The 57,671-nt window shown below is 32.0% G+C and carries 58 protein-coding genes (2 of these 58 only partly in view); 25 read left to right on the forward strand and 33 right to left on the reverse strand.

The annotated features are described in order from the left end of the window. The 5 genes from LG45_RS13145 to LG45_RS13165 form a co-directional block, all read right to left on the reverse strand. A protein-coding gene (locus LG45_RS13145) for a S8 family serine peptidase (protein WP_035127920.1) crosses the window boundary here: on the reverse strand, positions 1-307 show its beginning. 2,921 nt of this gene lie to the left of the window's left edge; the window shows 307 of its 3,228 coding nt (coding positions 1-307); its start codon is at positions 305-307; its stop codon lies off the left edge, out of view. Between the two features lie 201 nt (positions 308-508). Beyond that, positions 509-946, reverse strand: a complete 438-nt coding sequence (locus LG45_RS13150) for a hypothetical protein (protein WP_035127923.1) — start codon at positions 944-946, stop codon at positions 509-511. 161 nt (positions 947-1,107) lie between these two features. Then, positions 1,108-1,668, reverse strand: a complete 561-nt coding sequence (frr, locus tag LG45_RS13155) for a ribosome recycling factor (protein ID WP_035127925.1) — start codon at positions 1,666-1,668, stop codon at positions 1,108-1,110. Positions 1,669-1,707: 39 nt separating this feature from the next. Beyond that, complete coding sequence (pyrH, locus tag LG45_RS13160; RefSeq protein ID WP_035127928.1) at positions 1,708-2,415, reverse strand: UMP kinase; 708 nt, start codon at positions 2,413-2,415, stop codon at positions 1,708-1,710. Positions 2,416-2,488: 73 nt separating this feature from the next. Further along, a complete protein-coding gene (locus LG45_RS13165) occupies positions 2,489-3,268 on the reverse strand; it encodes a patatin-like phospholipase family protein (protein WP_035127930.1) in 780 nt (259 codons plus the stop codon). An 89-nt stretch (positions 3,269-3,357) separates the two neighbouring features. On the opposite strand from LG45_RS13165, the gene LG45_RS13170 reads away from it, so the two are divergent. Then, entirely contained in the window at positions 3,358-3,951 is a 594-nt protein-coding gene (locus tag LG45_RS13170) for a thioredoxin family protein (RefSeq protein ID WP_035127933.1), read from the forward strand. 4 nt (positions 3,952-3,955) lie between these two features. Here the strand turns inward: LG45_RS13170 and truB are convergent, their stop codons facing one another. The 4 genes from truB to LG45_RS13190 all read right to left on the reverse strand — a co-directional run bounded on the left by truB (position 3,956) and on the right by LG45_RS13190 (position 6,705). Further along, positions 3,956-4,633 carry a tRNA pseudouridine(55) synthase TruB gene (gene truB / locus LG45_RS13175; protein WP_035127936.1) on the reverse strand — a complete coding sequence of 226 codons (678 nt, stop codon included), beginning with the start codon at positions 4,631-4,633 and terminating at the stop codon, positions 3,956-3,958. Then, on the reverse strand, positions 4,633-5,430 hold the full coding sequence (locus LG45_RS13180; RefSeq protein ID WP_035127938.1) for an undecaprenyl-diphosphate phosphatase: 798 nt from the start codon (positions 5,428-5,430) through the stop codon (positions 4,633-4,635). The genes truB and LG45_RS13180 overlap by 1 nt, the downstream gene beginning before the upstream one ends. Positions 5,431-5,507: 77 nt before the next feature. Further along, complete coding sequence (locus LG45_RS13185; RefSeq protein WP_035127940.1) at positions 5,508-5,756, reverse strand: DUF3098 domain-containing protein; 249 nt, start codon at positions 5,754-5,756, stop codon at positions 5,508-5,510. A 73-nt stretch (positions 5,757-5,829) separates the two neighbouring features. Further along, positions 5,830-6,705, reverse strand: coding sequence for a cell division protein FtsX (locus LG45_RS13190; RefSeq protein WP_035127941.1), 876 nt, complete (start codon positions 6,703-6,705; stop codon positions 5,830-5,832). Between the two features lie 239 nt (positions 6,706-6,944). Here LG45_RS13190 and LG45_RS13195 point away from each other — a divergent pair, with 239 nt between their 5' ends. Next, the gene (locus LG45_RS13195; RefSeq protein ID WP_035127943.1) at positions 6,945-9,968 is read left to right on the forward strand and encodes a leucine--tRNA ligase; all 3,024 of its coding nucleotides are present in this window, start codon (positions 6,945-6,947) and stop codon (positions 9,966-9,968) included. A gap of 242 nt (positions 9,969-10,210) precedes the next feature. Beyond that, positions 10,211-10,900, forward strand: a complete 690-nt coding sequence (locus LG45_RS13200; protein WP_052087589.1) for a zinc metallopeptidase — start codon at positions 10,211-10,213, stop codon at positions 10,898-10,900. Positions 10,901-10,992: 92 nt separating this feature from the next. Here the strand turns inward: LG45_RS13200 and LG45_RS13205 are convergent, their stop codons facing one another. From LG45_RS13205 to LG45_RS13225, 5 genes are all read right to left on the reverse strand, one after another. Beyond that, complete coding sequence (locus LG45_RS13205; RefSeq protein WP_035127945.1) at positions 10,993-11,271, reverse strand: hypothetical protein; 279 nt, start codon at positions 11,269-11,271, stop codon at positions 10,993-10,995. A 27-nt stretch (positions 11,272-11,298) separates the two neighbouring features. Next, positions 11,299-11,769: an Lrp/AsnC family transcriptional regulator gene (locus LG45_RS13210; protein ID WP_035127947.1), complete on the reverse strand. Its 471-nt coding sequence runs from the start codon at positions 11,767-11,769 to the stop codon at positions 11,299-11,301. 217 nt (positions 11,770-11,986) lie between these two features. Next, positions 11,987-13,363: a saccharopine dehydrogenase family protein gene (locus LG45_RS13215; RefSeq protein ID WP_035127948.1), complete on the reverse strand. Its 1,377-nt coding sequence runs from the start codon at positions 13,361-13,363 to the stop codon at positions 11,987-11,989. Positions 13,364-13,469: 106 nt separating this feature from the next. After that, positions 13,470-13,793: a hypothetical protein gene (locus LG45_RS13220; protein ID WP_035127949.1), complete on the reverse strand. Its 324-nt coding sequence runs from the start codon at positions 13,791-13,793 to the stop codon at positions 13,470-13,472. 10 nt (positions 13,794-13,803) lie between these two features. Continuing rightward, positions 13,804-14,565, reverse strand: a complete 762-nt coding sequence (locus LG45_RS13225; RefSeq protein ID WP_035127950.1) for a DUF3108 domain-containing protein — start codon at positions 14,563-14,565, stop codon at positions 13,804-13,806. 124 nt (positions 14,566-14,689) lie between these two features. Here LG45_RS13225 and LG45_RS13230 point away from each other — a divergent pair, with 124 nt between their 5' ends. Together LG45_RS13230 and pckA are read left to right on the forward strand one after the other, a co-directional pair. Continuing rightward, entirely contained in the window at positions 14,690-15,076 is a 387-nt protein-coding gene (locus LG45_RS13230; protein ID WP_035127952.1) for a DUF423 domain-containing protein, read from the forward strand. 80 nt (positions 15,077-15,156) lie between these two features. After that, positions 15,157-16,782 (forward strand): phosphoenolpyruvate carboxykinase (ATP), encoded by a 1,626-nt coding sequence (gene pckA, locus LG45_RS13235; protein ID WP_035127954.1) that lies wholly within the window; start codon positions 15,157-15,159, stop codon positions 16,780-16,782. A 299-nt stretch (positions 16,783-17,081) separates the two neighbouring features. On the opposite strand, the gene LG45_RS13240 is transcribed toward pckA, so the two are convergent. Together LG45_RS13240 and LG45_RS13245 are read right to left on the reverse strand one after the other, a co-directional pair. Next, positions 17,082-17,831 (reverse strand): uroporphyrinogen-III synthase, encoded by a 750-nt coding sequence (locus LG45_RS13240; RefSeq protein ID WP_035128426.1) that lies wholly within the window; start codon positions 17,829-17,831, stop codon positions 17,082-17,084. An 18-nt stretch (positions 17,832-17,849) separates the two neighbouring features. Further along, positions 17,850-18,515, reverse strand: coding sequence for a DUF4271 domain-containing protein (locus tag LG45_RS13245; protein ID WP_035127955.1), 666 nt, complete (start codon positions 18,513-18,515; stop codon positions 17,850-17,852). Positions 18,516-18,619: 104 nt separating this feature from the next. Between LG45_RS13245 and LG45_RS13250 the strand changes: the two genes are divergently transcribed. The 3 genes from LG45_RS13250 to LG45_RS13260 are packed head-to-tail and all read left to right on the forward strand — an operon-like array spanning position 18,620 to position 21,086. Beyond that, complete coding sequence (locus LG45_RS13250) at positions 18,620-19,345, forward strand: polyprenol monophosphomannose synthase (protein ID WP_035127956.1); 726 nt, start codon at positions 18,620-18,622, stop codon at positions 19,343-19,345. A 9-nt stretch (positions 19,346-19,354) separates the two neighbouring features. Then, a complete protein-coding gene (locus LG45_RS13255; protein WP_035127958.1) occupies positions 19,355-20,695 on the forward strand; it encodes a dihydroorotase in 1,341 nt (446 codons plus the stop codon). Positions 20,696-20,711: 16 nt separating this feature from the next. Continuing rightward, positions 20,712-21,086, forward strand: coding sequence for a DUF4296 domain-containing protein (locus LG45_RS13260; RefSeq protein WP_052087590.1), 375 nt, complete (start codon positions 20,712-20,714; stop codon positions 21,084-21,086). Here the strand turns inward: LG45_RS13260 and LG45_RS13265 are convergent, their stop codons facing one another. After that, complete coding sequence (locus LG45_RS13265) at positions 21,087-22,088, reverse strand: NAD-dependent epimerase/dehydratase family protein (protein WP_035127959.1); 1,002 nt, start codon at positions 22,086-22,088, stop codon at positions 21,087-21,089. A 255-nt stretch (positions 22,089-22,343) separates the two neighbouring features. Between LG45_RS13265 and tyrS the strand changes: the two genes are divergently transcribed. Next, positions 22,344-23,639 (forward strand): tyrosine--tRNA ligase, encoded by a 1,296-nt coding sequence (tyrS, locus tag LG45_RS13270; RefSeq protein WP_035127961.1) that lies wholly within the window; start codon positions 22,344-22,346, stop codon positions 23,637-23,639. 46 nt (positions 23,640-23,685) lie between these two features. On the opposite strand, the gene LG45_RS13275 is transcribed toward tyrS, so the two are convergent. The 8 genes from LG45_RS13275 to LG45_RS13310 all read right to left on the reverse strand — a co-directional run bounded on the left by LG45_RS13275 (position 23,686) and on the right by LG45_RS13310 (position 32,368). After that, a complete protein-coding gene (locus LG45_RS13275) occupies positions 23,686-24,384 on the reverse strand; it encodes a hypothetical protein (RefSeq protein WP_035127963.1) in 699 nt (232 codons plus the stop codon). A 3-nt stretch (positions 24,385-24,387) separates the two neighbouring features. Further along, on the reverse strand, positions 24,388-25,098 hold the full coding sequence (locus LG45_RS13280; RefSeq protein ID WP_035127965.1) for a hypothetical protein: 711 nt from the start codon (positions 25,096-25,098) through the stop codon (positions 24,388-24,390). A gap of 3 nt (positions 25,099-25,101) precedes the next feature. Further along, on the reverse strand, positions 25,102-25,836 hold the full coding sequence (locus LG45_RS13285) for a hypothetical protein (protein WP_035127967.1): 735 nt from the start codon (positions 25,834-25,836) through the stop codon (positions 25,102-25,104). A 46-nt stretch (positions 25,837-25,882) separates the two neighbouring features. Beyond that, the gene (locus tag LG45_RS13290) at positions 25,883-26,863 is read right to left on the reverse strand and encodes a LuxE/PaaK family acyltransferase (RefSeq protein ID WP_035127969.1); all 981 of its coding nucleotides are present in this window, start codon (positions 26,861-26,863) and stop codon (positions 25,883-25,885) included. A gap of 96 nt (positions 26,864-26,959) precedes the next feature. Beyond that, positions 26,960-27,742 carry a T9SS type A sorting domain-containing protein gene (locus tag LG45_RS13295; protein ID WP_035127973.1) on the reverse strand — a complete coding sequence of 261 codons (783 nt, stop codon included), beginning with the start codon at positions 27,740-27,742 and terminating at the stop codon, positions 26,960-26,962. A gap of 94 nt (positions 27,743-27,836) precedes the next feature. Then, positions 27,837-28,172: a T9SS type A sorting domain-containing protein gene (locus LG45_RS13300; RefSeq protein ID WP_035127975.1), complete on the reverse strand. Its 336-nt coding sequence runs from the start codon at positions 28,170-28,172 to the stop codon at positions 27,837-27,839. A gap of 106 nt (positions 28,173-28,278) precedes the next feature. Next, a complete protein-coding gene (locus tag LG45_RS13305; protein WP_052087591.1) occupies positions 28,279-29,406 on the reverse strand; it encodes a hypothetical protein in 1,128 nt (375 codons plus the stop codon). A gap of 175 nt (positions 29,407-29,581) precedes the next feature. Continuing rightward, positions 29,582-32,368, reverse strand: a complete 2,787-nt coding sequence (locus LG45_RS13310; RefSeq protein ID WP_035127978.1) for a TonB-dependent receptor — start codon at positions 32,366-32,368, stop codon at positions 29,582-29,584. A gap of 195 nt (positions 32,369-32,563) precedes the next feature. On the opposite strand from LG45_RS13310, the gene LG45_RS13315 reads away from it, so the two are divergent. Both LG45_RS13315 and LG45_RS13320 read left to right on the forward strand, forming a co-directional pair. Further along, the gene (locus LG45_RS13315; RefSeq protein ID WP_035127979.1) at positions 32,564-33,247 is read left to right on the forward strand and encodes a response regulator transcription factor; all 684 of its coding nucleotides are present in this window, start codon (positions 32,564-32,566) and stop codon (positions 33,245-33,247) included. A 44-nt stretch (positions 33,248-33,291) separates the two neighbouring features. Further along, positions 33,292-34,335 (forward strand): sensor histidine kinase, encoded by a 1,044-nt coding sequence (locus tag LG45_RS13320; protein WP_035127981.1) that lies wholly within the window; start codon positions 33,292-33,294, stop codon positions 34,333-34,335. Here LG45_RS13320 and LG45_RS13325 read toward each other — a convergent pair. Beyond that, entirely contained in the window at positions 34,300-35,373 is a 1,074-nt protein-coding gene (locus tag LG45_RS13325) for a glycosyltransferase (RefSeq protein WP_035127983.1), read from the reverse strand. The two genes, LG45_RS13320 and LG45_RS13325, sit on opposite strands and share 36 nt — an antisense overlap. A gap of 210 nt (positions 35,374-35,583) precedes the next feature. On the opposite strand from LG45_RS13325, the gene trmB reads away from it, so the two are divergent. From trmB to LG45_RS13340, 3 genes are read left to right on the forward strand one after another with little or no spacing between them, the layout of a single operon-like run. Then, positions 35,584-36,258, forward strand: a complete 675-nt coding sequence (gene trmB, locus LG45_RS13330) for a tRNA (guanosine(46)-N7)-methyltransferase TrmB (protein ID WP_035127985.1) — start codon at positions 35,584-35,586, stop codon at positions 36,256-36,258. A gap of 53 nt (positions 36,259-36,311) precedes the next feature. After that, positions 36,312-36,947: a LysE family translocator gene (locus LG45_RS13335; protein WP_035127986.1), complete on the forward strand. Its 636-nt coding sequence runs from the start codon at positions 36,312-36,314 to the stop codon at positions 36,945-36,947. Next, positions 36,947-37,270 (forward strand): MGMT family protein, encoded by a 324-nt coding sequence (locus tag LG45_RS13340; RefSeq protein WP_035127987.1) that lies wholly within the window; start codon positions 36,947-36,949, stop codon positions 37,268-37,270. The genes LG45_RS13335 and LG45_RS13340 overlap by 1 nt, the downstream gene beginning before the upstream one ends. Here LG45_RS13340 and LG45_RS13345 read toward each other — a convergent pair whose 3' ends face one another. Continuing rightward, positions 37,271-38,611 (reverse strand): sensor histidine kinase, encoded by a 1,341-nt coding sequence (locus LG45_RS13345; RefSeq protein ID WP_307725775.1) that lies wholly within the window; start codon positions 38,609-38,611, stop codon positions 37,271-37,273. Further along, positions 38,604-39,950 (reverse strand): sigma-54-dependent transcriptional regulator, encoded by a 1,347-nt coding sequence (locus LG45_RS13350; RefSeq protein ID WP_035127988.1) that lies wholly within the window; start codon positions 39,948-39,950, stop codon positions 38,604-38,606. The genes LG45_RS13345 and LG45_RS13350 overlap by 8 nt, the downstream gene beginning before the upstream one ends. A 165-nt stretch (positions 39,951-40,115) precedes the next feature. On the opposite strand from LG45_RS13350, the gene LG45_RS13355 reads away from it, so the two are divergent. The 9 genes from LG45_RS13355 (at position 40,116) to LG45_RS13395 (ending at position 49,604) form a co-directional block, all read left to right on the forward strand. Continuing rightward, complete coding sequence (locus tag LG45_RS13355) at positions 40,116-41,354, forward strand: efflux RND transporter periplasmic adaptor subunit (RefSeq protein WP_165570807.1); 1,239 nt, start codon at positions 40,116-40,118, stop codon at positions 41,352-41,354. Between the two features lie 42 nt (positions 41,355-41,396). After that, positions 41,397-41,840 (forward strand): hypothetical protein, encoded by a 444-nt coding sequence (locus LG45_RS13360; RefSeq protein ID WP_035127992.1) that lies wholly within the window; start codon positions 41,397-41,399, stop codon positions 41,838-41,840. Positions 41,841-41,953: 113 nt separating this feature from the next. Continuing rightward, positions 41,954-42,655: an ABC transporter ATP-binding protein gene (locus LG45_RS13365; protein WP_035127994.1), complete on the forward strand. Its 702-nt coding sequence runs from the start codon at positions 41,954-41,956 to the stop codon at positions 42,653-42,655. 30 nt (positions 42,656-42,685) lie between these two features. Further along, a complete protein-coding gene (locus tag LG45_RS13370) occupies positions 42,686-45,121 on the forward strand; it encodes an ABC transporter permease (protein ID WP_035127995.1) in 2,436 nt (811 codons plus the stop codon). A gap of 12 nt (positions 45,122-45,133) precedes the next feature. Next, positions 45,134-46,441 (forward strand): TolC family protein, encoded by a 1,308-nt coding sequence (locus LG45_RS13375; protein ID WP_035127997.1) that lies wholly within the window; start codon positions 45,134-45,136, stop codon positions 46,439-46,441. A 119-nt stretch (positions 46,442-46,560) separates the two neighbouring features. After that, positions 46,561-47,691 carry an Mrp/NBP35 family ATP-binding protein gene (locus tag LG45_RS13380; RefSeq protein ID WP_035127999.1) on the forward strand — a complete coding sequence of 377 codons (1,131 nt, stop codon included), beginning with the start codon at positions 46,561-46,563 and terminating at the stop codon, positions 47,689-47,691. A 57-nt stretch (positions 47,692-47,748) separates the two neighbouring features. After that, the gene (locus tag LG45_RS13385) at positions 47,749-47,988 is read left to right on the forward strand and encodes a NifU family protein (protein WP_035128000.1); all 240 of its coding nucleotides are present in this window, start codon (positions 47,749-47,751) and stop codon (positions 47,986-47,988) included. A 225-nt stretch (positions 47,989-48,213) separates the two neighbouring features. Continuing rightward, positions 48,214-49,272: an NAD(P)/FAD-dependent oxidoreductase gene (locus LG45_RS13390; RefSeq protein ID WP_035128002.1), complete on the forward strand. Its 1,059-nt coding sequence runs from the start codon at positions 48,214-48,216 to the stop codon at positions 49,270-49,272. Continuing rightward, positions 49,272-49,604, forward strand: a complete 333-nt coding sequence (locus LG45_RS13395) for a 2Fe-2S iron-sulfur cluster-binding family protein (RefSeq protein WP_035128003.1) — start codon at positions 49,272-49,274, stop codon at positions 49,602-49,604. The genes LG45_RS13390 and LG45_RS13395 overlap by 1 nt, the downstream gene beginning before the upstream one ends. Positions 49,605-49,634: 30 nt before the next feature. On the opposite strand, the gene LG45_RS13400 is transcribed toward LG45_RS13395, so the two are convergent. From LG45_RS13400 to LG45_RS13415, 4 genes are all read right to left on the reverse strand, one after another. Beyond that, a complete protein-coding gene (locus LG45_RS13400) occupies positions 49,635-50,348 on the reverse strand; it encodes an SGNH/GDSL hydrolase family protein (protein ID WP_035128006.1) in 714 nt (237 codons plus the stop codon). Continuing rightward, on the reverse strand, positions 50,349-51,251 hold the full coding sequence (locus LG45_RS13405; protein ID WP_035128007.1) for a metallophosphoesterase: 903 nt from the start codon (positions 51,249-51,251) through the stop codon (positions 50,349-50,351). A gap of 227 nt (positions 51,252-51,478) precedes the next feature. Continuing rightward, a complete protein-coding gene (locus LG45_RS13410) occupies positions 51,479-52,261 on the reverse strand; it encodes a DUF3050 domain-containing protein (protein ID WP_035128009.1) in 783 nt (260 codons plus the stop codon). A 126-nt stretch (positions 52,262-52,387) separates the two neighbouring features. Continuing rightward, the gene (locus LG45_RS13415; protein WP_035128011.1) at positions 52,388-53,566 is read right to left on the reverse strand and encodes an acyl-CoA dehydrogenase family protein; all 1,179 of its coding nucleotides are present in this window, start codon (positions 53,564-53,566) and stop codon (positions 52,388-52,390) included. A gap of 370 nt (positions 53,567-53,936) precedes the next feature. Here LG45_RS13415 and LG45_RS13420 point away from each other — a divergent pair, with 370 nt between their 5' ends. Beyond that, positions 53,937-55,646: an AraC family transcriptional regulator gene (locus LG45_RS13420; RefSeq protein WP_052087592.1), complete on the forward strand. Its 1,710-nt coding sequence runs from the start codon at positions 53,937-53,939 to the stop codon at positions 55,644-55,646. Between the two features lie 9 nt (positions 55,647-55,655). Here the strand turns inward: LG45_RS13420 and LG45_RS13425 are convergent, their stop codons facing one another. Beyond that, positions 55,656-55,865 carry a hypothetical protein gene (locus LG45_RS13425; protein ID WP_035128014.1) on the reverse strand — a complete coding sequence of 70 codons (210 nt, stop codon included), beginning with the start codon at positions 55,863-55,865 and terminating at the stop codon, positions 55,656-55,658. Positions 55,866-56,110: 245 nt separating this feature from the next. Between LG45_RS13425 and LG45_RS13430 the strand changes: the two genes are divergently transcribed. Continuing rightward, a protein-coding gene (locus LG45_RS13430; RefSeq protein WP_035128015.1) for a vitamin K epoxide reductase family protein crosses the window boundary here: on the forward strand, positions 56,111-57,671 show its 5' portion. Its footprint extends 14 nt past the window's final position; only the first 1,561 of its 1,575 coding nucleotides appear in the window; its start codon is at positions 56,111-56,113; the stop codon falls past the right edge of the window.

The following is a 57,671-nucleotide window of genomic DNA, read 5'->3' on the forward strand; positions in this document are numbered from 1 at the left end:
ATTCAAAGCCATCTGATGTTATGTAGGTTGGAGTAGTTATATATGGAGTATTATAGTCAATTAAAAATTCAGTTTCTGATACGACATATGATTTATCAGATAATTTAAATCCTATATTGTTTATTTGAGATAACTCATTTGTATTAGATATTCCGTTTGGAAAATCAACCAAAAATTTACCAGATACTTTTGTCAAAGTAATTTTTTCATTATCAAATGTATAATAAAAGTCATTTGTTTGAGCATTTATTGTTGAAATTCCTATTACAAGACAAGCAAAAAGCAATATGTGAGATTTATTTTTCATATTTTTATAACTAAGGTGAAACTAAATAAATATTATTTGTCATTTTAGAAAAAAAATGTGGATGAATAGATTTTCTACTAATAATTAAAATTTTAATGTAAATCACAACAAAATTTGTAATTATAATTTTATGTACAACAAATAGATAGCTCTTCAGCGTTGCGAGTAGCTAAATATTGTCTGATAATATAACGATAAGGATTATTCGATTCTTTCAAATTTAAGATTCAATCCTTCATCTAAAAGGTCGCTTACAAATGATAATCTCATTTTGTTTCCTTCAAATGTGTAAAAAAAAGCACCAACATTAATTGCATAAGGATTTTCGGTATTGTCTATACAATCAAACTCTATTTTTATAATATTATCACCAGAAAATAATGGTTCATAATCAACCTTTTTTGAAGTTCCATCACAAGTATGAATACTGCTTTCAATTCTGCCAGAATTTTTTATATCAAAAGTATATTGATTTTCTGTTGATACATCAACCCAAGTTAAAGTTGTTGGCTCATCATTTGAAATAACTAAATTTTGAACTAACTTCCATTTACCTTTTATTGGACTTACAGAATCTTCATCATTACTGCAACTTATTAATGAGATTACAATAACAAATAAGGTGATGATTTTTTTCATTATTAAAAAGTTTTAAAAGCTAATTTAAATTAAAAAACCTTTCAAAAAACAAGAAAATGCAGTTTGTAGAAAACATTCTACAGAGCTGTAGAACAAAGTATTACAAAAAAAATCCGTTCGACATTTCAAACGGATTTTAATTTATATTTAACGTGTAAAAATTACACCTTCATTATTTCAGCTTCTTTCAATGCCAAATGTTCTTCTACTTTTTTAATGTAAATATCAGTTAATTTTTGAACATCATCTTCGGCAGTTTTACATAAATCTTCTGAAGTTCCGTCTTTTTCTAATTTTTTAATATCAGAATTGGCATCTTTTCTGTGATTTCTAATTCCAATTTTAGCATCTTCGGCTTCTTGTTTGGCTTGTTTTACTAAATCACGACGACGTTCTTCTGTTAAAGGTGGAACACTAATAATCACAATATCACCATTATTCATAGGGTTAAAACCTAAATTGGCAATCATAATTGCTTTTTCAATAGGTTGCAACATGCTTTTTTCATAAGGCTGAATCGTGATTGTCCTTGCATCTGGAACATTTACATTGGCAACTTGAGAAAGTGGCGTTTGTGAACCATAATAATCTACAAAAACGCTACCCAACATTTGCGGTGAAGCTTTTCCGGCACGAATATTTAAAAAAGATTTTTCTAAGTGCGCAACAGAACCATTCATAGCTTCTTTTGTACTGTCTAAAATAAACTCAATTTCTTCCATTTTTATCTAGATTTTATTCTAAAAATAATTTATTTTCAATTATATATTTACAACTGTTCCAACGTTTTCGCCTTCACAAATTTTAAGTAAATTTCCTTTTTTGTTCATGTCAAAAACTACGATTGGCAATTTGTTTTCTTGACTTAAGGTAAATGCTGTTGTGTCCATAACATTTAATCCTTTTTTCAATACATCTTCAAATGAAATGTAATCGAATTTTACAGCAGACTTGTCTTTTTCTGGATCGGCTGTGTAAACACCATCAACACGAGTTCCTTTTAAAATTACATCGGCATGAACTTCTACACCACGTAAAACTGCGGCTGTATCTGTTGTAAAATACGGATTTCCAGTTCCGGCACCAAAAATAACAATTCTTCCTTTTTCAAGATGACGAACGGCTCTTCTTTTAATATAAGGTTCGGCAATAGCTTCAATTTTTAAAGCCGTTTGCAAACGTGTCAACATTCCTTTATCTTCAAGTGCGCCTTGTAACGCCATTCCGTTAATAACCGTTGCTAACATTCCCATGTAATCACCTTGCACACGATCCATTCCGCTGCTTGCTCCAGCAACACCTCTAAAAATATTTCCACCGCCAATAACAATAGCAATTTCTACACCTTTATCATGAATTTGCTTAATTTCATCTGCATATTCCGATAGAATTTTTGGGTCAATTCCGTATTGTTTCTCGCCCATTAAAGCTTCTCCACTTAATTTTAGAAGGATTCTTTTGTATTTCATACTGTTGTAGAATGTTGTGTTTTGAAGTGCAAATATAGTTATTAAATATTTTTGTGAAATAGCAAAGTAAAATTTATGCTTCTAATGTTTCAAATGATTTTTTAGCGGCTTGATAACCAATTTCAAAAATTTTATCCATTTTAGATTTATTGGTTTCAAATGTGTTGAAGCTTGTAAGTTCTTCAGGTTCGATAATGATATCACAGTTATTAAATTTTTGCAGGTTCGAATTTGCCGCAAGTAGTTCAAAAGCTCTAGTTGTAACAGCTTTTATCGATTTCAAATCTTTGGCTTCAATTTTCTGAATCGGACTTACATAAACACCGATAATATTATCGCATCTTCCTTGTAAAATATCAGTCGGAAAATGATTTAGAATGCCACCATCGCTATATAAAACACCATTAATTTCATAAGGTGATATCACTCCCGGAACGGCAGACGAAGCCAAAACCGCATCTACAATTTTAGTGTCATCATTGAAGATTTTTAGTTTTCCTTTAACCATATCGGTTGCAGTAATGTGAATCGGAATTTTCAAATCAGTTATTTTGGCATCTTTAAAAATTTCTTCAAAGTATTTTTTAAATGATTCCGAGTCGATGATTCCTGCTTTTTTCAACGTAAAATGTTTCCAATGAAAGAAATAAATCGATTTAAAAAATGCCAAAATTTCATCTGGAGTTTTTCCCCAAGCATACAACGCTGCAACAATTGCACCTGCACTCGAACCAGCAATTTGCGATGGTTTAATATTTTGTTCCTCTAGAAATTTTATCGCGCCAGCGTGAGCCAATCCTTTTGTTCCGCCACCAGACAAGGCAAATCCTGTTGATTTCAAGTTCAAATCCATTACTTTTTTGTTTTGATAACGTTTATGTGTGATTATTGTTACAAATCAATTGTAAAAATAAAACTAATTTTGCAGAATAAAATTTAGTTATGAATACAATTATAGAAAAAAGTTTAACAAACAGTTTTTCGTATCAAGAATATAGAAATCACGTTACTTTATTATCTGATGAAGGAAAAACTACAGGTCATGAACAAACAGAAGCTCTTGTAAATTATACTAAACTTAATGAATCGAGATTGCATCGACTTGACAAAACGATGGTTGTTGTTGACGAAGTGAAAGCTTTTCTGGAAAATTTGGATAAAGACTATATTTGGTTAGTAATTTCTGAAAGTTGGTGTGGCGATGCTGCGCAAATTCTTCCAATTATTAATAAAATGGCTGAAGTTTCAGATAAAATAGATTTGCGAATTGTATTTCGAGACGATAATGACGAGTTGATGAATTTATTTCTAACAAACGGAACGCGTTCAATTCCGAAGCTAATTATTATCGATAAAGAAACTAATGAAGTTATCAATGATTTTGGTCCACGACCTCAAGAAGCCAAACAATTAATTTTTGATTACAAAGCCGAACATGGTGTTGTGGATGAAACTGCAAAAATCAATTTGCAAAAATGGTACTTAAACGATAAAGGAATTTCTACTCAAAAGGAAATTGTAGCGTTGATGAAGTAGATTTTTATTCAAAATCTTCTGGCGAAATGCCATTAATTACATCATAATCACCAATCTTTGTTCTTCGTAAGGCAGTTAAATGTCCTCCAGAATTTAAAGCCATTCCAAAATCATAAGCTAATGAACGAATGTAGGTTCCTTTGCTGCATTTTACTCTAAAATCAATTTCGGGTAATGCAATTCTGGTGATTTCAAATTCGTGAATGGTAGTTTTTCTGAAAGCAATTTCTACTTCTTCGCCAGCACGTGCGTGTTCGTACAAACGTTTCCCATCTTTTTTAATTGCCGAAAATACTGGTGGTTTTTGATCGATTTCACCAAGAAATTGTTTTGTAGTTTCTAGAATTAATGCTTCTGTAATATGTTCGGTTGGGAAAGTGGCATCAACTTGGGTTTCCAAATCGTAACTTGGTGTTGTTGCTCCAACTGTGATTGTTCCAGTATATTCTTTGGCTTGCGCCTGAATTTCGGTAATTTTTTTTGTGAATTTTCCTGTGCAAATAATTAATAAGCCAGTCGCCAATGGATCTAAAGTTCCAGCGTGACCAATTTTGAATTTTTTAGGAAGTTGGTATTTTCGAATTAAACTGTATTTTAATTTATTAACTGCTTGAAAAGAACTCCAAGTTAATGGTTTGTCAATTAATAAAATCTGACCCTCAAGAAAATCTTCTGCTGTCATTATATTACGTCTAATTTTTGAATGAAAAAGTGAATTACAAGTAGTGCAATTCCAACAACGATTCGGTAATATCCAAATACTTTAAATCCGTTTTTGCTTAAAAATCCTATGAAGGTTTTAATGGCTAAAAGTGCTACAATAAAGCCAACAACGTTTCCAATTATCAATAAATTTATTTGTTCGTCAGTAAGCGTTAATCCGTCTTTGTAATAATCGTAACATTTTTTTAATGTCGCACCAAGCATCGTTGGAACAGCAAGAAAAAAGGAAAATTCGGCAGCTGTAGTTCGAGATAATTTTTGCGACATTCCGCCTACAATACTTGCGCCACTTCTAGAAACTCCCGGAATCATTGCCAAACATTGAAAAACTCCAATTTTGAATGCGGTTGCATAGGATATTTCTTGACTTTCGGTAACTTCGGTTTCTTTTGAGAACCAATCGTCAACTTTCAATAATATAATTCCGCCAATTAAAAGAGAAATGGCAACTGTTACTGGATTTTCTAATAAAGCATCAATTTTTTTACTAAAAAGCAATCCAAATACAACAGCTGGAATAAACGCTACTAGCAATTTGAAATAAAAATCAAAACTTTGAAAAAAACGTTTAAAGTATAAAACTACTACAGAAAGTATTGTTCCTAGTTGGATTACAATGGTAAAAAGTTTGGTAAAATCATCTTGAGCAATGCCAAAAAATGAACTTGCAATAATCATGTGACCAGTTGAAGAAACAGGTAAAAACTCGGTTATTCCTTCAATAATTGCAAGAATAATGGCTTGAATGTAATCCATTTTATATAGTGATTAGTGATTAGTAATTAGTAATTAGTTGATAAGCCGTAAAAAGACTATTCACTAATTACTAGTTACTATTTACTTAATTTAGGATTTTTGAAAATCGAATAAATTGTAACTCCAAAACCAATTAGAACTAAAGTTGGAGCCAATCTGATTCTTCTAAAACTAAATAATTCAGCTTCTTTAAAAACGTTCGGGTCAGTGCTTCCGCCACCACTCATTAATATAAATCCAAGAGCAATTACTGCCAATCCTATTAATAGAATTTTATAATTTACGCTTTCAAATAAAAAGCCATTGTTGTTTTCGTTTTCTTTCATAAGTCTATGTTCTTTATTCTATTTTCTATACTCTTTTCAAAACTTCCAGCTTCCAGCTTCAATCTTCTCACTTTTAATACAAATCATCCGTTCTTAAATTCAAGAAACGTTGCGTTGCAAAATACGTGCTGATCCAAGTGATTAAAATTCCAAGAGCCAATACGGCAATTAAAACTCCGACTGTAAGTTCGATATCTTTAAAAATTTCCAATGCTGGAAAGTGTGTATTGATGTAAAATAAAACACCAATCAAAACTAAAACTGCCAAAACCGAACCTATAATTCCTAAAATAATACTTCTTGTAATGAATGGTTTTCTAATAAACGCTTTAGTTGCGCCAACCATCTGCATCGTTTTGATGATAAATCTATTAGCATAAATTGATAAACGTAGCGAACTATTAATTAGTAAAAACGAAATCACTGCAAATATTGCACTAACAAGTAAAACCCAAAACGTAACTTTTTTAATATTGTCGTTCACCAAAGTAATTAATTGTTTGTCATAAACTACATCGGCAACCATTGGATTAGCACGAATTTGACTTTCCACTTTAGAAAAACCTGGGTTAGTTACATAATCGGCTTTCAAATGAATATCGTACGAATTGTATAACGGATTTGTTCCTAAAAACTCCATGAAATCTTCGCCAATTACTTCTTTATGTTGTTTTGCAGCATCATCTTTAGAAACAAACTTGAAATCTTTCGCAAATTTAGCTGCTTTCATTTCGGCATCAAATGCTGTAAAAGTACTATCGACAGCTTCGTTTTTAAAGAAAACAGTCATTACAATATCTTCCTTAAAATTATCTGATAATCGTTTGGAGTTGATGATGAAAAGTCCAAGCATTCCTAGTAAAAATAAAACTAAAAATACACTTAACACTACCGAAACATAAGATGTTATTACTCTTCTCTTTTGAAATTTATCGAAATTTGATGACATACATTGTAATTTAAGCCGTAAAAATAATAAAGAATTTGTTTAATCAAATGTTTATAACGTTTAAAGTTTTGATTTTAGTACTTAAAACGTAAATTTGTCACCGATTAGCACAGACATTAACTTTCGATTAACTTTGGCAGCAAATTTTACTTTTTTAAACAAAGTAAATTCTTACAAAAAAATTAAATTTAAAGTTTTTAAAAGTAAACAATTTTCATATAAAAGAATACGTAACAACAATGAAATACCATCACGAAAAAGTAGAAGCTAAATGGCAGCAATATTGGGCAGAAAACCAAACTTTTGCTGCATCAAATAACAGCGAAAAACCAAAATATTATGTTTTGGATATGTTTCCTTATCCTTCTGGTGCTGGTTTGCACGTTGGTCATCCGCTAGGTTATATTGCTTCAGATATTGTGGCGCGTTACAAACGTCATAAAGGTTTCAATGTTTTGCATCCGCAAGGTTACGATTCTTTTGGTTTGCCAGCCGAACAATATGCTATTCAAACTGGGCAACATCCAGAAAAAACTACGCGTGAGAACATTGCACGTTATCGTGAACAATTGGATAGAATTGGTTTTTCATTCGATTGGAGTAGAGAAGTACGCACTTCAAATGCCGATTATTACAAATACACACAGTGGATTTTTATACAATTATTCAATTCGTGGTACAATAAAAGTACAGATCAAGCCGAAGATATTTCGACATTGATTTCTATTTTTGAAAAAGCAGGAAATGCAACGGTTCATGCAGTTTGCGACGATAATGTTGAAATATTTTTCCCTTCAGATTGGAGTTTTTATTCTGATGAAAAAAAGCAGCAAATTCTTTTACAATATAGATTAACCTATTTAGCCGAAACCGAAGTAAATTGGTGTCCAGCTTTAGGAACCGTTTTAGCTAACGACGAAATCGTAAACGGAGTTTCAGAACGTGGAGGTCATCCTGTTATTCGCAAGAAAATGACACAATGGTCCATGCGAATTTCTGCTTATGCCGAACGTTTATTACAAGGTTTAAACGACATCGATTGGAGCGAATCGATAAAAGAATCGCAACGAAATTGGATTGGAAAATCAGTTGGAGCATCGGTAGATTTTAGATTAAAAGATTCAGATAAATTAATTTCAGTTTTCACAACTCGACCTGACACTATTTTCGGAGTTACGTTTATGACTTTGGCGCCAGAGCACGAATTGGTTTCAGAAATTACAACGCCAGAACAAAAAGCTGCGGTTGATGCTTATGTTGAAGCCACTGCAAAACGTTCTGAAAGAGAGAGAATGGCCGATGTAAAAACCATTTCTGGAGTTTTCACTGGTGCGTTTGTCGAACATCCATTTACCAGAGAACCAATTCCAGTTTGGATTGGCGATTACGTTTTGGCTGGTTACGGAACAGGCGCTGTTATGGCGGTTCCATGTGGTGACGAACGTGATTATGCTTTCGCAAATTTCTTCAAAGGTCAAAACGGAATGCCCGAAATAAAAAATATTTTCAACCAAGATATTTCTCAGGAAGCATTTGGTTCAAAAGAAGGTTTCGAATTAGTAAATTCTAATTTCCTAAACGGAATGGGTTACAAAGAAGGAACGAAAAAAATCATCGAAGAATTAGAAAAAATAAAACAAGGAAAAGGCAAAACCAATTACCGTTTGCGTGATGCTGTTTTCTCTCGTCAAAGATATTGGGGCGAACCATTTCCGGTGTATTATGTGAATGGATTGCCACAAATGATTGACGCCAAACATTTACCAATTGTATTGCCAGAAGTAGAAAAATATTTGCCAACCGAAGACGGACAACCGCCATTAGGAAACGCAACCGATTGGGCTTGGGATACTATTAATAATAAAGTAGTATCAAATACACTTTGTCATGCTGAACTTGATTCAGCATCTCATAACGGAGTTTTCCCTTTAGAATTAAACACGATGCCAGGTTGGGCAGGAAGTTCTTGGTATTGGATGCGTTATATGGATGCGCACAATTCAACCGAATTTGCCTCAGCCGATGCACTAAAATATTGGGAAAACGTAGATTTATACATTGGCGGAAGCGAACACGCCACCGGACATTTATTGTATTCTCGTTTTTGGAACAAATTTCTAAAAGACAAAGGTTTCGCACCAACAGAAGAACCATTCAAAAAATTGATCAATCAAGGAATGATTTTGGGGATGAGTGCTTTTGTTTATAGAGTTTTATGGAAGATAGAAGATAAAGACGGAAATAATGTAGAGAACTTGAAAGGTTTGCCAAACAGTTTTCCTCCGATATTTATCGGAAAAGGTATGTATGATAAAGTTTCCAAAAACAATTCAGGATTTATGTTTTTTATGCTTGATAAAGTTTTAAATAAATACCCTAATTCAAATGATATAATAGAATTAAGTAATGGTGGAAAATTAATTTCTTATTTTCAACAACTTCACGTTGATTTAGCTGTAATAAACGACATCACAAACGAATTAGATATTGAAGCATTCAAAAAACATCCATTATATTCTGATTATAAAGATGCAGAATTCATATTAGAAGATGGAAAATACATCGTTGGTCGCGAAGTAGAAAAAATGTCCAAATCAAAATACAATGTTGTCAATCCAGATGATATTTGTAATGATTATGGTGCTGATACCTTGCGTTTGTATGAAATGTTTTTAGGTCCATTGGAACAAGCAAAACCTTGGAATACTGCTGGAATTACAGGAGTTTCTGGTTTCTTGAAAAAATTATGGCGTTTGTATTTTGATGATAATGGTTTGATTGTAACCAACGACGAACCAACTCCAGAAATGTATAAATCATTACACAAAACCATCAAAAAAGTTACTGAAGATATTGAGAATTTCTCTTTCAATACGTCGGTTTCACAGTTTATGATTTGTGTAAACGAATTGGCTCAATTAAAATGCAATCACAGAAAAATTTTAGAACCGTTGGCAATAGTAGTTTCACCTTACGCACCGCATATTGCTGAAGAATTATGGTCGCAATTAGGTCATGAAGGTTCGGTTGCAACGGTTGATTTTCCAGTTTTTGATGCGAAATATTTGGTAGAATCTGAAAAGGAGTATCCAGTTTCGTTCAACGGTAAAATGCGTTTTACTATTAAGTTACCTTTAGATTTAACAGCAGCTCAAATAGAAGAAATCGTAATGACCGACGAAAGAACGCAAGCCCAATTACAAGGAAGAACGCCTAATAAAGTGATTATCGTTCCTGGTAAAATCATCAATTTGGTAGGATAACATTATCGTCATTCTGAACTTGTTCAACTTCGTTGAATCTTCAATTTCAGAATTTCTTATTATAGCCACAGATTCACAGATTAATTATAAAATCTGTGAATCTGTGGCTATTTTTTTAATATTTTTTTTGTAACATTTTTTAATTTTTACGTATAATAGTAAAATGTCAACTTGTCATTTCTATAATTTGGCGTGCAATTTGATATTTATTGGTTAGCTAAAAATTTTAAAAATAAAAAACTATGTTTGATACAGGTTCTCTAATAATTGGTGGTTTAGTAATGTTGGTAAGTTGGCTAGTTTCTAGTCGATTACAATCAAAATTCGATTACTATTCTAAAGTACATTTAAGAAACGGAATGAGTGGCGCCGAAATTGCCGAAAAAATGCTTGCCGATCACGGAATTCGTGGTGTAAGAGTAATTTCTACACCGGGAAGATTAACCGATCATTACAATCCAGTAGATAAAACAGTAAACTTATCTGAGGCTGTTTACAATCAAAGAAATGCAGCAGCAGCAGCTGTCGCCGCTCACGAATGTGGTCACGCGGTGCAACATGCGCAAGCTTATCAATGGTTGACGATGCGTTCTAAGCTGGTTCCAGTTGTGCAAATTGCTTCTAGTTTTATGCAATGGGTTTTACTTGCAGGTATTTTGATGATAAATACTTTTCCAAGTTTGTTGCTTGTGGGTATCATTTTATTTTCGGTGACGACCTTATTTTCTGTGATTACTTTGCCGGTAGAATATGATGCGAGTAACAGAGCATTGGCTTGGTTGAAAAACAAAAATATGGTTTCACAAGAAGAATATGCTGGAGCAGAAGATGCTTTAAAATGGGCTTCAAGAACGTATTTAGTAGCAGCAATTGGTTCAATCGCAACTCTTTTATATTATGTAATGCGATATATGAGCGCTTCAAGAAATTAATTTGAAATAAGAGGTAACACAAAAGGATTTTAGAACAATTGTTTTAAAATCCTTTTTTTTATTTTACTAAACTTCCATCTTCCATCTTCCCACTATTTCTTCAAATTGGTTAAAAAAGTGATGATTGAAAACCAAGCTACTGTATGAATTAAAAGGCATTTAAAATAACTTTTATCCGAATTGAAATGTTTGATTACATGTGCTGCAGCGTAAATAAAACTTATAGGAATTAAAAGAAACATCAGTAATTTTCCGAAGTTGGGTGTTTTTGCATCACCTGGAAAAAGTAAATAGGCGCCATAACTAAGAGCTGCATAAATTACATAAAAGGCTATGGTTATGTTTTCTTTTGAGAATTTGTTGAGGTTCATTTATATTTAATATCTAAAATTTAATATCTAAAGTTGTATTTGTCTTTCTATTTGTTGTTCCAAAGATATGAAGGTTTCTGTTCTTGAAACGCCGTCTATGGGTTGGATTTTTTTGTTTAAAAGTTGCATCAAATGTTCGTTATCGCGACAAATAATTTTGATTAAAATACTCCAATTTCCTGTGGTGTAATGACATTCTAGTACTTCGGGAATTTTTCTTAATTCTTTTACGGCTTCTGAATTGGATGCTGCTTTTTCTAAATAAACACCAATGAATGCCATGGTTTTATAGCCTAGAACTTTATTGTTTACAATAAATTTGGAACCCGAAATTACGCCTGCTTCTTCTAGTTTTTTTAATCGTTGGTGAATTGCCGCACCCGAAATTCCTATTTTATTGGCGATTTGCAGAATTGGTTTTCGTGCATCTTCCATTAAGTGACGCAAAATTTCTTTGTCGATTCCGTCAATTTCTATTTGTAGCTGATTGATTTTCATAATTGATAATTTAAATCAAAAGTAGGTTTTTTGTTTTAAACTGAAATCAAATATTGCTAAAATGTGATTTTAATAACCAAAAGTTAATCTAATAACGTAAATTTTACAAAAGACAATTGCTAACTAGCCCTGATTGCAGTGGATACCGATTTTTCATCGGTAGCAACGGAAAGCAGGAAAATGGAAAACAAAAATGCGCAAGCGATTCGCTCCTTAATTAATTTGTAGTTGCCAGTTTATCAGGATTGTAACCTATGTATGGCGTTATTGTTTCTTTGAAAATCACGCCGTATTCTTCGAGTTCTTTTAGGATTGGTTCGTAGACTTCTTTGCGAATTGGTAGTTGCACGCCTGGTGTTTTTATGTTTCCGTTTAAGATTTGTAATGTTGCCATTGCTACTGGTAGACCTACTGTTTTAGCCATTGCGGTGTAGGTTTGGTCGTCGCCAATGCATACCATTTTGGAGTCGATTTGTTGTTCTTTTCCGTTAATTTCGAAACCAAATTTGTGGTACATCACAATCATGTCTTTGTCGTTGGGTTCTAAAGTCCAGGAATCGTTTAAAATGTGTTCTAAAATTTGTGCTGGAGTAGCATTTACTAATCCGATTATTTTGTTGGGATTGAATAAATCTAGCTCGAGAAGTTTGTCCCACATAATGTCGTCTTGCTCGATATTTAGTGCCATTCTCAGCTTTATTTCTACAGAATCTGTAGGGTGAAAAGGTAAAAATGAGTTCACAAAATCGCGGTAACTCATGGTTTCTGAGTTTTCCATAACATAATTATCGTCGGTCATACCCAATTGGACAAACATATTCCAAGCTCTTGAAAATCCTACTCTTCTAATGGTTCCACGGTATAAAGTTAGCACATCGTCAAGACCATAGACGCTTCGGTATTTTAAGGAATCGCGGTTGGCGTAACCTTCAAATTTACCGTAACCTTCCACTAGTAAAAATTCGGTTCTACGAAATAATTTGTGGTACGGAATGTATTTGTATTTTCCTTCTTGAATGAACTTTGCCGCGCCACCTTGACCAGCCAAAACTACATTTCGTGGCGCCCAAGTGAATTTGTAATTCCAAAGATTATTGTCGCTTTCTGGAGCAACTAATCCACCACAAAACGATTCGAAAAGTAACATTTTTCCGCCTTTTTCTCTAATTTCATCCAAAACTTTCATCGCACTCATGTGATCGATTCCTGGGTCAAGTCCGATTTCGTTCATGAAAATCAAGTTGTTTTCTTTAGCCAATGCGTCTAAACTTTGCATCGCATCGGAAACATAAGAAGCGGTAACCATGTGTTTTTTGAAAGTTATGCAATCTTTGGCAACTTCAATGTGCATGTGCGCAGGCAACATAGAAATTACGATATCGGCTTTTTGAATTTCGGTATGACGTTGCAATTCGTTGTGAATATCTAACTCAATTGCAGTAGCATTTGGGTGATTATTGGTTTTTCTTTTTGCCAATTCTAGAGACAAATCGCCAATAGTAAGGTGAAGATTTTCTTGATTGGATTTGTTTAAAAGGTATTGTATTAGTGATGATGCCGATCTACCAGCGCCAATTATAAGTATATTTCTCATGGTTTTTGTAAAATAGGATGCAAAGCTAGATAAATTCTAATAAAAAAATTTCAAATTCCTTACATTAAATTGGGATTTGGAATTTACTATTTAGATTTTTAATGAATTATTCTAAATTTTCAAGTTCTTCAAGTTCTTGTCTAGCTTCTTGTTTGGTTTCGATTTTTTGTTGTTCGAATTGTTGGTCCACTGCAACTTCATCTTTAATTAGGTACGTTTTTCCGAGTACGAAAATCCCACATAAATAGGTTATGATAAAAAGCCATTTGGGTAATAGACGTTGGTTGACTTCCGATTTTTTAAACGTTATAAATAGTAAAATTAATGAAATTCCGATAGGTAAAAGCGCCAAAGTATCTAACGGTAAAGCAGAAAAAATGATGCTTATTATTACAAAAATTATGGAAAGAATTAGAAATGTTTTTCTCATGATGTTCGAATTAAATTCCAGTCGCAGAAGTTAAAGCTAATTGACCCGTTCCAACAGGAATACTAAATTTCATTAACGCAGGAACTTTTTTAGCATCGGCAGTAAGCCAAATAAGATTTTTATCTTTTCCTTTTAATGCATCTGTTTTTGCTCCAATTGATAATTTGTAACAGTTTTTATTTCCAAGATTTCCAGCTTTTACAGTTTCGGTTCCCATGTATTTTAAAGTCACTGGAATTTCTTTTTCGTCAAATATAATTTTAAAAGATTTGATATCACCAGTTTTTAGTTTGGTAAAATCTACAGTTCGCACCTTATATAAAAGCGAAACCACATCTTGAGTCGCGGCTCCAATTATAAACTTTTTTACGGTTTCTGGTTGTCTTCTTTTTTTAGAAGTACTTGTAACGGCATTACCTTTAAAAGCATATTTTTCTTTTTTGGTATATCCGCCTTCATCGATACTTCTTTTATATAAACTTGGTTTAAGTGTTATTGGATTTACATAGGATTCATAAATATCACGAATTTTAAAAAATTTATCCCATTTACTAAAAGTAGCTAATTCACAATTTAAATGAAGGTAAGAATTTTTAGCTGTTGTTACTGTTTCTGTAGACATGGTAACTTGCGCCAGATGGGTCATTAATCCGCTCATGTTATAGGAGCCAGCGTAAACTAATTTTTCTCCAGATGGAACTGCTACGTTTTTATCTGAAGTAAACGAACAGAAAATCAATGCTGTAGCTATTAAAAATACAATCTTTTTCATCTTATTAAATTAGGGTGCAAATATAAAATTTTAATATTGTTAAAGTTAAAAAGAAAGTAGAAAAGTCTTTCTTAATTCAATGTATAACAGATAAATTTGTATAAAATTATACATCATCGCAATTATGGATAAAAAAATATTTTCGACAGCAGCTTTTTTCGGAATGACTGCAATTATTTTAGGAGCTTTTGGAGCGCATGCTTTGAAAAAAGTGTTGACTTTAGATCAATTAGCTACTTTTGAAACTGGAGTCAAATATCAAATGTATCATGCCTTATTTTTGTTATTTTTAGGATTAAATAATCATTTGACTTCGAAAACTAAAAAAACGATATTAATTTTCACAATTTTAGGAATTATTTTCTTTTCGGGTTCAATTTATTTGCTCGCCACAAATGCGCTTACCGCTTTTGATTTCAAAGTTATCGGATTCATTACACCAATTGGCGGATTACTGTTAATAGTAGCTTGGAGCATTTTGATGATACAATTTTTGAAGAAAAAAGCATAATTTTTTATTAAACTACAACGTTGTAATTATTTATTTTTACCTTTGCAGTCAATTTAATAATTGCAACACAATACAATTTTATGGAGAATACTGCCCAATCTACGAAATCGATTTCGTTAGAACAATACGGAATTAAAAATGTCCAAGAAATTATATACAATCCATCTTTTGAATTTTTATATAATGAAGAGTTAAATCCAAGTTTAGAAGGTTATGAAAAAGGCCAATTAACCGAACTTGGAGCAGTAAATGTTATGACAGGTGAATTTACTGGTCGATCGCCAAAAGACAAATACATTGTTAAAGACAGTATCACAGAAAATACCATTTGGTGGAATTCTGATAAAGCAGTAAACGACAACAAACCAATTTCTCAAACTACTTGGAATGCCCTAAAAGAAACAACTGTAAATCAGCTTTCTGGAAAAAGATTGTTTGTAGTTGATGCCTTTTGTGGTGCTAACGAAAACACAAGATTAAAAGTACGTTTTATTATGGAAGTGGCGTGGCAAGCGCATTTCGTTAAAAATATGTTCATTCGTCCAACCGAAGCTGAACTTGAAAATTTTGGAGAACCAGACTTTATAGTAATGAATGGTTCTAAAACTAGTTTCAAAGAGTATGCAGCTCACGGATTAAATTCTGAAGTTTATGTAGCTTTTAATTTAACTGAAAAAGTGCAATTAATTGGAGGAACTTGGTATGGTGGCGAAATGAAAAAAGGGTTATTCTCAATGATGAATTACTACTTGCCACTACAAGGAATTGCTTCAATGCATTGTTCTGCAAATAAAGGAAAAGATGGCGATGTTGCGGTTTTCTTCGGATTATCTGGAACAGGAAAAACTACGTTATCTACCGATCCAAAACGTGAATTAATTGGAGACGATGAACACGGTTGGGATAACGATGGCGTATTTAACTTTGAAGGCGGATGTTATGCCAAAACCATCGATTTAAGTGCAGCAAACGAACCAGATATTTTCGGTGCCATTAAAAAAGATGCATTATTAGAAAACGTAACTGTTGATGCCAATGGAAAAATCGATTTTAAAGACGGTTCTGTAACTCAAAATACTCGTGTTTCTTATCCGATAAATCATATTCATAATATTGTTAAGCCTGTTTCTAAAGCGGGTCATGCTACTAAAGTTATTTTCTTAACAGCAGACGCATTTGGAGTTATGCCTCCAGTTTCTAAATTAACACCAGAACAAACTAAATATTATTTCCTTTCGGGTTTCACGGCTAAATTAGCTGGAACAGAAAGAGGAGTAACCGAGCCACAACCAACATTTTCGGCTTGTTTTGGAAAAGCATTTTTATCACTTCATCCTACAAAATATGGTGAAGAATTGGTAAAAAAAATGGAGCAACACAACGCAACTGCTTACATGGTAAACACAGGTTGGAACGGAACAGGAAAACGTATTTCTATAAAAGATACACGTGCAATAATCGATTCAATTCTTGATGGTTCGATAGAAAAAGCCGAAACTAAAACCATTCCAACATTCAATTTTGTTGTTCCAACAGCTTTGAATGATGTGAATCCAGCGATTTTAGATCCAAGAGATACGTATGAAAATGTAGCCGATTGGAATGAAAAAGCAACTGATTTGGCTTCAAGATTTATTAAAAATTTCGTTCAATATACAGATAATTCAGAAGGCCAGAATTTAGTAAAAGCTGGTCCGCAATTATAATTTACACACAAACAATACCTAACCAAACGAAAAAATCCGATCTAGTATCGGATTTTTTTTATTTAGGAGCGAATGGCTTGGGCTTTTCTTGCAGTCCATTTTCCTGCTTTCCGTTGCAATCTTTTATTTTGTTGCCTTCGAGTAACCTCAGGCAACAAAATAAAAGGATTTCCACTGCAATCAGGGCTAGGTAGTAATTTTCTTTTGTAAAGTAATCATTTTCAATAGAAATTTATAAAGCAAAAAAATCCCAAACTCTTTTTAGAATTTGGGATTTTGAATATTTTGAAATTTGTAATTTACTTTCCTTTATTTGCTTCAGCAACATAACGCTCTAAAGCCATTGTCATTGAAGGTGTTTCTGGAGTTGGAGCAAGAATGTCAATTCGCAATCCGTGTTCCAAAGCTTCTTTTTGAGTTGTGCTTCCAAAAACTGCAATTCTAGTATCGTTTTGTTTAAAATCTGGGAAGTTTTTAAACAATGATTTTATTCCAGTTGGACTAAAAAATGCTAAAACATCATAATAAACATCGGCTAAATCAGATAAATCACTCATTACTGTTTTGTAAAAAACGGCTGGTGTCCAATTAATTTTTAGATTGTTTAATGTTATTGGTGCGTCGGCATTCAATTGGTCTGAAGCTGGTAATAAAAATTTCTCGTCTTTGTATTTTTTAAACAAAGTTGACATGTCGGCAAAATCTTTCTGTCCTACATAAATCTTGCGTTTTCTGTAAACCACATATTTCTGTAAGTAAAAAGCAATTGCTTCCGACTGGCAAAAATATCGTAAATCTTCTGGAACTTTATAACGCATTTCTTCGGCCACTCTAAAAAAGTGATCTACTGCATTTTTACTCGTTAGGATAATTGCCGTGAAATTATTTAGGTCAATTTTTTGAGCTCTAACGTCTTTCGCACTTACTCCTTCTACGTGAATAAATGAGCGAAAATCAACTTTTACCTTATGCTTTTGTTGTAATTCAAAATAAGGTGAATTCTCTACTTTTGGTTCTGGCTGTGACACCAAAATTGTTCTCACTTTCAAATTTGACATGTTTAAGCTCTAATTTTTTGTAATCAAATAATATATGAAATAATACGGTGCTATTTCAAGTGCGCAAAGATACAAAATAAAGTAAAACAAGTTAGCTATCACTAAATTTTGATAAATTTTTAAAGAAATAACATAAGTCAGTATATTTATTACCAATAATATACCAATTATGCTAAAAAAAAGATAATTTGTTGCAAAATCTTCATAAAATAAGAAAATCGAAACTGGTAATAACAGTAAACCAATGTAGGTTCTAAAGGTAACTTTCTGTAAATTGAACTGTTCGATGATTTCTTCAATTCCAAAAGTGGTGGCTATAATCTTCTCAATTAAGAATTTAGATAAAATAAAAACGGTAAGTAATGTGAAGATTCTAACAAATAAAATCCAGTCGGTTTTTACGCCATATCCAAAATGGGATAGTACTAATTGAATGAAAAAAGCAAACGAAATTAGATTTACAATGAGAAGCAATACATTAAATCCGCTCATTAAATGCGAACTTTCTCGGTAGATTTTAGTGTATTTGTCGGATACAATTAATCGAATAAAATCACTAAATCTGTTTTCAAATGCCGATTTGGCAACAACAATAAACACCAATGCAAATACAAAAATGATGGTTGCCCAATCTTTGCTTTCTATAATTCTAGGATGTAATTCGAGTGCTATCATTGGCGACAAAATTACTAAATTTTATTTGTTGATTACTATTATAATATTATTAAGATTATACAGTCAGAAAATGAGTATTTTTGCACAAACTTTTATTGATTACTATGAATTGCGGTATTGTAATTATTCCAACTTATAACGAAATAGAAAATATTGAAAGCATTGTGAGAGCGGTGTTTTCATTGCATAAACCGTTTCATATTTTAATTGTTGACGATAATTCGCCAGATAAAACCGCCGATAAGGTGAAAGAACTTCAAAAGGAGTTTGAAAAATGTCTTTTTCTAGAGCAACGTTCCAAAAAAGCCGGATTAGGAACAGCATATGTTCATGGATTTAAATGGGCTTTGGCTAGAGATTATGAATTTGTATTTGAAATGGATGCCGATTTTTCGCATAATCCACACGATTTAGAAAAATTATACGATGCGTGTCATTTTGGTGGAGCCGATTTAGCCATTGGTTCACGTTACGTTACTGGAGTAAATGTTGTAAATTGGCCATTAAGTAGAGTTTTACTCTCTTATTTTGCATCGGTTTATGTGAGAATGATTACCGGAATGAAAATTATGGATGCTACGGCAGGATTTATTTGCTACAGCCGAAATGTTTTAGAAAGTATCAATCTCGATAAAATAAAGTTCATTGGTTATGCGTTTCAAATTGAGATGAAATACCGCGCTTTTGCCAAGAATTTTAATATTCAAGAAGTGCCAGTGATTTTTACCGATAGAACCAAAGGACAATCTAAAATGAGCGGATCTATTATTAAAGAAGCTATTTTCGGGGTGTTATCACTTAGAATTAAAAAATTATTTAATCGATTATAAAAATACAAAATGAATACCGTTTTAATAAAAAATGCTAAGATTGTAAACGAAGGAAGAATTTTTGAAGGCGATGTTCTAATTGAAGGCGAATTTATTAAAGAAATTGCCGAAAGTATCAGTCATAAAAGTTCCAATTGTAAAGTTATTGATGCCGAAGGGAATTACTTAATTCCGGGTGCAATTGATGATCAGGTGCATTTTCGCGAACCAGGTTTAACGCATAAAGGCGACATTGCTTCAGAAAGTAGAGCTGCTGTTGCTGGCGGAATCACCTCGTTTATTGAACAGCCAAATACAGTTCCGAATGCGGTTACTCAAGAATTATTAGAAGATAAATACCAAATTGCCGCTCAAAGTTCGTACGCCAATTATTCTTTTATGATGGGTGGAACAAATGATAATTTAGAGGAAGTTTTAAAAACAAATCCAAAAAATGTTGCTGGTATAAAATTATTTTTAGGTTCATCTACTGGAAATATGTTGGTTGATAATCCTGAAACTTTAGAGAAAATATTTTCAAATACTAAAATGCTTATTGCGGTTCATTGTGAAGATGAAGCTACGATTAAAGCCAATTTAGAAAAATATAAAGAAGAATACGGCGAAGACATTCCGGTAACGGCGCATCATTTAATTAGAAGTGAAGAAGCTTGTTACATTTCGTCATCGAAAGCGATTGAATTAGCTAAAAAAACCGGAGCAAGACTGCATATTTTTCATCTTTCTACTGCCAAGGAAATGGAATTGTTTACGAATAAAATTCCGTTAGAAGAAAAAATGATTACTGCAGAAGTTTGCGTGCATCATCTTTGGTTTACCAATGACGATTATGCAACCAAAGGTAATTTTATCAAATGGAATCCAGCTGTAAAAACGGCTACTGATAGAGATGCGCTCTGGAAAGCACTTTTGGACGATACAATTGATGTTATTGCAACCGATCATGCGCCGCATACATTAGAAGAAAAATCTCAAAAATATTTAAACGCACCTTCAGGTGGACCATTAGTGCAACATGCTGTGGTTGCTATGTTTGAGGCGTTTCATCAAGGTAAAATTTCTGTAGAAAAAATCGTTGAAAAAATGGCTCACAATCCAGCGAAAATATTCAAAATTGAAAAACGCGGATTCATAAAAGAAGGTTTCTACGCCGATTTGGTAATTGTAGATCCAGCAAAACCATGGAGTGTAAATAAAAGCAATATTTTATATAAATGTGGTTGGTCGCCATTTGAAGGAACCAATTTTAAATCTAGAATTTCTCATACTTTTGTAAATGGTCAATTGGTTTATGAAAACGCAAAAGTGAAAGAAATTAAAGCTGGAAAACGTTTACTTTTTGACCGATAGTTTTAAATTGCGCACAATGAAAAAATTAATTTTACTTTTTATAGGTTTGGCAACTTTAGTTTCGAGTTGTAATAATACGGGTATTGAAAAGCCAAAAAACTTATTGGATGAAGATCAAATGGTGAATATTATTTATGATTTGTCTTTATTGGATGCTATTCGTTCACAAAATATTGGTGTACAAAATTTGACGCCAACAGCAAACCAACTTTTAAAGGATAAGTACAAAATTGATAGTTTGACTTTCGCCAAAAACTCACAATATTATGCTTCGGATGTTGTGAAATACAAAGAAATTTACGATCAAGTAAAACTTAAATTGGATCGTGAAAACGAAAAAATTAATGGTAAAAAAACTGAAACTCCAGTCGATGGCGGCATCGTCAAATAATTATTTATTGAAGTAAACTACAATTTTATCTAAGTAATTATCTATTTTTTCAAATTGAAAGTTCAAATAGTTTTTTACCTTTTCGTTACTAATTTGATCTTTATTTAATAGCGATTGTGCACCTTGTTTAGATATTTTTCTATTAGTTTGAATCACTTTTGACAATAACCAATCAATTTTCCAGGCTAGCGATAGCATCCAAGGTTGAGCTTCGATATTTGGTTTTTTAGCTTTTATTTTTTCAGAAATTTTGTAGATAATATCTTTGTAAGATAGATTTTCTGATATTATTATAAATCGTTCTCCATTGGATGGCGATTCCATTAAAAGTTGCATAATTTTCACCACATCAGTTACAGCAACATAACCCGAAGTTCCGTTGGTGTAAAACGGTAATCCTTTTTTTATTGAAGTAAAAAAAGCACCACTTCCTTGATTCCAGAAACCCGGACCAAAAATCACACCCGGATTTACGATAACTACTTGCAAGCCTTCTTGATGACCACGCCAAACTTCCATTTCGGCGCCATATTTGGAAATTCCGTAATCGCTGTGTAAAACTTCGGGATTCCATTCGGTTTCTTCGGTGATTATGGTTTGGTTCTGATTTAAATCGCCCAACGCGGCAATCGAGCTTACATGACATAATTTTTTTACCTTTTTATCGATGCAAAAATTTACAATATTCGCCGTTCCTTCAATATTTACTTTACGTAATTGGATTTCGTCTTTGGGATTGAATGAAATGCAAGCGGCACAATGATAGACATAATCAACGTTTTGAAATGCAATTTCTAAAGATGGAATGTCAAGAATATTGGCTTCTATCCATTCTATTTGATTAAATAAATTGGATTTTTTGTAGAGGTCAAATAGTAGTTTGGTTTTGGAAATGTGCTCTGATTTTCTGTAAATAGCACGAACTTTTGCTTCTCCATTTTCTATTAAATGTAGCAATAAATGTGCGCCTACTAAACCAGTTCCACCTGTTACTAATATCATATTGCGAATTTACGAATTAGGAATTATGAATTACGAATAATGCTTCTTAATTTTTTGAATTTTAGCAAAAGACATTGGCTAAATAGCCCTGATGCAAGGGAAAAGCTCCCGATTTTTATCGGGACTTTGGAAAGGCAGCAGGAATTACCACTACTGAAAATGCCCAAGCCATTCGCTCCTAAATATTGAAATTTAATTTTGAAATTGGCATTGCCATTGACTTTAGTTATATTTGCGCAAATTATAGTTTTTAAGATGAAGAATTTAGTAGAGGAATTGCAGTGGCGCGGATTGGTTCATGATATTATGCCTGGCACAGAAGAGCAACTTTTAAAGGAAATGACTACGACGTATATTGGGTTTGACCCAACGAGCGATTCGTTGCATATTGGGAGTTTGGTGCCGATTATTTTATTGGTTCATTTAGAAAAATTCGGACATAAACCTATTGCTTTGGTTGGTGGCGCGACTGGCATGATTGGTGATCCATCGGGTAAAAGTGATGAGAGAAACTTGCTAGATGAAGCTACTTTGGATAAAAATGTTGCTGGAATAAAAGCAGTTTTGTCTCGATTTTTAGATTTTAATTCGACTGCAGCAAATGCACCAATTTTAGTGAATAACTACGATTGGATGAAGGATTTTTCGTTTATAAATTTTGCTCGCGATGTGGGTAAACGCATCACGGTGAACTATATGATGGCGAAAGATTCGGTTAAAAAACGTTTGGCTGGCGAAGGCGAAGGAATGAGTTTTACGGAATTTACCTATCAATTGATTCAAGGATATGATTTTCATCATTTGTATAAAGAGCATAATTGCTTGTTGCAAATGGGCGGAAGCGATCAATGGGGAAATATTACAACTGGAACCGAATTGGTGCGAAGAATGAATGGAGAAGGAGCAAAAGCGTATGCGATGACTTGTCCGTTGATTACGAAAGCTGATGGTTCTAAATTTGGAAAATCGGAAGGTGGAAATGTTTGGTTGACAGCTGATAAAACTTCGGTTTATAAATTTTACCAATTTTGGTTGAATACGACCGATGTTGATGCGGAAAAATACATTAAAATCTTTACTTTTTTAGATAAAAATACAATTGATTCTTTGATTGCTGAACATAATGAAACGCCGCATTTAAGGGTTTTACAAAAGCGTTTGGCTGAAGAAGTTACTACGTTTGTTCATGGAAAAGAACAATTTGAAAAAGCGGTAGAAGCATCGAAAGTGCTTTTTGGAAATCCAACAATGGAAGATTTAAAACAATTGGACGAAGCTACTTTTCTAGAAGTTTTTGAAGGTGTTCCGCAAGCAGAAATTAAAATTGCTGATGTTGAAGTTGGAATTAATATTATTGATGTTTTAAACGAAAAATCCGGCTTTTTTAAGTCGAATGGAGAAGCAAGAAGAGCTTTGACTGCCAATTCTATTTCGGTAAATAAAACAAAAGTTACAGAGGAATTTGTATTGTCATTGAAAGATTTAATAAACAATGAATTTGTTTTATTGCAAAGTGGTAAGAAAAATTATTTTGTTTTGCGTGTGGTTTAAAAACAACTATAAATCAATATTAGGCGTACTTTTTGTGCGCCTTTTTTTATTCCCTAAAGTTCATTTCTACCTTATTAGATTTGTAGTTCCCTTTGATGAAATTTTCATTTTTCATGATTGCTTCTAGTTCTTCTTTAGTCAGTCGGCCTTGAAATTCGCTTTTCAATAATGATAATTCTAGTTCTAAAAAGTACTTGTGGTTTTCATCAAAATAATATTCTAAATCGTGACTTTTTAAGTAGCGTTTTTTGTCCCAATTTATTTTTTGAACAAACTGTTTTGTTTCATTTGGTTTTAAAACTAATATAGAATTCATAATAGCTTTGTTGTTTTTTTGCCAAGCATATTCTGGATCAGAATTTATTTTTTCGTACTCTAATTTTATAGAATCTCTTCTGTTCTTAAGATATTCATCGATACTTTGTTGATTGAAATCCTTAGATGTGAAAACAGTTCTATTAGTTGTAAATACTTGTGCAACGTCGATCGGAGTTTCATTTTGGTACAAACGATACGTTGGAACATATTGCATCGAACTTGCCACGCTTGGAATAAATTTTTTCGAATTTAAAAAGAAGGAAACTTCCTTGTTCGACAAGTTCTTAATATGATAAACAATTGTAAATTCTCGGTCACGAAATTCTTTAGAATCCTTAGAAGTAATCGAATCTATTTTTATTTCAATAGGACGATTTTGGCTGAACGACCAAAAGCTTATTAGTAGAAAAAGTAGTTTTAATTTCATGAGTTATTCTTTAAAATTGATTTCCATTCTGTTGGAAACATAGTATCCTTCTAAAAAATTAGGATTCTCTTTCATCTTTTTATAATCTTCTTCAGGGAAAAAATATTGAAAGTCTTTTTTGTAAAAAACCATCGATAGTTCTAAATAATAAGGTTCTTTTTCATCGATGTAATATTCTAAATCGTCTACTTTAAAATATCTTCTTTTGTTCCAATAAAATGTTTCGGTAAACGTTCTAACTTCCTTAGGTTGAAACGTGTGAATGGCACTTTTTACATATTCAAAATCATTTATTTTTCTTCGTCTTGCAACTTCTTCTTTCATTTTTATGGTGTCGCGAGGTCTGTTCTTAATGTAAGCTAACATTATTTTTGCTCTTGCTTCCGCACTTTCTGCATTGTCAAGACTATCTAAATGTTGCATTTGTCGAATGTTTTTATTCAATATATTTAATCGGATGTATTTATCATTCTCTACAATTACTGAATATACTTTTAACTTATTTACATCGGGATAAAAATTGGTCATCGGATAAGAACAATTAATAAACTTTACTTCTCTATCGGTTGTGTTTTGAATACGATAGTTGACTGTAAATTTTCTAATATTTCCATGTGTATCAGATGATGTTATAGAATCAATTATAATTTCGAGTGGTTTTTGTCCGAATGAAAACGATGAATAAAGCAGAAAAAGGATAATTCTTAGTTTCATGAGTTATTCTTTAAAATCAATTTTCATTCTATTTGAAACAAAATCGCCGCGAATAAAGTTCGGATTTGCATTTATTTTTGCCAAATCTTCTTCAGATAATTGGTCTTTGAAAAGATTGGTTTTTAAGTCTAAAATCAGTTCAATTTCTATGGTGTTGTTTTCGTCTAAATAAAATTCTAAATCGTCATTTTTGATAAATCTATTCTTGTTCCAAAGTGTTTTTATTGTGAATGATTTTGTTTCTTTTGGCTTTAAAACTATGATGTTGTTGAGTAATTTTTGTCGATAATAAACCCATTGAAAATCTTCACTCGTTCCGCCATTATCTTTGTATTTTTTGTAATAGTCCATTGCAACAATAGCTTGTTTTGTTTGGAAGTTTTTCGCTAATTTTTTGGCTTCATCTGATGTTTTATCTTCAATTTTGGCGTATTCCAACTCGTCTTCGGTTTCATATTCAAAAAATGGTCCGTCCATATCTTCAAACACACCGTTTTGATGCATTCTGTAAACTGGATAAAGTGTAAGCGAACTCGCAGTATTGGCTATCAAAGCATTTGGAAGTAGAAAAAACGAAAGTTCCTCAGATGTTTTATTCTCTATCTGATAATTAATATGATATTCAGTATTAGATGCAGAAATATCTTCGGTTTTGATAGACGTAATCGTAACTCCAAGCTTTGGATTTTGAGCTATAACAGAAAACGAGATAAGGAATAGAAAGTAAAATAATCGCATAGACAGTGGCTTTGAATTTATCTATAACGAAGAAAGGAAAAATTTATTACAAAACCATCAAGTTACAACCACGAATATCAGAATTATCAAATCTTCCCAAAACTTCAAAAGAATTATTTGGATATTTTTTACCCAAATCTTGTGTAGCGATGAAGGAACACGAATTGATATTTGCCAAATCAATGACATTTATTCCGCCAGTTTTTCCTGTTGAAACGTAGGTCAAAGCATCTTCTGTATCGCGAACTAAAATGTTCATCCAGTTGGGGCATTCGAATATTCCGTTGCCCAACGAATAAGCTTGCGATAACAATTCGGTCATTCCGTATTCCGAGTGAATGCTGGAAACTCCAAATCCGTTGCATAAAATTTCATGTAATTCTTCGCGGATGATTTCTTTTCGCTTGCCTTTCATACCGCCAGTTTCCATGATGATGGTATTTTTTAATTGAAATTTTTGTAGTTCAATTAAATCCAATAAAGCATAAGTGACTCCAATTAAAATTACATTTTGTCCAGATGAATCTAGTTCTATTAATTTGGAAATTAATTCATCGTAATTGTTCAAATAAAATCCACTGTGTTCGTTGTTGGAACTTTCAATTAAATCTTTAACCATGTAAATCAACGACGAACCAGAACGCTCTAAATAGGATGGAAGCAAAGCTAAAACGGCATAATCTTCTATATTTCCGTAAAATTCTGAAAAAGCATTTCGATAACTTTCTTCATATAAAGTGACGTCGGTAATGAGATGTTTACTGGTAATCATGCCAGTTGTTCCGCTACTTGTAAACGTTTCTTGAATTGCATCTGATGAAGATAAAATATCATGACTTTTAAAAAACTGAATGGGTAAAAACGGAATTTGTTGTAATGATTTCACACTTCCTTTTTCTACTTTCAATAATTCGCAAAACGAACGATAAACAGCGTTGTTTTCGTATTGAAAACGAAATACTTTAAGCGCTATTTTTTCAAATTGCTTTTGGTTGGAAATAGTGAAAATATCGTGAGGAGTAATCATAAATTGTATTAGATTCTGAAACAAGTTCAGAATGACAAAAGTACTAAAAATAAAAAAGCCCCAACAATGCTGGAGCTTTTTGTAATTTGAAAGAAATTATTTTTTTACAATTTTTCTGCTAGTTTTAGCATAATCATTTTGAATTGTTACAAGATAAACGCCAGATGCTAAAGATTGAGTATTAATAGCTTCATTACTATCTACTCTATTTGAACTAAATAATTTACCATCTATAGAATAAATGTTTACTGTAGCTCTTGTAGGCATTTGAATAGTTAATGAATTAGTTATGATAGTTGCCATTTTTACTTGATTGTCAAAATCTTTTATTTCTTCTAAAGATAAAGTAGCTTTGTCATAAAACTTAACATCGTCAAAATATATAACACCACCACCAGTTGTAGATGTTTCTGGGTAAACTCTTAATCCAGCTCTTGAAACAATTGCGGTTGCATTTGGCACACTTTCAGCAGTGAAAAATTGCCAAGAAGCAGAATCTGTTGAATAATCAGTTGCTTGTAATGCATTTGCGCCAGTATCAGCGGTAGCTGTTCTAAATTGACCCCAATGTCTAAATCTTGAGTTTGCGTCATTATCCAAATACCATCCAGAAAAAACATAAGTTACGCCTTGTGTTACAGGTATGTCTGTTGTTGGACTAATTGTTTTGTTACCAGAAGCTGGAGATGTCAAACCAATTGAACTTAATCCGCCGTGAAAAATAGTAGTGCTTTGTGCGACTGTTGATCCCGTTGTAAACCATGCGTCAGGAACACCAGCTGTCCAAGCTTCAAAATCACCATTTGGCATTAAATTGACTTGTGCGTTGGTAGTTGCTGAAATAGCAACCAATAATAATAAAGAGTAAATTTTTTTCATTTTTTTTAATTTAATTTTAGACGACAAAGGTAGGGACAATTTTTAAAATTAAAAATTATCAAAGTAAAAAAAAAGTTAAATCTTTATGATTTAACTATCTGACTATTAATTTTCTAGTAGCACTAGCGTCACCTTCTTCTATCTTGATGATGTAAACACCAGGATTTAAGGATGAGATATTTAATTCTCTAGAAGTTAAAAGAGTTTGAAGTACTTTTTTCCCTAGAACATCAAAGATGGTTACTTGCTTGTCTTCGTTGTTTTTTGTAGTAATATAAAGCTTTCCTGTAGTAGCAGGATTTGGGTAAAAATTAAGTCCTTCAATAGTGTTTTCTTGCACTCTTGAAGAGGTTTTTCCATCTTGAGCCACTACAGAAGTAGTAGAAAGAAAGATGAAAAACAGAATACTATATAGGTAATTTTTTGTCATGAGTTCAATTTGGTTATTACAAATGTATAAAATACTTTTCAAATACAATGCCAAAAGCAAAAAAAAATCCCTCGATTTGAGGGATTTTAATATTATTTTAAGAAGATTATAAATTTCTTAACCAAGTACCAGCTGTGAATGGTGCAGTATTAGCTCCAGTTGCTCCTGCATTTACAGTTACTATAGAGTTAATGTTTGTAGTATCACCAGTAATTCCATTTTTAGTTAATGCAGTAATAAAAGTAATATTCGCATTTGTAACTTTTAAAGAACCATCTTGAAATTGAGCTAATTGGTTTCTTAAATCTACTCCATAACCAACTCCAGTTGCAACTACATTTGAAATGTTTCCAGCAGTTCCTTCTTTAAAGTTGAAAGCAGCTTTAGTAGCATTTCCAGAACCTGTGATTGTTACATTAGATACAGTTGGATTTGCTCTTGGAGAACTATTAAATTCAACAGGTAAGTTTGAACATTCGAAAGCAAAATCTCCATTAGATGGTTGGATAATCCAGATGTTGCTGATTGTTCCTCTATAACCTCTATCCCAGTCAATATTGTCGTCTTCACAACCAAATGCAGCTAAGTTAGTAGCGTTTACAGTTCCACCGAAGAATTCGAAAGCATCATCAGCACCTTTATAAGCTTGTAAGTTTTCTAAAACTGTTCCAGTTCCTAATCCGAAGAAAGAGAAAGCATTGTATTCTGCAGTTCCGCCAGTAATTGCAGCTCCAGCATATTCAACTCTAACATATTTTAAAGATCCAGAGTTATCTGCATTGTCAGTTCCACCGTAGATTAAACCACCAGCTTCTGCAATTTCAGTTCCACCAGCAACATTGATTCCTGCTTTACCATTCATGATAATTCCACCCCATGCACCAACAGTTGCAGATTGAGCTGTAAAAACAATTGGAGAAGAAGATGTTCCATTAGCAATTAGTTTTGCACCTTGCTCTATTTGTAAATAGTTTGCACCTAAAGCTTGGTCAGCAGTTGATACAGTAAAAGTAGATCCTGGCTCAATAGTTAAAGTTGCTCCAGCTTTTACAGTTACTACTCCTTTAAGTGTATAATTTCCTGCAGGTATATTTAAATCTGCTGTAATGTTACCTTGTAATGTAGTTCCTTCTAAATTTGGAACGCTTGGAGTGTTGTCGTCATCACTACTAGAACATCCAATTGCAAAAAACGCTACTGATAAAGCTAATGCTTTTAAAAAATTTGTTTTCATTTTTGTTTTTTATTATGTTATATTGTTGAGGCAAATTTAGAATTTGAATGCGCAAAAGAGGTTATCTAAAAGTTATATAACAGTTATAGTGTTGTCAATTAAATGTAAAATAAGTGTTATCAAATAAAAAAGGTAGGATGTAAATCCTACCTTCTAAAATATATTTGAATTTTAATTAGAACGTATATGAAAATTCTAAACCAATATTAATTCCTTCGTTTAATCTTCTACTTGTATTATCATATAAACTTGGGTTAGCAATAGTTGTAGTAGCGTCTTGAGTAATTAATATTTCGCTGTTTAGTGCATTTTTAACCGTTAAGTTAACTTGATAGTTCTTGTTAAATGTATTTCTCCAAGTAAAGTCTAACCTGTTTATTGGTTTTTCAACAAAATCTGCTGCTCCAGAGTTACCAACTCCATATATTCTGTCACTAAAAGTGTTGAAAATTGCAGAAACTCTAGAATCGATTCTATCTGATTTTGTAATTTCAAATGTAACATCGGCATTTAAAATGAAATCAGATGCACCTTGAAGAGAGCGAGAAGTAGTAGTTAATTGTGCAAATTTTGCAGAATCTGCTTTTTCATTTGACTTCATCAATATAGTGTTAAATCCTAAAGAAGTTTTCTTTGCTATTACTCCATCACCAAATAATAAATCTAATCCAAAATTAGATTCAATTTCGATTCCAAATAATTGAGCTTCTTCAAAATTATCATATTGCTCTAGGAAACCAGTTGATGTACCTTCAACTAATCTAGTAATAGGGTCTTGAATATATTTTCCAAATGCTGCTACAGAAAACACATTTCCTGTTCTAGGAAAAAATTCGTATTTTAAATCAACATTGTAGTTTTGAGTATTTTTAATGTTTGGGTTACCAATAGTAAAGTTACCATCTCCATCTTGATATCTAAATGGTAAAATCTCTCTAACTCTTGCTTTTGTTGATGTTTTTGATGCAGTAAAACGTAAGTTTGTTTTATCATTTAAAGCATATTTTAAATTTAAAACTGGACTAATATCGAATGGAGCATATTCTTTGATTGTGAAAGGCGAATTAACTGTTGCGGTTTCTAATCTGTATTTTGTTTCTCTAAATAAATATTCTGCCCTAACTCCTAAATCTAAAGTAAGTTTTTCCCAGTTTCTTGTATAATTGATAAATCCTGCATTTGTAAATTGTGCAATTTCTACTTTGTAAGTTGGGTCTGCAGTACTTGAATAATATAAGTTTCCGTTTGCAAAATTTTCATCGAAGAATTGTTGAGGATAATTTGTGTTTATCGATGTATCAGTAAGATTTGATCCACCATTTACACGAATTGTTCTATTGAAAAAATCAAAGTTAGTCATGTCGCCATTATATCCAAATCGTACAGAATTTTTAGAAGTATTTCTCACTTCACCACCAAAATCAATTTGGTATTCTAATTTACCATTTACATTTATATTATCTAAGACTGAGTAAAATCTAAAAGGATTAACACCATTAAAAGTTACATAATTTGCATCGTCTTCTACGCCTTCTGTAATTAAAATTTTTCTGTCCGGCATATTATTTTTACCCATTGTTGCTGCAACACCATAGTCTAAGGTATGTTTCTTGTCTTTAAAGTAGAACGTTCCTAATTGCTGAAGTCCAAGTGAAGTATTTTCCATGTATTTAGTATCTCTCAAAAAGAAAGGTTTGTCAATGGTAATGAAATCTGTATTTTCTCCTTGAAATTCTCTAATACTGTTTTCAGAATTTTGTATGTAAATCAAGTTAAATAAATGGTTGTATTTATTTTGTTTTTTATAATTGATACTTGCTAATGCTGATTTCTGTGTAGAATATTCCCAACGAGCTAAATCGAAATCTTTAAATGCTGTACCTTCAGAATTCACATTTCTTCTTTTTCCTGTTTGACTTAAAAAGTTGTTGTTAAAATTAACATTGAAGATATAACCAATTTTTCGGTCTCTAGATAAAGAGAAAGAATCAGAATTTGTGATGCTTGTTCCAAAACTTAAAGGCGCTTTAGTTCTGTCAGGATTCCAAGATGAATTAAATAAGTCTTTTGATTCAAGCGGAGATGCATCATAAGAACTTGCTTGGTTTTCATCAAATTGACTAGGTAAATTTCTATAATCACCAGTGTATCCAAAGAAATCGCCACTGCCTTCATCAGAAGTTTTAAAGTTTTTAAATGTTGCAAGAGTATTTAAACCTGTTGAAATACTAATTTTTGTGAACGGTTTTGAGTTAATATCTTTTGTCCAAATATTAATTGAAGCTCCAGCGAAATCTTGATATAATCCTGTATTGAAAGTTTTAAAAACATCAATATTTCTTACAATATCTGTTGGAATAAAACTCAAGGGCATTGTTTTTAAGTTTGGATCAGATGGAATAAAGTTCAATCCATTTATTTGAAGATAATTGTATCTATCATCTAAACCTCTAATAAAAATACCTCTATCAGAAACTTTAGAAACGCCGGAAATTTTAGAAACTCCTTGTTCAACTGTAGAAACACCTTTACGTTGCATTTCTTGTGTTCCAATACTTTGCTTGATCTCTACTGCATTTTTTTGCTCTGTCAATAAAGCACTTTCTTTTTCTTTACTAACTACTCTTTGTACAACAACATCTTGCAATTGATATCCACCAGAACCTAATGTTTTGTTGATAATTACTGTTTCTCCAGCTTTTACTGTCACTGGAACTTCTACGTTTTCGTATCCAACAAAGCTAAACTGAACCACATAATTTCCTGGTTCTACGCTTAAACTATATTGTCCTTTGTCATCTGTGTTTACTCCAATTGTTGTACCTTTAACTACTGCATTGGCATAAGCTAATGGCGCGTTTTTAGCTTCTTTGTCTAAAAGCGTTCCTTTAATTGTTCCTTTTGTTTGTGCAAGTGCAGTTACACTAAAAAGTAATGTTATCAGAATTAATTTAATTTTCATCAGTTGTAATTGTTAAATTTTGGTGCAAAGAACGTATTGCATTGTAAAGTTCAAGTTACTTCCAATTTATCTTTAGGTTTCTTAATTATTACCATAATGTTACCAGATTAAATTACTGTTAACTCATTCTAATGTATTATTGATATTGTTTAAAGTGCTATATTTACAATCGCAAAACAACCAATTTTTTGCCCTATGAAAAAAAAAGACATAAAGATTCTACTAGTTGATGATGAGCAAGATATCCTAGAAATTGTGGGATACAATCTATCTCAAGAAGGTTTTAAAATTGTAACTGCATCCAACGGAAAAGAAGCTATTTCGGTAGCCAAAAAAGAACGTCCGCAATTAATTATTATGGATGTAATGATGCCCGAAATGGACGGAATGGAAGCTTGTGAAAACATCAGAAAAATTCCAGAATTAAGTAATACGATAATCACTTTTTTAACTGCAAGAAGTGAAGATTATTCTCAAGTAGCAGGTTTTGATGTTGGTGCCGATGATTACATTGCTAAACCAATTAAACCAAAACTATTAGTTAGTAAAGTAAAAGCATTACTCAGACGTTTAAAAGATGATTCTCCTTCTAGTGAAAACTTAAACGTAGGCGGAATTGAAATCAATCGTGAAGAATACAAAATTGTAATGGATGGAAGAGAAATTGTACTTCCAAGAAAAGAATTTGAATTGTTCTATTTACTAGCTTCTAAACCAGGAAAGGTATTTAAAAGAGAAGAAATTCTTGATAAAGTTTGGGGTAACGAAGTAATTGTAGGTGGAAGAACGATTGATGTTCACATCAGAAAATTACGTGAAAAAATTGGCGAAGAGTTATTTAAAACCATAAAAGGTGTAGGTTATAAATTTGAAGTTTAAATTCCCTATTTTTACAGAGTTAACCAACACTGATCTTTACAAAAATGGGATTGACTTTTAAAAAAACATATCGATTTGCGGTAATATCTACGCTGTATATTACTCTTTTTTCTACTTCTTTAATTGTTGTATTATCGTTGTTGTTTTCAGAATTTTCATGGCAAATGTGTTTATCATTCGCTGTCGGAATTGGTGTTTTCTCCTTTTTTGTGCTTCAATATAGAGTAGAACATTTTATTTATAGAAGGGTAAAAAAAATATATGATGACGTTTCCTTATTAGATTCTTCTACCTTAAGAACGCAATCAATCACTACCGATATGGCAACATTAACTAAAGAAGTTAAAAAGTTTGCCACCGATAAAAAACTTGAAATCGAAAATTTAAAAGTTCGTGAAGAATACCGCCGAGAATTTATGGGCAACGTTTCGCACGAATTAAAAACGCCTTTATTTACCGTTCAAGGGTATCTTTCTACGCTTATTGATAGCGGAATGAAAGATAAAGATTTGCGTAAAAAATATCTTGAAAGAGCTGAGAAAGGTGTAGAACGATTGATCTATATTGTCAACGATTTAGATATGATTTCTAAATTTGAAATGGGCGATTTAAATGTAGAATATTCTGAATTTAATATTGTTGAATTGGTTCAAAATGTTTTTGATTTACTCGAAATGCAAGCCGACAAAAAGAATATTATTCTAATGTTTGATCGAAAATACAGCAAGCCAATTAAAGTTTACGCCGACAAAGACAAGATCCAGCAAGTTGTGACCAACCTAATTGTAAATTCTATAAAATACGGAAAAGAAAACGGCACAACTGAAGTTACTATTGAAGACTTAGTGAAAAGTAAATTGATAGTTCGTGTGCGTGATAATGGCGAAGGAATTGCGCAAAATCATATTCCGAGATTGTTTGAACGCTTTTTTAGAGTTGATAAAAGTGGAGCTAGAAGTGAAGGCGGATCTGGACTTGGACTTTCAATTGTGAAACATATTATTGAAGCGCACGACGAGAAAATTTATGTAGAAAGCGACTTCGGGAAAGGCTCAGAATTTTCTTTCACTCTCGAAAAGGTGAAATAATTGTTTCCAGTTTACGTCTTGTTTTATGTTGGGCAATCCTTTGTACAACTGAACTAAAAGCAAACCATCGAGTTTAAATTTCTCTTGTCTTGAACTTGGTACTAATCCTTCTTTTTTGTATTTTTTAGCTAAATATTCTTGTTCAAATTGCCCTGGTGTTGGTATGAAAAAAGCTTTCTTTTCTAGCTTTGCCAAATCCATAACGGTTGTATAACCAGAGCGGCACAAAACAATTTCACTTTCGTTAAAAGTTTGTTCTAATTGCTCGGTTTGCATGAAATTATAAAACGTAATGTTCTTTATTTGCTCGGTCTTTTGCTCGGCTTCTACTTTTCCTTTTATAAAAACTACGTTGTCTTTGTAGTTTTCTAATTCTACTATTAATTTTTCTTCTAGAAAAGTGCGTTGCGGTTCTGGACCAGATAAAATTACCATTAATTGATATTTTATTGGCAACTCTTTTTTTTGTAGTCGGCTAAGAATTCCTATGTAGGTTAACTTGAGTTTGGTGTTTTTTAAATGACCCAATTTTCCAGTTAAATTTGGAATTTCGTTCACATCTGGAATCCAACATTCGGTGAATTTTGAAATGAAATGTTGGTGTAATTTGCTAGAAATCCAAGTAGTTTTTCCAGATAGAACGGTTAGCTGATGTGTGATGAAAACCGATGGAACTTTTTTACTATGAACACCAAGACGGTTGTCTGATATGATTCCGGAGAGTTGATGTTCTTTTACAATTTTTTTTATTTGTTGCTTTTCTTGTAAAATGGCGTACAACGTTTTGGGACTGTTTTTAATTAATTTCCATTTAAAATTTTCTCCTTTTTTGGCATATTCAATATTGTAAGATGGTAATTCGATTGTTGTTAAATGTGGAAATTCTTTTCTTAATAAAGCAAGAGCAACTCCATCGGAAGCTATTATTGGATTAAAACCATTTTTTTCTAATTCTTGAATTATTGGAATACAACGTGTTGCGTGACCTAAACCCCAATTTAATGGAGCAACTAGTATGTTTTTGGTTTCGTTTTTCAAAGTTTACAAAAATTCAAAATTGATAATTTATTAACCCTGATTGCAGCGGCATCCTTTTCTTTTTTTCTTTAAAAAAGAAAAGATATAGCGAAAAGCAGGAATTACGACGGCAAAAATGCCCAAGCCATTCGTTTCTAATAATTATTCAAATATAAAACTAATTTTAATCTTATATATTTCCTTAATTTTGCCAAAACATTAATTTTAGACGTGGGAAGTAAAAATAAGTTAAAAAGATTTAGGGAAAACGAATCGTTTGAGAACGTTTTTCAGCCAACAAGAGAAGAAGTGGTGAGTGACAGTTTTGCGCTCAGAGGCAAATGGAACGCCGATTTTTTCAAGAACGACAATCCGATAATTATTGAATTGGGTTGCGGAAAAGGTGAGTATTCTGTAGGTTTGGCAGAACGTTATCCTGATAAAAACTTTGTTGGAATTGATATAAAAGGCGCGCGATTTTGGCGTGGTGCAAAAACGGCCGTTGATGACGGAATGCGAAATGTGGCGTTTGTACGAACTCAAATTGAGCTAATAAACCACATTTTTGCAGATGGTGAAGTTGATGAGGTTTGGATTACTTTTCCAGATCCGCAAATAAAATACAAGAGAACGAAGCACAGAATGACGAATTCGGAGTTTTTGAAATTGTATAAAAGAATTTTGAAACCAGATGGCGTTGTAAATTTAAAAACCGATTCTGAGTTTATGCACGGTTACACGCTTGGTTTGTTGCATGGCGAAGGTCACGAGGTTTTGTATGCCAATCATAATGTTTATAAAAATGAAGGTTCTCCGAGTGAAGTAACTCAAATTCAAACGTTTTACGAGAAACAATATTTGGAAATTAACAAAGCAATTACGTATATTCGTTTTAAAATAAAATAACGTCAAGTTTATATTTTCCAATTTTGGAATTTGGAATTTGAAAATTGGAATTTATGAACATTGTCCTTCCGCTTTTATCGGGATTTGTTGCTGCCGTGATTGGTATTATTCCGCCAGGATTAATTAATTTGACAGCAGCCAAAGTGAGTTTGGTAGACGGAAGAAAACGCGCTATGGTTTTTGTATTGGGCGCGTTGGTTGTAATTTTTGTTCAAACCTACATTTCTGTAATCTTCGCTCAATACATAAACAATCACAAAGAAATTGTGGTTTTACTTCGCGAAATTGGGTTGGTGATATTCTCCTTATTATCCATTTATTTTTTATTTTTTGCTAAAAAACCCAAATTAAAATCGGAAGATTCTTTGCACTTGAAAAGTAAAAGAAGCCGTTTTTTTATGGGAATGCTGATTTCTGCCATAAATTTTTTTCCAATTCCGTATTATGTTTTTGTGAGTGTGACATTGGCGTCGTTTAACATTTTCGATTTCACACCTTCGTCTATATGTAGTTTGGTGATTGGCGCGGTTTTAGGTTCGTTTTTTGTGTTTTATTTGTATGTTTTGTTTTTTAATAAAATGAAAAGTAAAGCCGATTATTTTATGCAAAACATGAATACAATTATAGGAATTATCACTGCAATTGTTGCCTTATTAACTTTGTATAATGTGATACAATTTCATTTCTAATGGAAGAAAATTTCTTTGAACGCGTTTATGAAATTGCGCGACAAATTCCCTTCGGAAGAGTAACTTCTTACGGAGCAATTGCCAAAGCTTTGGGAACAGCTCGATCAGCAAGAATGGTCGGTTGGGCAATGAACGCCAGTCATAATCGTGAAGATGTTCCTGCACATCGGGTTGTGAATAGAAAAGGATTACTTTCGGGCAAACATCATTTTGACGGAACTAATTTAATGCAACAACTTTTAGAAAACGAAGGAGTTGAAGTTGTTGATAATCAGATTGTAGATTTTGAGAAATATTTTTGGGTGCCTGAAATGAAGTTGTAATTACTCCACCAAACAAATCACAAAACTCGTTTTATTATCTTCGTTTTGAAATGCCAAATAACCTCCATGCGCTTCAACAATGCTTTTAGATAAAGTCAGTCCAATTCCTGCGCCTTCTTTTCTTGTGGTAAAAAACGGTAAGAAAATCTTGTCTTTAATTTCGGTATCAATTCCAATTCCTGTATCGGTGATAGTGATGAAAACGCGTTTTTCTTTTACTTCAGCAGTTATTGTAATTTGTTTTTCTTTTCTTTCAGAAAGCGCATAAATACTGTTGGTTAGCAAATTAATAAGTACTTGTTCTATTTGCTTTTTGTCAATTTCGAGCCATCTTTTAAAAGAGATTTTGTTGCTAATTTGTATTTTTTCTTGTTTAAAAAGTGGTGCCATTATCTGTAAACTTTCTGCAATAAGTTGCGATAATTCTACCTTTTCTTTTTTGGGCGAAGGCAACATAGCTAGCTTTCTGTAACTTTCTACAAACTGTTGTAAATGATCACTACGATTGAGCATCGTGGCAACACTTTGTTTCATATCTTCCAAATCTTCTTGCGAAAGCGTTTCTTGTTGTACCAATTCGTGTAAATTTTGCGAAAGCGAACGAATGGGCGTAAGCGAATTCAACAACTCGTGCGAAATGACTTTCATCAAATTTATCCAAGCTTCTTTTTCTTTCTTTTCAACTACTTTTTGAATTGAATCTAATAAAACAATGTAATACTCTTGATTTAATGTTTTGCTTCTTGAAGATTGCATTACAAAGGTTTGTGTGTCTTGGTTGTTGACTCTAATTTGTAATGATGTTTTAATTTCTTCAAAATTTTGCTCTTCAATAATCCCACAAAGTGATGGCAATTGATTCCTCAAATAACTCCATTTTGACACTTTTGGAACCGTAAAATGTTTTGAAAAATAATCGTTCATCAAAAAAATAGACCAATCGTTTTCTTCTTTTTTCAGAATTAATATTCCGGTTTCAATATTATTTAAAATAGATTGATAAATGATGTCTTTAGAAATTTGATCGTTTTGTTTTTGCTTCAAATTGTTGAATAATTTAAATAAACTCTCATAATTTTTAAACGATTTATGTCTTGAAAAATCGGCAGAAAAATCATTTTGTAAAATGGCTTCAATGGTTTTATCGTAAAGCAGAAACGCGTTTTTAATATAAAAATACAATTCAATAAACAGTAAAATAATTATAAAGAAAGTAAATATAGAAGTGTAAATCAATCCTTTTTGAAGCAAATAAAAGCTTGCTCCAACACCAAGAACAATCGCAAGTAATCGGATGAAAAGTTGGTTGTAAATTTTTAAAGATTGAAACATATTACTCATTACTAATATTATATTTTTCCATTCTTCGATATAAAGAAGCTCTCGATAAACCCAGTTCTTCCGCAGATTTACTAATGTTTTGATTGTTTTTTGCTAATACTTTTTCGATAGTATTTTTTTCAATTTCCGAAAGTTGTAAATCGTCCTGAGATGCATCATAAGAAGTGATTTCGTCCAAATCTAAATCGGATGCCGAAATAGAATTGTTGTCACACAAAATGATAGCACGTTCAATTCTGTTTTCCATCTCACGAATATTTCCGTTCCAAGCGTGTTGCTCCATTTTTGTTAAAGCAATTTCGTCAAAAACAATTTCGTTTCTATCATATTTATCAATCATTTTCTCCAATAAAAATTGTGCCAACGGAATTTTATCTTCTTTTCGTTCTCGAAGTGGCGGCAAAATAATTTCCATCGTATTAATTCGATAATACAAATCTTCTCGGAATGTTTTTTGAAAAACTTCTTGTTTCAAATTCAAATTCGTCGCAGTAATAATTCTAACATTTAATGGTCTTGGCTTAGATTCGCCCAATCGTGTAACAGTTTTCGTTTGAATTACTTGCAACAATTTTGATTGTAAATGCAACGGAACATTACCTATTTCGTCAAGAAAAATAGTTCCGTTTTGCGCCATTTCAAATCTTCCAGCTGTGTCATTTTTGGCATCAGTAAAAGCACCTTTTGCATAACCAAAAAGTTCGCTTTCAAAAATGAAATCGCTCAACGCACCCAAATCGACAGCCATAAAAGTATTGTTTCTTCGTTCAGATTGTTGGTGAATATAATTTGCCATTACATATTTCCCTGTTCCATTTTCTCCCAAAATCAAAACATTCGCATCAGTTTTAGCCACTTTATCAGCAAGTGAATAGGCTTTTTTTATGGTTTCAGAATTCCCAATAAAAAACGAGTCAACAACTTTTTTATCGATTTTTTTCTGTTGTTTTCGAGATTCATCAACGGCTTGTTTTACAACTGACACTAATTTTTCGTTCTCCCAAGGTTTTAAAACATAATCAAAAGCGCCATTTTTTAAACCTTCAACTGCAGTTTCTACTTTTCCAAAAGCAGTCATTAAAATCACAATGGTTTTGGGCGAAAGCGTTTTTATTTCTTTCAAAAGATACAAACCTTCGCGTCCATCTTCAAAACCAATTCGGTAATTCATATCCAATAAAACCACATCAATCGGATTTTCTGCCAACAATTTCACCACGTTTTTAGGATTATTTAATGTGTGAATTGTTTCAAAATGTTTCTTCAAAAGCATTTTTGCTGCAAAAAGAATGTCTTCTTGATCATCAATTACTAGTATGTTGGCTTGCGTTTTTTTCATTTAATCTGAATTTGTTTCAGTTTCACTGTTCGGTTTCGTACAAAAGGTGTTCGATTATGAACATTTTGGAAAAACAATAAATTCATAAATGCTTTAATAGTCAGTAAGTTATGAATTTTAAGTTCTTGGCACAAAATTGCTTATATCATCATCAAAATAATACTAATGGACACCGTCATCACTCACAAAACTAACAAAAAAAAGTATCTAATTATGGCTTTGCCTATCTTTTTGATATTAGGATACTTTATTTTCACATCGGTTACTAAAAAAAGAAGTTTGAATATAAAAAAGGAAGAAATAACAATAAAAACGGTTGAAGAAGGTTTCTTTGAAGATTTTTTAGTTTTTCAAGCACAAGTTGAACCAATGAATTCGATGTTGGTCAATATTATTGAAGGTGGCGCAGTTCAAGAAATATTTGTTGGCAACGGTGATATGGTTGTGAAAGGCCAACCATTAGCGAGATTGTACAATCCAAATTCGGAGTTGAACTACATGCAACAAGAAACTTCGATTATCGAACAAATAAATAATTTGAACAAAGCCAAACTCGATTTGAGAAATCAAGAACTCAGTCTTGCCAAAGATTTAATTTCGATTGAACACGATTATTTGGATGCCAAAAATTTGTATGATTTGAACAAAAAACTATTTGATCAAGAAATCTTGGCTAAAAATGAATGGCAAATTACACAAGAGAATTTCAGATTTCAAAAAGAGCGAATGAACATCATCAAGCAAAGTGTGACCAAAGAAAAACAAGCGAATCAGATTCAAATTGGGCAACTTAATCAATCTATTGCTATAATGGATAAAAGTTTGTCGATTTTAAGAAGCAACAAAAAGAATTTTCTAATCACAGCACCACAATCGGGAAGACTTTCATCTTTTGAGCCTATTCTAGGAAAAACCTACACACAAGGCGTAAGTATTGGAACAATTGATGTTATGAAAGGTTATAAATTGGTTGCCGACGTTGATGAATTCTATTTGGATAAAATTAAAATGAATCAAAAAGGAACGGTAGAATTCAACGGAAAACCATTAGACATTGAAATTGTAAAAATTATTAAAGAAATAAAAAGTGGTCAGTTTCAGGTGGAATTGAATTTTGCTTCAGCAGAAAACATCGACTTACAACAAGGATTAAGTTTTAGCGTTCGATTAAATTTATCCGAAAAAACGAAATCAACATTACTTTCCAAAGGAAGTTTTAATCAAGAAACCGCAGGAAAATGGATATTTGTAGTAAAAGGAAACAAAGCCGAACGAAGAACAATAAAATTAGGAAGAGAAAATCCGCTGTATTATGAAGTTTTAGACGGATTAAAAGTTGGTGAAAAAGTGATTACATCATCATATAAAGATTATAAGGAAGTAGCAGTTTTAAATTTAGAGTAGTAAGTTGTAAGATTGGAGTATTAAGAATAAAGACAAAAAATTATGAGAAAATTATCAATTTTAGTAGTATTGTTTTCAGCTATTTTAAACGCTCAAAACATTAAATCAAATGGGACACATTTTGTTGACGGAGTAAAAGACAAGAAATGGAGCAATTCCAATGGTGACGATTTTACAAAAGCATCATTCTCCAATTTTGATGGTTCTAGTTATGTGTTTTTAGAAGTTGATGAAACCACTTTGGTCAGTTTTGAGAGTTTTGCAAAAGTTAAAGCGGGTAACTTAGAAGTAAAATTAATTGATGAAGAAGATCAAACTTATTTTTATTGTAAAACTAGTAAGCAGTGTGAAGTTCTCAAAGATATCACGCTCGAAAAAGGAAAAAAGTACCGTTTGTACTTTACAGGTAAAAATGCAAAAGGAAGTTATAAAGTCAATTTCAAAAATCAACTTCAAAAATCAACTTCAAAAGTCAATTTTAAATAACAACTTTAAAGTTTTAAAAAAAACAATTTTAAGAATTTCTCAAATTTCTAAAATCTGTGTAGTAAAAAACTACAAATAAATTTCAAAAATCATAAATCAAAAAATGAACAATCATGATAAAAATCAACAATCTTTCTAAAGTTTTTAGAACCGAAGAAGTAGAAACTAAAGCACTTAACGAAGTTTCAATCACAATCAATCAAGGCGAATTTGTTACCATTATGGGCGCATCAGGAAGCGGAAAATCAACACTTTTAAATATTGTTGGTCTTTTAGATGGTGCGTCTAGCGGAAATTATGAACTTTTAAATCAGGAAATGATTGGTTTAAAAGAACAAGAAAAATCGAAAGTTAGAAAACAAAATATTGGGTTCATCTTCCAAAATTTTAATCTAATTGACGAACTTTCTGTTTATGATAACATCGAATTGCCACTTATTTACAATAACGTTTCCTCTTCTGAAAGAAAGAAAAAAGTAGAAGTTATTGCAGAACGATTGGGGATTTCACATCGATTGAAACATTATCCACAACAACTTTCTGGTGGACAACAACAACGTGTAGCCGTTGCAAGAGCGTTAATTAATGATCCAAAAATCATTCTTGCAGATGAACCAACAGGAAATCTTGACAGTAAAAACGGAAACGAAGTAATGGAATTGTTAACCGATTTGCATGCACAAGGAAGTACGATTTTAATGGTAACACACTCCGATTATGATGCATCATTTTCGCAAAGAACCATTTTCATGAAAGACGGAATCATACTTTCGGAGAAAAAAAATAATAGAAATGTAGACGTTTTTGTCTCTTAAAATCATCATCATCAAAAAACGAATAAAATCATGCTTAGAAATTGGATAAACATATTTTTATACCACATCAAAAACAACAAGCTTTTCACGGCTTTGAATGTTTTGGGATTGAGTATTGGAATTGCAGGATTGATTTTTGCCATTCTTTATTGGAACGACGAACACAGCTACAACGATTGGAATCCTAACAAAGAAAGGGTTTTTCAAGTTATAAATAGAGTAAGCGCAACCGATTATTGGGCGAGTAATGTGGCGCCATTGGAAGCACATTTGAAAACAGATTTCAACGAAATTGAGTCGTATTGCTATATGGATAATTGGTATTACGAAGAGATTGTTCAATACAAAAACAAGAAGGAAATTCTTAAAATCACTGATGCTCAAAGAAACTTTTTCGAAATGTTTCCTTTTGATTTTATACATGGAAATGCGAAAACGGCTTTGAAAGATAATACGAGTATTGCAATTTCAAAAGCTGTTGCAGAAAGGTTGTTTGGAACCGAAAATCCAATGGGAAAAATTGTTACCTATTCCGGTAAAAAATTGGTAGTTCGAGGCGTTTATGTAGTTCCAGGAAAATCGTCAATGCAACCTAATGCTGTTACTAATTTAATAGATAACAGACTTTTGGCAGAAAAAGAAAATTGGGGAAATTTCAGTTTTGGATTGATGTTAAAATTAAAAAATCCAGGCGATAAGGAGAAAGTGATTGCCAAGATTCAAAAATTAATGTTTGAAAACCGAATTGTAAAATGGGCAAAATCGGAAGGAATTACAATTGAAGAATGGCTGAAAAAAAATGGAGGCGATGATTTAAAAGTAATTCTCGAACCAATAAAAGATGCAAGATTACATTCAATTACTGATGGATATGCCGAAGGAAAAGGAAATTATCAGTTTCTGTTAATTATGGTTGGCTTATCTGTTTTAATTTTGATTTTGTCAATTGTAAACTACATCAATCTCGCTACTGCAAATGCTATTAAACGTGCTAAAGAAGTTGGTGTTCGAAAGATTATTGGCGCATCAAAATCTAATATAATCAAACAATTTATATTTGAAACTATTCTAATAACTACGTTTTCAATTTTGTTAGCTTTAGTAATTGTTGAGTTATCATTGCCTTATTACAATGAATTTCTCGGAAAAAAACTAGTTATTTTCGGAAGTCAATTTTACTTACAATTGGTATTAATTTTTATCATTACAATAGTCGTTGCCGGAATTTTTCCAGCTGTTTATGTATCTAATTTTGAAACTTTAAAAGTGCTAAAAGGTAATTTCGGAAGAAGCAAAAGTGGTGTTTGGTTGCGCAACGGAATGTTGATTCTTCAATTTGCAATTGCTACTTTTTTTATCATCGGTTCATACATTGTTTATGAGCAAATAAAATACATTTCAACCAAAGATTTAGGATTTAAAGGCGACCAAGTGCTATCGATTTCTTACCGAAATAAATACAATTGGAAGGAAGACAATTACAAGAAAAAAGTCTACAATCGATACAATATGATTAAAACTGAAATCTCTAAAATTAATGGAGTTGAGCAAGTGGCAACTGGAGCTTTTAGTTTTGGTTCGTCAAATGGATCAACGACTGGATTTACTTATAAAAACAGCCACAACATTCAAGGTAGAAATATGGCAGTCGATTTTGGAATGTTAGAAATGATGCAGATCCAAATCAAAGAAGGACGAAGTTTATCCGAAAAATTTGCATCTGATACAATTAATTCAATGTTGGTAAACGAAACGGCTTTGAAAGAAATGGGTGAAAAAAATCCGATAGGAAAAGAAGTAAATTGGAATGAAAATAAGTTAAAAATTATTGGTGTTGTTAAAGATTTTAATTTATTCGGACCACAAGACAAAGTACCACCAATGGTGTTTTTTCACTTCAAAACTGTGGATTGGATGTTGCAAAATGCTAGCAAAATCCACGTGAAAGTAAAGGGCGAAAACATGGAACAAACTATTGCCGATATTGAAAAATTCTGGGTTAAAAATGTCGATACCGATTATCCTTTTCAGTATGATTTTGTCGATAAAGAATATGCTCGAACTTATGAAACCTACGTAAAACAAAAGAATTTATTTTCATTACTAAACGTAATTGTAATTTTAATTGCGCTTTTCGGATTATTCTCATTAGCATCTTTTTCTATCCAAAGACGAATGAAAGAAATTGCTATTAGAAAGACTCTTGGAGCAGAAACCAATGTTTTACTTAAAGAATTATCAAAACAATACATCGTTTTTTGCGTAATCGGGTTTTTAATTGCATTGTTTCCAGTGTACTATTTACTCAATTTATGGTTAGAAAATTTTGCTTTCAGAATTGATATTTCTATAATTCCATTCATTATTGGATTTGTTGTTTTATTGATATTAACGTTGGTAGTTGTTTTATCAAGAGCTTATCAAGCGACACAAGTTGAAGTATTAAAATATTTAAAATACGAATAAATAAATTCCAAAATGAATTGTTTAGTAAAAATAATTTTGACTTTGTTTTTAATAATCTTAAGCAATTTTGCTAACGGTCAGGAAACTTCTTGGCCGTTGCAAAAATGCATCGATAAAGCATTAGAAAACAATATCGAAATAAAAATTCGCCAACTCGAAGTAAAACGAGTTGAAAAAAGTAGAAATTCTGTTTGGAATCAATTGTTGCCAAACGTTAGTTTCAACGGAAATCAATCGTATAACTTTGGTTCCACTATTGATCCATCAACAAACGGTCGGGTAAGTTCAAATATTCAATACGATAATTTTTTTATCAATGCCAATATGAATTTAATCGATTTTAATGCGATTGCCAATGCTCAGAAAAATAAAATCGATATCGAAAAAGCCAAAGCTGATAAAGAAGTAATTGAAAACGAATATAAATTACAACTTTTAGATAGTTATTATCAAGCACTTTTTACTCAAGAATTATTAAAAATTCAACGCGAACAATTCAAAAATGCGGTTTTTAATTTGGACAGAATTTCAAAAGAAGTCGAAATTGGCAGCAAACCCAAAAGCGATTTATACGACGTACAATTAAGTTTTGCTCAAGAAGAAAAACGAATTTTAGAAACAGAGCAATTGTACACTATTCAAAAAATGCAACTATTTCAATTGATGAATATTGCTGATGTTTCAATTTCCGAAGTGGTTTTAGTTTCCAATTCATCTGACGAAATCACAACAGTATCGACTGAAATTTCCAATCCAAAAATTAAATCAGCCGAACTAAATTACAAAATTAGTTTGAAGGAATTAAGCAGTCAAAGAGCAAATAATTTGCCTATTTTATCAACCTTTTACTCAATTTCGAGTTTTTATTACAAGCCATTAAATCAATCTAACGCTAATGTTGCCAGTTTTAGTAATCAAATTGGAGACAATAAAAACCAGCAAGTGGGAATTCAATTAAGTGTGCCAATTTTCAACGGATTTCGAAACAATAAAAAGAATGTTGCAGCCAAAATCGAAACCGAAAAAAACAAACTCATCATCAGTCAAGAACAACAAAAAATTGAAAATCAAATTGCATTAGAAAAACAAAATCAACAGAATTATTTGCAACTTCAAAATAAATTTGAAGAAACGCTAACCTATGCAAAAGCTTCATTTTCAACAACTCAATCCAAATTTCTATCAGGAAAAATCGAGTCAATATCACTTTCATCGGTGAAAAATCAATTGCTTTCGTCAGAATATGATGTTTTAAAAAATACCTTACAAATAGAATACACCAATTTCAAAATCAACTTGATTCAAAATAATAGGTTATAACTATTTGACTATAACAAAACTTTAAACCTTTAAACTTTTAAACTCCTAAACTTCTTTATATCTTTGTAATCTAAAATCAGTCTGAATAAAAAGATTGAAATTTATATAAAACATTGATAATGAAGTTAGATAGAAAAGAAATCCTAAAAGCATTAGAAACAATTACTATTGCTGGCGAAGGAAAAAATATGGTAGAAAGTGGCGCGGTAAAAAACGTACTTATTTTTGGCGATGAGGTTACTGTAGATTTGATGATTGCAACTCCGGCAATGCATATTAAAAAACGTGCCGAAGATGATATTAAAAAACTAATTCACGAACAATTTTCTCCAGATGCTATAGTAAAAGTTAACATCAAAGTCGAAGCTAAAGAAAATCCAAACGAAATTAAAGGAAAATCTATACCTGGAATTAGCAATATTATTGCCGTTGCTTCAGGAAAAGGCGGTGTTGGAAAATCTACAACTACAGCAAATTTAGCAGTTACTTTAGCCAAAATGGGATTCAAAGTAGGTGTTCTTGATGCGGATATTTACGGTCCAAGTATGCCAATAATGTTTGATGTTGAAAACGAAAAACCAATTTCTATAGAAGTGAACGGAAAATCAAAAATGAAACCGATTGAAAGTTATGAAATAAAATTACTTTCTATCGGATTTTTCACTTCTCCAAGTCAGGCCGTTATTTGGCGTGGACCGATGGCTTCAAAAGCGTTAAACCAAATGATTTTCGATGCCGATTGGGGAGAATTAGACTTCATGTTAATCGATTTGCCTCCAGGAACAGGCGATATTCATTTATCAATTATGCAGTCGTTGCCAATTACTGGTGCGGTTGTCGTAAGTACACCTCAAGCCGTTGCATTAGCCGATGCTAAAAAAGGAGTTTCCATGTTTTTATCAGAAGCAATCAACGTTCCAGTTTTAGGAATTATAGAAAACATGGCGTATTTTACACCAGAAGAATTACCAAATAACAAATATTACATCTTCGGAAAAGAAGGAGCTAAAAATCTTGCTGAAGATTTACAAGTGCCATTTTTAGGAGAAGTTCCATTGGTGCAAAGCATTCGTGAAGCTGGCGATTATGGTCGTCCAGCAGCATTGCAAACCGCTTCACCATTAGAAAAAATTTACGAAGAAATAGCTAGAAATGTGGTACAAGAAGTAGTGAACAGAAACGAAAATCTTGCTCCAACCGAAGCCATCAAAATAACAACAATGGCAGGATGTTCTGCTGTAAAAAAATAGTATTCGGTTTACATCAATAACTGAACACTGTAAACTGAACACTGAATACTAAAAATTATGACACACGAAGAATTAACATTAAATGTTGAGAAAGCACTCGAAGAAATCAGACCATTCTTGAATTCTGACGGTGGCGATATCAGCTTGGTTTCTATTGATGATGAAAAGCACGTAAAAGTTCGTCTTCAAGGCGCGTGCACGTCATGTAGTTTAAGCATCAGCACAATGAAAGCTGGCGTTGAAACTACCATAAAAAAATATGCACCACAAATTGAAACCGTAGAAAATATTATTTAAAGCCAAATTATCCCGAATTTTTCACATGTCGAATGTTTGGGCGTTACCTTTCAGGTCGGGCTTTCGCCTTTATCTTTTGTTCCACTAACGTTCCACAAAAGGATATCGGCTCTATCCCTAACGCAACCTCAAACTGACAAATATCATATAATTAAAGATACAATTTTTACAACTTTGCATCATTAGTAAAATCGTTGCATAACAACGATTCAACAATTTATAAAAATGATTGAAACAGATATACTTATAATTGGTGCTGGACCAACCGGTTTATTCACCGTTTTTGAAGCAGGATTATTACAATTAAAATGTCATATTATTGACGCTCTTCCGCAGCCTGGAGGACAATTAGCCGAACTTTATCCAAAGAAACCAATCTTTGATATTCCAGGTTATCCCGAAGTTTTAGCAGGAGATTTAGTAACGAATTTAATGGAACAAATAAAGCAATTTCAACCAGGATTTACGCTTGGTCAAACTGCCGAAACCATTGATAAACTTGAAGATGGAACTTTTATAGTTACTACAAATGAAGGTGTAAAACACCATGCAAAAGCAGTTGCAATTGCTGGTGGTTTAGGAACATTCGAACCTAGAAAACCTATTTTAAAAGACATTGAATTTTACGAAAAAGAAGATCGCGGTGTAGATTATTTTGTGAAAGATCCAGAAAAATACAGAGGAAAAAATATCGTAATTTCTGGCGGAGGTGATTCTGCTTTAGATTGGTCTGTTTTTCTATCAAATGTTGCTGCTTCAGTAACTTTGGTGCACAGAAGAAACGAATTTCGCGGTGCTTTAGATTCGGTAGAAAAAGTTCAGGAATTAAAAAAATCGGGTAAAATAAAATTAATTACTCCAGCAGAAGTTATTGGTTTTAAAGGGGCAGAAAGAATTGAATCGGTAGATATTGAAATCAATGGCGCACGAATGAATGTTGTAGCTGATTATTTCATTCCGCTTTTCGGATTGACACCAAAATTAGGAGCTATTGCAAATTGGGGTTTAGAAATAGAAAAAAACGCAATCAAAGTAAACAACGCACTAGATTATCAAACGAACATAGACGGAATTTATGCTATTGGTGACGTAAATACCTATCCAGGAAAATTGAAATTAATTTTGTGTGGTTTCCATGAAGCTACATTGATGTGTCAAAGTGTTTACAACAGAATCAATCCGGGAAAAAGATATGTGCTAAAATACACAACAGTTTCTGGAGTTGACGGATTTGACGGAACTAGAAAAGAATCAGAGAAAGCAGTTGTAAAATCAATAGAATAATGCCTCAAGATATTACCTTAAAAATAACAGACCGAAACGGACAAACTCACGAAATTCAAGCGCCAACAGACATGAATTTAAATGTCATGGAAGTTATTAGAATGTATGAATTAGCCGAAGAAGGAACCGTTGGAGTTTGTGGCGGAATGGCAATGTGCGCGTCGTGTCAGTGTTATGTTTTAAACGATGTAATATCGTTAGAACGAAATCCAGATGAAGAAGCCATGCTTTGGGAAGCTTACCACGTAAAAGAAAATTCTAGACTTGGTTGTCAAATTCGAATCACTGAAGATATTGATGGATTAGAACTTGAAATTGCACCAGAACAATAATAGACAAGCGAAAAGAAATTTTCGCTTTTTTTATAACCCTAAAATCACTTTTGCTCTCGGTGAAATTCGATCAACAAATTTAGTGTAAGCGATTTCTGAAGGATGTAAACCATCGTTGGCGACCAAATTGGGTTGCGATAATCCTTGTCTTGTGATGTCTGTAATGTTTATAAAAGTGATATTGTTTTCAATACAATAATTTTCTGCAAAAGCATTGTAAGTGTCAATTTGAGTTGAAATGGTGGCGTTTCCGTTTCCAAAAGGTGTATAAGCATAGTCTGGAATTGAAACTACAATTACATTTGCTTTTATTCCTTTAGCTTTTGTGATTGCGATGTTTACCAATTCTGGAAATTCTTGTTCGTATAGACTAAAAGGTTTGTTTTGATATTGATTGTTTACACCAATTAATAAGGTAACCAAATCATAATTATTTGCTGGATTTTGTGATGCAATGGCGTTTTTTAAATTTGTTGTTGTCCAACCTGTTGTGGCAATAATTTTTGTTGAAACTGTTTTATTTGATGGCAAGTATTTTTTTAAACTGTCTTGCAACTGAATTGGAAATCGGCAGGTTTCACAAACACTTTGACCAATTGTATAACTGTCACCAAGTGCCAAATAGTTTATTGGACTTGGAATTTCTATCGGATTTCCGTCAGAATTCACCAATTGATTTTCACTTGAACAACCAAATAATGTGAAGAATAAACCCAGAAATACTATTTTAAAATGAAGTTTCATTTATAACGATTTGTATTTATCTAACTCAATTGGACCTTCGAGATATTCTTTTACAATTTGTAAAACGCCATCTTCCTTGGTGTCAATAAACCACTTTATTAAAGCCATTTTTCCGTTGGCAATTTCAATTCCGGTGATGCTTCTTGGATGCACACAACTTCCATCATTGAAATAGTTTAATAAATTTTCTTGCGGTTTTGGAAATCGTGGTCGATGTGTGTGACCGGTTATAGTTATTTTATTTCCGTTATCGGCAATCCATTTTTTTATTCTACGTTCTACTTTTATTAATTCGATGTAATTTTTCGCCGGACTTGTTGGATCTTTTATTCCCCAAACTTGCAATGGTTTCCAGAGAATTCGAACTAAAAACCGATTGATTTTCCAGCCAATAGAATTCATAAAATCGGCTTGATGACCGTGGGTTAAAAATAATTCTTGTTTGGTTTCTATATTTTCTAATACAATTCCTTCATGAAATTTAACATTGGGTAAAAAAGGAACATTCTTGTTTTCTTTGGTTTCAAAATATTCGTGCAAATTCTTTTTAATCATATTTTCATTTCGATAAACCATATCGTGATTTCCATATATTAAATGCAAACGATTGTGATTGAAGAATTTTTGCATTAAAAGATATACGTTTTTATTGGCTTCAAAGATGTCTCTAAAAAATAAATTTTCCCAAAGTTCGTCGCCGTCACCAAGTTCTATGTAATGATAATTTTCTTTAAAATAGTTATTTAATGCATGAAAATAAATATTTCTATTGTTGGCAAAATCATCTGCAAAACTGGAGTCACCGCGATGACAATCACTGAACAAAATAAACTTGTCGGTGTTGTTAAACGGAATTCGTTTGGCTTCTTTGTAAGCGCGTGATAATCGTGTTTGTGATGACATTCTTTATAATTATGTTGTTCAAAAATACGATTGTTTTGCTACGATTGCTTTTTTAATAGAGAAATTTGTTACCACTTTATAGCCTAGCCCAGATAGGAGTGAAAAGCAAAACGGTGTAAAGGAACTACTTTTTCACAGAAAAAAAAGCGACCTAAGAAGCTCTTTTTTTATGTAGAAAAATGTTGCTTTACACGGTTTTCTTGAAACGGATAGCTGGAAATTGCTTCTTAAACTAATTCTAGTTTTTCAACAATTTGTTCTTCGATAGCGTTCCAAAGTGCGATGCGTTTTTCTAATGCTTCTATAGAAACTTCTTGCATTTCTTTCCATTTCGTTTCGTTAGTTCCGCAGAGTTCTGTAATCATTTTCATGGCCATCGGTCCGTGTTCATCGGCATCTAGCTCGATGTGTCTTTCAAAATAATAAACCAGTTTGTCTAGGTTAGTTTCTGGAAAATTAGTTTGAAAATTACGCAGAATTTCGGTGAACATACTCGGAATTAAATCTTCTCTACCGAAGGTGAAAGCGGCTGAAATTTTATTGGGTTTTCCCTCGTCGATAATTCTAAATGTGAAGTTCAAAAATTCTTTTACATTGGGATGCAAATCACTTTTCTTAATAGAAACAAATATATTTTTAGTCAGATTTACATTTTCTAGAAACGCTAAAATTGGAGCGGTGTTTGCGCCACAATCTTCCATAGCATCAACGTACATTTCAAAATGCGAAAGGCGTTTTCCGTCAAGCGTTAAATCGGTTTCTTCTGCAAGAACAATTTCGTTTATTAAATATCTTGTTTCTGGATTTCCGGTTGGTAACCAAGGTGTTGTTGTGCAAGTTAGTTTTTCTTGAAGTGCTTTTAAAAGCGACATAAAATCCCAAACGGCAAAGACGTGATTTTCTAAAAAAGTGTGTAAATCTTCAACAGTTTTTACTTTTTCATAAAGCGAATGCTGTAATAATTGGTCTTTTTGAGGTTGAATACTAGTATTTATTTTTTCAATATTCATGGCAGTTTTTTTAAGTATATACGAATTTATTGAGGTTGTTGGATTGGTATTGATTCTATACAAATGTAAAAAAGCTCCTCGAATGTGAGAAGCTTTTTATATCAATTTTATTTATTGTTTAATCTATTATTTAAACGCTGGAATTCCAGTAATATCGGCACCAGTAATTAACAAGTGAATGTCATGTGTACCTTCGTAAGTAATAACAGATTCTAAGTTCATACTGTGTCGCATGATAGAATATTCACCTGTAATTCCCATTCCGCCAAGAATTTGTCTTGCTTCACGAGCAATATGAATTGCCATATCAACATTGTTTCTTTTTGCCATCGAAATTTGAGCAGTTGTTGCTTTTCCTTCGTTACGTAAAACTCCCAATCTCCAAGTAAGTAATTGTGCTTTAGTGATTTCTGTTATCATTTCTGCCAATTTCTTTTGTTGTAATTGTGTTCCAGCGATTGGTTTGTCAAATTGGATTCTTTCTTTTGCATAACGCAAAGCCGTGTCATAACAATCCATTGCAGCACCAATTGCACCCCAAGCGATTCCGTAACGAGCTGAATCCAAACATTGCATTGGCGCACCAAGTCCAGATTTTCCTGGCATTAAGTTCTCTTTTGGGACTTTTACATTATCAAAAATTAATTCTCCAGTTGCAGAAGCACGAAGTGACCATTTGTTGTGCGTTTCTGGAGTTGTAAAACCTTCCATGCCACGTTCAACAATTAATCCGTGAATTCTACCTTCTTCATTTTTTGCCCAAACTACAGCAACATCTGCAAAAGGCGCATTTGAAATCCACATTTTGGCTCCATTCAATAAATAATGGTCGCCCATATCTTTAAAGTTTGTAGTCATTCCGCTTGGATTCGAACCGTGATCTGGTTCTGTCAATCCGAAACAGCCCATGAATTCTCCAGTTGCTAATTTTGGTAAATATTTTTTACGTTGTTCTTCGGTTCCAAATTTCCAAATTGGATACATTACTAAAGACGATTGAACTGATGATGTTGAACGAACACCAGAATCACCTCTTTCAATTTCTTGCATGATTAATCCATAAGAAATTTGATCTAAGCCTGCGCCACCATATTCTTCTGGAATATAAGGTCCAAAACCACCAATTTCGCCTAAACCTTTTATAATTTGTTTAGGGAATTCAGCACGTTGCGCGTAGTCTTCAATAATTGGCGATACTTCACGTTTCACCCATGCACGAGCAGAATCGCGCACTAATTTATGTTCTTCTGTTAGCAAATCGTCTAACAAATAATAATCTGGAGCTTGAAATAAATCTGGTTTCATAGTTTTGTCATTGCGAGGCACGAAGCAATCTCATTATACTTATATCGTTTTACGAAAACGTTTGCAAAGGTAATAAAACATATTTTAGATTTACTTGAACGGTTGTTATTTTTTGAAGCTATTTCCAGCCATTCGCTCTATCTTTTTCTTTTTAAAGAAAAAAGAAAAAGGATGCCGCTTCTGTCTGGGCTAGGGCATTTTCTTTTCATACAAGTTTTCACAAAATGCGAATTTTGAATTTCTTAATTAGCTTTTAAACTTTTTTTAAACTATGAGCAATTTTTTAAATTATAAATTAATGGTTACTTTTGTTTTAATGCAATAAATATGAATAATGAAGAATTTTCTGTTTAGTACATTATTGTTTTTAATGGCAAACCTTATATATTCTCAAGAAAAAGGTCTGTCAAATGGCGAATATTTGTCGCTAGAAGAGAAAGCAAGAGGATTTATTAATTCTAATGTTGATAGCTCTTTTACTTGCGCCAATAAAATAGAAAAATCAAGTAATTCATTACATAAAGCTTTTGCCAAAGGCTTAAAATCGTATTTATATCAAATTAAAGGAGATACTTTACAATCGAATTTTTACTACAAGCAAGCATTTAATTTTTTAGACAAAAGTTTAGCATCTAATGAAAAAGTTCGAATTCATTCTATATTACTGAATTACGGAGGTTTAATCAATTGGAAACGAGAAAAATTAAATGAAGCTTTATTAAAATATAAGAAAGCTAGAAAATTATCGGAACAGATTGATGACTTCAAGCAAATTTTAAAAACGGATAGTAATAGTGCCTTAATTTATAGTCAAGTAGGTAATAATAAGTTGGCTATTTCTATTTTAAAAAATTCAAATAGAATATTAGATAGTAATGAATTCAAGTTCACCGAGGAAGATTTTTTTAATAATAAAAGTACTTTATTTCTTAATTTAGGATATGCGTATTACAAAATACATTCTGATAAAAAATCTGAAGTTGCTGTTTTGGATTCTGCTTTGTATTACTATAAAAAAACAATAACATTCTCTAAAAACTTAAACAATAATAAGTTAAGTGCTCAAAATAACATTGCCACAATTTATTATTTAAAGAAAAATTACAAAGAAGCAGAGAAAATATATTTTGATATTTTATCTTTTTCTAAAGAAAATAATTCGTCTAGAACTTTTTATAACACTACTTTCAATCTTGGTGAATTATATTATGAGATGAAGCAGTATGAAAAAGCTGAAGCTTGTTTTCAGAAAGTAGATTCGATTTACAATAAAGATGCTTTGGGTGAATTAGAGTACATAAAATCCAATTATTATCAGGCAAAATTATTTGATTTAAAGAATGATCCAGAAAATGCATTGCATCATTCTACTATTTATCTGTCAAAAAGAGAAGAATTTGAATCAAAATTAAATCAGAATAAAATTGATGTGAATTTTGATATTGAAAGTTTGATGATTAAAAAAGATATGGATGAAATTCAAGATAAATACAAAGACATTTGGCTATTTAAAAGGATATTATATGGATTTATTATCGCTGTTTTTTTATTTTTAGTCGGCTATTTATTAAAAACCATACGAGAAAAAAAACTCATTGATGCTAAAGTGCAACAACTTATTAGTGAATTTAGTGCAACAAATAAAGAAAGCGAGCTCTTGTTAGATACAAAAATTGAAGAAATTACATTAAAAGAACAGATTGTAAAAAGTAGTCAGTCTATTAATATTGATGATGTAAAAGAGGAAGAAATTGTAAAAAAATTACTTATTCTAGAGAAGAAATTATTTTATTTGAATCCCGATTTTAACCAGCAAACTGTTGCAAAGAAGATAAAAACCAACACCACTTACCTTTCATATATAGTTAATAAACGATTCGGAAAGACGTTTAGTGAATATGCAAACGAGCTAAAAATTAATTATATCATTAAGGAAATAATCAATAATCCTACTTATAGAAAATATTCTACACAAGCATTGGCCGAAAGCGTAGGCTTTAAAAATGCAATTTCTTTTAGTAAATCTTTTAATAAAAGAACAGGAGTAACTCCTGCTCAATTTATTAAAAGATTAGACTAATATTAATAATTATCGTTGAATGAAAACATATTCAACATCTTGAAAAATACCACTTCCGTTTCCGGTATTTTGTATTGGTTCGCCATCTGCATTGTACCAATTTCCATTTACATCTATGTAAATAGTTACAATTCTTTTTCCTCCAGAAATGCTTTTAGATACTTCTTTTGATAATTGATTTACTTGGAAATCTGCGAAATTTAATTTTTGATTTTTCATGTTTTTTGTTTTTAAAGATTTGGATTTTTCAAAAGTAAATATTAAAAGAAGCCATAAACTAGATTATGGTTTTTGCTAACTTGAACAATCAATTTATTGATATAATTAACTGATAATTAGTTTTTTAAATTATTTATTTTGCTTTCACAATTTGTAAATTGTGAACGTATATTCTTTTTTTAATTAATTAAAAAAAGAATATTTGTTGTAGAAATGGCAATAAACTTTTTTAAAATTCAATCGTCATGATTAGCTTAATAAAAAAATATTTAGATTTAAATCAATACTCAAACGCTCAAGAAAGCTTTGAAGATTTATATTACTCTCATCCAAATTTTCCGAGTTTATTTTCAATTACCGATTCTTTTGATGCACTCGGAATTGAAAATGTAGCAGCAAAAATTCCAAAAGAACAATTTCCAGAATTGCCCAATATTTTTTTAGCCAACTGCAATGATGAAATTGTTTTGGTAGATAAATCGAAAGAATTAATAAAAATAAATTATGAAAATGGTGATAGAAGAATGGTTACTACAAATCAATTTTTTGATGAGTGGAATGGAATCATTGTAGCTATTGAACCCAACGAAAATCTTAAAATTGATACGGTAAAATTTAGTTTCAAAACAGAAAGTATTTTGATATTTATTTTTGGATTAATATCAATTGGTGGAGCATTCATGTACTTTGGATTCAATTATTTCTCTCTTACTTTTATGATAACTTCTGTGATTGGAATTGTATTTAGTGTATTTATTCTTCAGGAAAAATTTGGAATAAAAAACGAAATTACATCCAAAATTTGTAGTGGTAATGAAACATCCTGTAATTCGGTTATTCAATCCAAAAATGGAAAAATAGGTGGTTCTTTTAGTTTCTCAGATTTAACAATAGTGTTTTTTACGACCAATTTATTTTCTCTTTTATTAAATCCCAATCAATCTATTTACATTATTTCTTTGGTAAGCACTCTTGCTATTCCCATTGTAATCTATTCTATTTGGTTGCAAAAGGTAGTTATTAAAAAATGGTGTACACTTTGTTTAATAATTTCATTTTTATTAGTAATTCAAAGTAGTGCTTTTTTGTTTTTTTATCAAACAAATTCTATTGTAGCGATTTTTTTTAATGGATATTATTACTTTTTTTCTTTAGCATTTATGTTCACATCTTGGTATTTTATTAGTCCATTGATAGAAAGTAAAATTCAATCCACCAAAAAAATTGCAGAATTAATCCGATTTAAAAGAAATTTTAAAATATTCGATTCATTATCAAAACCAATTCAATCTCTATTTGGTTTTAAGGAATTGAAAGGAATAACATTTGGCAATTCTAGTGCAAAACTAAAACTTACTTTATTCATAAGCCCATCTTGTCCACATTGCCATACCGCTTTTGAAGATGCTTATAATTTATTTCTAAAATATCAATCAAAAGTTGAGGTCAAAATTTTATTTAACATAAACCCAAATAATGGTGAGAATCCTTATTTGGCTGTAGTTCAAAATTTATTAAACATTAATATTAAAAACAATAATAATGTTCTTGAGGCTATAATTGATTGGCATATTAAAAAAATGGATTTGGATAGTTGGTTAACTAAGTGGGCAAATGAGGAGATGAGCTCTAGAGTTGATAATCAAATTTTGTCTCAATACAACTGGTGTTTAAACAACGATTTTAATTATAGTCCAGTGAAAATAGTCAATTCTAAAATTTTATCAGATCAATATACTATCGCCGAACTTCATTATTTTTTAAATGATTTTGTAGATAGTAGTCAAGAAGGAACAACTTACATTT

Source organism: Flavobacterium aquatile LMG 4008 = ATCC 11947, from assembly GCF_000757385.1.
Lineage (GTDB): Bacteria > Bacteroidota > Bacteroidia > Flavobacteriales > Flavobacteriaceae > Flavobacterium > Flavobacterium aquatile.

Excerpts from the sequence above, each read along its gene's own strand:
- LG45_RS13150 (WP_035127923.1), bottom strand. The coding sequence starts at position 946 with ATGAAAAAAATCATCACCTTATTTGTTATTGTAATCTCATTAATAAGT.
- frr (WP_035127925.1), bottom strand. The coding sequence starts at position 1,668 with ATGGAAGAAATTGAGTTTATTTTAGACAGTACAAAAGAAGCTATGAAT.
- pyrH (WP_035127928.1), bottom strand. The coding sequence starts at position 2,415 with ATGAAATACAAAAGAATCCTTCTAAAATTAAGTGGAGAAGCTTTAATG.
- LG45_RS13165 (WP_035127930.1), bottom strand. The coding sequence starts at position 3,268 with ATGGATTTGAACTTGAAATCAACAGGATTTGCCTTGTCTGGTGGCGGA.
- LG45_RS13170 (WP_035127933.1), top strand. The coding sequence starts at position 3,358 with ATGAATACAATTATAGAAAAAAGTTTAACAAACAGTTTTTCGTATCAA.
- truB (WP_035127936.1), bottom strand. The coding sequence starts at position 4,633 with ATGACAGCAGAAGATTTTCTTGAGGGTCAGATTTTATTAATTGACAAA.
- LG45_RS13180 (WP_035127938.1), bottom strand. The coding sequence starts at position 5,430 with ATGGATTACATTCAAGCCATTATTCTTGCAATTATTGAAGGAATAACC.
- LG45_RS13185 (WP_035127940.1), bottom strand. The coding sequence starts at position 5,756 with ATGAAAGAAAACGAAAACAACAATGGCTTTTTATTTGAAAGCGTAAAT.
- LG45_RS13190 (WP_035127941.1), bottom strand. The coding sequence starts at position 6,705 with ATGTCATCAAATTTCGATAAATTTCAAAAGAGAAGAGTAATAACATCT.
- LG45_RS13195 (WP_035127943.1), top strand. The coding sequence starts at position 6,945 with ATGAAATACCATCACGAAAAAGTAGAAGCTAAATGGCAGCAATATTGG.
- LG45_RS13200 (WP_052087589.1), top strand. The coding sequence starts at position 10,211 with ATGTTTGATACAGGTTCTCTAATAATTGGTGGTTTAGTAATGTTGGTA.
- LG45_RS13205 (WP_035127945.1), bottom strand. The coding sequence starts at position 11,271 with ATGAACCTCAACAAATTCTCAAAAGAAAACATAACCATAGCCTTTTAT.
- LG45_RS13210 (WP_035127947.1), bottom strand. The coding sequence starts at position 11,769 with ATGAAAATCAATCAGCTACAAATAGAAATTGACGGAATCGACAAAGAA.
- LG45_RS13215 (WP_035127948.1), bottom strand. The coding sequence starts at position 13,363 with ATGAGAAATATACTTATAATTGGCGCTGGTAGATCGGCATCATCACTA.
- LG45_RS13220 (WP_035127949.1), bottom strand. The coding sequence starts at position 13,793 with ATGAGAAAAACATTTCTAATTCTTTCCATAATTTTTGTAATAATAAGC.
- LG45_RS13225 (WP_035127950.1), bottom strand. The coding sequence starts at position 14,565 with ATGAAAAAGATTGTATTTTTAATAGCTACAGCATTGATTTTCTGTTCG.
- LG45_RS13230 (WP_035127952.1), top strand. The coding sequence starts at position 14,690 with ATGGATAAAAAAATATTTTCGACAGCAGCTTTTTTCGGAATGACTGCA.
- pckA (WP_035127954.1), top strand. The coding sequence starts at position 15,157 with ATGGAGAATACTGCCCAATCTACGAAATCGATTTCGTTAGAACAATAC.
- LG45_RS13245 (WP_035127955.1), bottom strand. The coding sequence starts at position 18,515 with ATGATAGCACTCGAATTACATCCTAGAATTATAGAAAGCAAAGATTGG.
- LG45_RS13250 (WP_035127956.1), top strand. The coding sequence starts at position 18,620 with ATGAATTGCGGTATTGTAATTATTCCAACTTATAACGAAATAGAAAAT.
- LG45_RS13255 (WP_035127958.1), top strand. The coding sequence starts at position 19,355 with ATGAATACCGTTTTAATAAAAAATGCTAAGATTGTAAACGAAGGAAGA.
- LG45_RS13260 (WP_052087590.1), top strand. The coding sequence starts at position 20,712 with ATGAAAAAATTAATTTTACTTTTTATAGGTTTGGCAACTTTAGTTTCG.
- LG45_RS13265 (WP_035127959.1), bottom strand. The coding sequence starts at position 22,088 with ATGATATTAGTAACAGGTGGAACTGGTTTAGTAGGCGCACATTTATTG.
- tyrS (WP_035127961.1), top strand. The coding sequence starts at position 22,344 with ATGAAGAATTTAGTAGAGGAATTGCAGTGGCGCGGATTGGTTCATGAT.
- LG45_RS13275 (WP_035127963.1), bottom strand. The coding sequence starts at position 24,384 with ATGAAATTAAAACTACTTTTTCTACTAATAAGCTTTTGGTCGTTCAGC.
- LG45_RS13280 (WP_035127965.1), bottom strand. The coding sequence starts at position 25,098 with ATGAAACTAAGAATTATCCTTTTTCTGCTTTATTCATCGTTTTCATTC.
- LG45_RS13285 (WP_035127967.1), bottom strand. The coding sequence starts at position 25,836 with ATGCGATTATTTTACTTTCTATTCCTTATCTCGTTTTCTGTTATAGCT.
- LG45_RS13290 (WP_035127969.1), bottom strand. The coding sequence starts at position 26,863 with ATGATTACTCCTCACGATATTTTCACTATTTCCAACCAAAAGCAATTT.
- LG45_RS13295 (WP_035127973.1), bottom strand. The coding sequence starts at position 27,742 with ATGAAAAAAATTTACTCTTTATTATTATTGGTTGCTATTTCAGCAACT.
- LG45_RS13300 (WP_035127975.1), bottom strand. The coding sequence starts at position 28,172 with ATGACAAAAAATTACCTATATAGTATTCTGTTTTTCATCTTTCTTTCT.
- LG45_RS13305 (WP_052087591.1), bottom strand. The coding sequence starts at position 29,406 with ATGAAAACAAATTTTTTAAAAGCATTAGCTTTATCAGTAGCGTTTTTT.
- LG45_RS13310 (WP_035127978.1), bottom strand. The coding sequence starts at position 32,368 with ATGAAAATTAAATTAATTCTGATAACATTACTTTTTAGTGTAACTGCA.
- LG45_RS13315 (WP_035127979.1), top strand. The coding sequence starts at position 32,564 with ATGAAAAAAAAAGACATAAAGATTCTACTAGTTGATGATGAGCAAGAT.
- LG45_RS13320 (WP_035127981.1), top strand. The coding sequence starts at position 33,292 with ATGGGATTGACTTTTAAAAAAACATATCGATTTGCGGTAATATCTACG.
- LG45_RS13335 (WP_035127986.1), top strand. The coding sequence starts at position 36,312 with ATGAACATTGTCCTTCCGCTTTTATCGGGATTTGTTGCTGCCGTGATT.
- LG45_RS13340 (WP_035127987.1), top strand. The coding sequence starts at position 36,947 with ATGGAAGAAAATTTCTTTGAACGCGTTTATGAAATTGCGCGACAAATT.
- LG45_RS13345 (WP_307725775.1), bottom strand. The coding sequence starts at position 38,611 with ATGAGTAATATGTTTCAATCTTTAAAAATTTACAACCAACTTTTCATC.
- LG45_RS13350 (WP_035127988.1), bottom strand. The coding sequence starts at position 39,950 with ATGAAAAAAACGCAAGCCAACATACTAGTAATTGATGATCAAGAAGAC.
- LG45_RS13355 (WP_165570807.1), top strand. The coding sequence starts at position 40,116 with ATGGACACCGTCATCACTCACAAAACTAACAAAAAAAAGTATCTAATT.
- LG45_RS13360 (WP_035127992.1), top strand. The coding sequence starts at position 41,397 with ATGAGAAAATTATCAATTTTAGTAGTATTGTTTTCAGCTATTTTAAAC.
- LG45_RS13365 (WP_035127994.1), top strand. The coding sequence starts at position 41,954 with ATGATAAAAATCAACAATCTTTCTAAAGTTTTTAGAACCGAAGAAGTA.
- LG45_RS13370 (WP_035127995.1), top strand. The coding sequence starts at position 42,686 with ATGCTTAGAAATTGGATAAACATATTTTTATACCACATCAAAAACAAC.
- LG45_RS13375 (WP_035127997.1), top strand. The coding sequence starts at position 45,134 with ATGAATTGTTTAGTAAAAATAATTTTGACTTTGTTTTTAATAATCTTA.
- LG45_RS13380 (WP_035127999.1), top strand. The coding sequence starts at position 46,561 with ATGAAGTTAGATAGAAAAGAAATCCTAAAAGCATTAGAAACAATTACT.
- LG45_RS13385 (WP_035128000.1), top strand. The coding sequence starts at position 47,749 with ATGACACACGAAGAATTAACATTAAATGTTGAGAAAGCACTCGAAGAA.
- LG45_RS13390 (WP_035128002.1), top strand. The coding sequence starts at position 48,214 with ATGATTGAAACAGATATACTTATAATTGGTGCTGGACCAACCGGTTTA.
- LG45_RS13395 (WP_035128003.1), top strand. The coding sequence starts at position 49,272 with ATGCCTCAAGATATTACCTTAAAAATAACAGACCGAAACGGACAAACT.
- LG45_RS13400 (WP_035128006.1), bottom strand. The coding sequence starts at position 50,348 with ATGAAACTTCATTTTAAAATAGTATTTCTGGGTTTATTCTTCACATTA.
- LG45_RS13405 (WP_035128007.1), bottom strand. The coding sequence starts at position 51,251 with ATGTCATCACAAACACGATTATCACGCGCTTACAAAGAAGCCAAACGA.
- LG45_RS13410 (WP_035128009.1), bottom strand. The coding sequence starts at position 52,261 with ATGAATATTGAAAAAATAAATACTAGTATTCAACCTCAAAAAGACCAA.
- LG45_RS13415 (WP_035128011.1), bottom strand. The coding sequence starts at position 53,566 with ATGAAACCAGATTTATTTCAAGCTCCAGATTATTATTTGTTAGACGAT.
- LG45_RS13420 (WP_052087592.1), top strand. The coding sequence starts at position 53,937 with ATGGCAAACCTTATATATTCTCAAGAAAAAGGTCTGTCAAATGGCGAA.
- LG45_RS13425 (WP_035128014.1), bottom strand. The coding sequence starts at position 55,865 with ATGAAAAATCAAAAATTAAATTTCGCAGATTTCCAAGTAAATCAATTA.